Origin of the sequence: Deinococcus planocerae, assembly GCF_002869765.1 — a bacterium.
In the GTDB taxonomy this organism is placed as follows: domain Bacteria; phylum Deinococcota; class Deinococci; order Deinococcales; family Deinococcaceae; genus Deinococcus; species Deinococcus planocerae.
This window is the reverse complement of record NZ_PNOR01000034.1, coordinates 1-46,466: the sequence shown is the minus strand read 5'-3', so window position 1 is coordinate 46,466 and position 46,466 is coordinate 1. Positions and strand designations below refer to the sequence as shown.

Annotated in this window: 45 protein-coding genes and 2 pseudogenes; 13 read left to right on the top strand and 34 right to left on the bottom strand. The window is 68.5% G+C overall.

The genetic code is table 11. From position 1 onward, the window contains the following. A partial coding sequence (locus A7B18_RS16870) for a hypothetical protein (protein ID WP_219722149.1) occupies nucleotides 1-577 on the top strand: 577 nt, incomplete at its 5' end. Next, nucleotides 570-3,122, top strand: coding sequence for a GIY-YIG nuclease family protein (locus tag A7B18_RS16865; protein ID WP_102127862.1), 2,553 nt, complete (start codon nucleotides 570-572; stop codon nucleotides 3,120-3,122). The genes A7B18_RS16870 and A7B18_RS16865, both read left to right, overlap by 8 nt. A gap of 122 nt (nucleotides 3,123-3,244) precedes the next feature. Here A7B18_RS16865 and A7B18_RS16860 read toward each other — a convergent pair whose 3' ends face one another. The 15 genes from A7B18_RS16860 to A7B18_RS16790 form a co-directional block, all read right to left on the bottom strand. Continuing rightward, nucleotides 3,245-4,705, bottom strand: a complete 1,461-nt coding sequence (locus A7B18_RS16860; RefSeq protein WP_102127861.1) for an NADH-quinone oxidoreductase subunit N — start codon at nucleotides 4,703-4,705, stop codon at nucleotides 3,245-3,247. Further along, nucleotides 4,706-6,130 (bottom strand): NADH-quinone oxidoreductase subunit M, encoded by a 1,425-nt coding sequence (locus tag A7B18_RS16855; RefSeq protein ID WP_102127860.1) that lies wholly within the window; start codon nucleotides 6,128-6,130, stop codon nucleotides 4,706-4,708. A 127-nt stretch (nucleotides 6,131-6,257) separates the two neighbouring features. After that, entirely contained in the window at nucleotides 6,258-8,174 is a 1,917-nt protein-coding gene (nuoL, locus tag A7B18_RS16850; RefSeq protein WP_102127859.1) for an NADH-quinone oxidoreductase subunit L, read from the bottom strand. A gap of 9 nt (nucleotides 8,175-8,183) precedes the next feature. Next, entirely contained in the window at nucleotides 8,184-8,486 is a 303-nt protein-coding gene (nuoK, locus tag A7B18_RS16845; protein WP_102127858.1) for an NADH-quinone oxidoreductase subunit NuoK, read from the bottom strand. Beyond that, nucleotides 8,486-9,136 (bottom strand): NADH-quinone oxidoreductase subunit J family protein, encoded by a 651-nt coding sequence (locus A7B18_RS16840; protein WP_102127857.1) that lies wholly within the window; start codon nucleotides 9,134-9,136, stop codon nucleotides 8,486-8,488. The genes nuoK and A7B18_RS16840 overlap by 1 nt, the downstream gene beginning before the upstream one ends. Before the next feature lie 112 nt (nucleotides 9,137-9,248). Continuing rightward, a complete protein-coding gene (gene nuoI, locus A7B18_RS16835) occupies nucleotides 9,249-9,788 on the bottom strand; it encodes an NADH-quinone oxidoreductase subunit NuoI (protein ID WP_102127856.1) in 540 nt (179 codons plus the stop codon). A gap of 36 nt (nucleotides 9,789-9,824) precedes the next feature. Further along, the gene (nuoH, locus tag A7B18_RS16830) at nucleotides 9,825-10,994 is read right to left on the bottom strand and encodes an NADH-quinone oxidoreductase subunit NuoH (RefSeq protein ID WP_102127855.1); all 1,170 of its coding nucleotides are present in this window, start codon (nucleotides 10,992-10,994) and stop codon (nucleotides 9,825-9,827) included. Then, entirely contained in the window at nucleotides 10,994-13,168 is a 2,175-nt protein-coding gene (gene nuoG / locus A7B18_RS16825) for an NADH-quinone oxidoreductase subunit NuoG (RefSeq protein WP_102127854.1), read from the bottom strand. Before nuoG ends, nuoH begins: the two co-directional genes overlap by 1 nt. Before the next feature lie 106 nt (nucleotides 13,169-13,274). Continuing rightward, nucleotides 13,275-14,615, bottom strand: a complete 1,341-nt coding sequence (nuoF, locus tag A7B18_RS16820) for an NADH-quinone oxidoreductase subunit NuoF (protein WP_102127853.1) — start codon at nucleotides 14,613-14,615, stop codon at nucleotides 13,275-13,277. Continuing rightward, nucleotides 14,612-15,226: an NADH-quinone oxidoreductase subunit NuoE gene (gene nuoE, locus A7B18_RS16815; RefSeq protein WP_102127852.1), complete on the bottom strand. Its 615-nt coding sequence runs from the start codon at nucleotides 15,224-15,226 to the stop codon at nucleotides 14,612-14,614. The genes nuoF and nuoE overlap by 4 nt, the downstream gene beginning before the upstream one ends. Before the next feature lie 118 nt (nucleotides 15,227-15,344). Beyond that, on the bottom strand, nucleotides 15,345-16,130 hold the full coding sequence (locus A7B18_RS16810) for an enoyl-CoA hydratase/isomerase family protein (RefSeq protein ID WP_102127851.1): 786 nt from the start codon (nucleotides 16,128-16,130) through the stop codon (nucleotides 15,345-15,347). Between the two features lie 141 nt (nucleotides 16,131-16,271). Beyond that, nucleotides 16,272-17,504, bottom strand: a complete 1,233-nt coding sequence (nuoD, locus tag A7B18_RS16805) for an NADH dehydrogenase (quinone) subunit D (protein ID WP_102127869.1) — start codon at nucleotides 17,502-17,504, stop codon at nucleotides 16,272-16,274. Nucleotides 17,505-17,551: 47 nt separating this feature from the next. Next, on the bottom strand, nucleotides 17,552-18,199 hold the full coding sequence (locus tag A7B18_RS16800; protein WP_102127868.1) for an NADH-quinone oxidoreductase subunit C: 648 nt from the start codon (nucleotides 18,197-18,199) through the stop codon (nucleotides 17,552-17,554). After that, entirely contained in the window at nucleotides 18,196-18,732 is a 537-nt protein-coding gene (locus A7B18_RS16795) for a NuoB/complex I 20 kDa subunit family protein (protein WP_102127850.1), read from the bottom strand. The genes A7B18_RS16800 and A7B18_RS16795 overlap by 4 nt, the downstream gene beginning before the upstream one ends. Before the next feature lie 13 nt (nucleotides 18,733-18,745). Next, nucleotides 18,746-19,081, bottom strand: coding sequence for an NADH-quinone oxidoreductase subunit A (locus A7B18_RS16790; protein ID WP_102127867.1), 336 nt, complete (start codon nucleotides 19,079-19,081; stop codon nucleotides 18,746-18,748). Nucleotides 19,082-19,430: 349 nt separating this feature from the next. Here A7B18_RS16790 and A7B18_RS16785 point away from each other — a divergent pair, with 349 nt between their 5' ends. Further along, nucleotides 19,431-19,754, top strand: coding sequence for a hypothetical protein (locus A7B18_RS16785; RefSeq protein ID WP_146009570.1), 324 nt, complete (start codon nucleotides 19,431-19,433; stop codon nucleotides 19,752-19,754). A 138-nt stretch (nucleotides 19,755-19,892) separates the two neighbouring features. Here the strand turns inward: A7B18_RS16785 and A7B18_RS16780 are convergent, their stop codons facing one another. The 9 genes from A7B18_RS16780 to A7B18_RS16740 all read right to left on the bottom strand — a co-directional run bounded on the left by A7B18_RS16780 (nucleotide 19,893) and on the right by A7B18_RS16740 (nucleotide 31,888). Continuing rightward, nucleotides 19,893-21,059 carry a sensor histidine kinase gene (locus A7B18_RS16780; protein WP_102127848.1) on the bottom strand — a complete coding sequence of 389 codons (1,167 nt, stop codon included), beginning with the start codon at nucleotides 21,057-21,059 and terminating at the stop codon, nucleotides 19,893-19,895. Between the two features lie 139 nt (nucleotides 21,060-21,198). Further along, on the bottom strand, nucleotides 21,199-22,116 hold the full coding sequence (locus tag A7B18_RS16775) for a carbohydrate ABC transporter permease (protein ID WP_102127847.1): 918 nt from the start codon (nucleotides 22,114-22,116) through the stop codon (nucleotides 21,199-21,201). Further along, on the bottom strand, nucleotides 22,113-23,237 hold the full coding sequence (locus tag A7B18_RS16770) for a carbohydrate ABC transporter permease (protein ID WP_102127846.1): 1,125 nt from the start codon (nucleotides 23,235-23,237) through the stop codon (nucleotides 22,113-22,115). Before A7B18_RS16770 ends, A7B18_RS16775 begins: the two co-directional genes overlap by 4 nt. 94 nt (nucleotides 23,238-23,331) lie before the next feature. Then, the gene (locus A7B18_RS16765) at nucleotides 23,332-24,567 is read right to left on the bottom strand and encodes an ABC transporter substrate-binding protein (protein ID WP_102127845.1); all 1,236 of its coding nucleotides are present in this window, start codon (nucleotides 24,565-24,567) and stop codon (nucleotides 23,332-23,334) included. Then, complete coding sequence (locus A7B18_RS16760) at nucleotides 24,564-25,892, bottom strand: ROK family transcriptional regulator (protein ID WP_102127844.1); 1,329 nt, start codon at nucleotides 25,890-25,892, stop codon at nucleotides 24,564-24,566. The genes A7B18_RS16765 and A7B18_RS16760 overlap by 4 nt, the downstream gene beginning before the upstream one ends. Before the next feature lie 228 nt (nucleotides 25,893-26,120). Continuing rightward, nucleotides 26,121-27,680: a lysine--tRNA ligase gene (lysS, locus tag A7B18_RS16755; RefSeq protein ID WP_102127843.1), complete on the bottom strand. Its 1,560-nt coding sequence runs from the start codon at nucleotides 27,678-27,680 to the stop codon at nucleotides 26,121-26,123. Nucleotides 27,681-27,754: 74 nt separating this feature from the next. Further along, nucleotides 27,755-28,243: a GreA/GreB family elongation factor gene (locus A7B18_RS16750; protein ID WP_102127842.1), complete on the bottom strand. Its 489-nt coding sequence runs from the start codon at nucleotides 28,241-28,243 to the stop codon at nucleotides 27,755-27,757. Nucleotides 28,244-28,468: 225 nt separating this feature from the next. Next, nucleotides 28,469-29,470 carry a hypothetical protein gene (locus A7B18_RS16745; protein WP_245872935.1) on the bottom strand — a complete coding sequence of 334 codons (1,002 nt, stop codon included), beginning with the start codon at nucleotides 29,468-29,470 and terminating at the stop codon, nucleotides 28,469-28,471. A 129-nt stretch (nucleotides 29,471-29,599) separates the two neighbouring features. Then, on the bottom strand, nucleotides 29,600-31,888 hold the full coding sequence (locus tag A7B18_RS16740) for an endonuclease MutS2 (protein WP_102127841.1): 2,289 nt from the start codon (nucleotides 31,886-31,888) through the stop codon (nucleotides 29,600-29,602). Nucleotides 31,889-32,062: 174 nt separating this feature from the next. On the opposite strand from A7B18_RS16740, the gene A7B18_RS16735 reads away from it, so the two are divergent. After that, complete coding sequence (locus A7B18_RS16735; RefSeq protein WP_245872934.1) at nucleotides 32,063-32,653, top strand: NADPH-dependent FMN reductase; 591 nt, start codon at nucleotides 32,063-32,065, stop codon at nucleotides 32,651-32,653. Between the two features lie 14 nt (nucleotides 32,654-32,667). Beyond that, a complete protein-coding gene (locus tag A7B18_RS16730) occupies nucleotides 32,668-33,420 on the top strand; it encodes an RluA family pseudouridine synthase (RefSeq protein ID WP_102127865.1) in 753 nt (250 codons plus the stop codon). A 173-nt stretch (nucleotides 33,421-33,593) separates the two neighbouring features. Here A7B18_RS16730 and A7B18_RS16725 read toward each other — a convergent pair whose 3' ends face one another. After that, nucleotides 33,594-33,884 (bottom strand): hypothetical protein, encoded by a 291-nt coding sequence (locus A7B18_RS16725; RefSeq protein ID WP_102127840.1) that lies wholly within the window; start codon nucleotides 33,882-33,884, stop codon nucleotides 33,594-33,596. A 102-nt stretch (nucleotides 33,885-33,986) separates the two neighbouring features. Here A7B18_RS16725 and A7B18_RS16720 point away from each other — a divergent pair, with 102 nt between their 5' ends. The 3 genes from A7B18_RS16720 (at nucleotide 33,987) to A7B18_RS16710 (ending at nucleotide 36,887) form a co-directional block, all read left to right on the top strand. Beyond that, nucleotides 33,987-35,243 carry an MFS transporter gene (locus A7B18_RS16720; protein ID WP_102127839.1) on the top strand — a complete coding sequence of 419 codons (1,257 nt, stop codon included), beginning with the start codon at nucleotides 33,987-33,989 and terminating at the stop codon, nucleotides 35,241-35,243. Nucleotides 35,244-35,325: 82 nt separating this feature from the next. Continuing rightward, nucleotides 35,326-35,847, top strand: coding sequence for a pyridoxamine 5'-phosphate oxidase family protein (locus tag A7B18_RS16715; protein WP_102127838.1), 522 nt, complete (start codon nucleotides 35,326-35,328; stop codon nucleotides 35,845-35,847). Between the two features lie 110 nt (nucleotides 35,848-35,957). Beyond that, nucleotides 35,958-36,887 carry a DMT family transporter gene (locus A7B18_RS16710; RefSeq protein WP_245872933.1) on the top strand — a complete coding sequence of 310 codons (930 nt, stop codon included), beginning with the start codon at nucleotides 35,958-35,960 and terminating at the stop codon, nucleotides 36,885-36,887. Nucleotides 36,888-36,919: 32 nt separating this feature from the next. Here A7B18_RS16710 and A7B18_RS16705 read toward each other — a convergent pair whose 3' ends face one another. Continuing rightward, nucleotides 36,920-37,291, bottom strand: a complete 372-nt coding sequence (locus A7B18_RS16705; RefSeq protein WP_102127836.1) for a hypothetical protein — start codon at nucleotides 37,289-37,291, stop codon at nucleotides 36,920-36,922. 313 nt (nucleotides 37,292-37,604) lie between these two features. Between A7B18_RS16705 and sdhC the strand changes: the two genes are divergently transcribed. The 5 genes from sdhC (at nucleotide 37,605) to A7B18_RS16680 (ending at nucleotide 41,624) form a co-directional block, all read left to right on the top strand. After that, on the top strand, nucleotides 37,605-37,964 hold the full coding sequence (gene sdhC / locus A7B18_RS16700; protein WP_102127835.1) for a succinate dehydrogenase, cytochrome b556 subunit: 360 nt from the start codon (nucleotides 37,605-37,607) through the stop codon (nucleotides 37,962-37,964). Continuing rightward, complete coding sequence (locus tag A7B18_RS16695) at nucleotides 37,961-38,338, top strand: succinate dehydrogenase hydrophobic membrane anchor subunit (protein WP_102127834.1); 378 nt, start codon at nucleotides 37,961-37,963, stop codon at nucleotides 38,336-38,338. Before sdhC ends, A7B18_RS16695 begins: the two co-directional genes overlap by 4 nt. A gap of 11 nt (nucleotides 38,339-38,349) precedes the next feature. After that, nucleotides 38,350-40,101, top strand: coding sequence for a succinate dehydrogenase flavoprotein subunit (gene sdhA / locus A7B18_RS16690; RefSeq protein WP_102127833.1), 1,752 nt, complete (start codon nucleotides 38,350-38,352; stop codon nucleotides 40,099-40,101). A gap of 98 nt (nucleotides 40,102-40,199) precedes the next feature. Further along, the gene (locus A7B18_RS16685; RefSeq protein ID WP_102127832.1) at nucleotides 40,200-40,955 is read left to right on the top strand and encodes a succinate dehydrogenase iron-sulfur subunit; all 756 of its coding nucleotides are present in this window, start codon (nucleotides 40,200-40,202) and stop codon (nucleotides 40,953-40,955) included. A 177-nt stretch (nucleotides 40,956-41,132) separates the two neighbouring features. Next, on the top strand, nucleotides 41,133-41,624 hold the full coding sequence (locus tag A7B18_RS16680) for a DUF2243 domain-containing protein (protein ID WP_102127831.1): 492 nt from the start codon (nucleotides 41,133-41,135) through the stop codon (nucleotides 41,622-41,624). A 69-nt stretch (nucleotides 41,625-41,693) separates the two neighbouring features. Here A7B18_RS16680 and A7B18_RS16675 read toward each other — a convergent pair whose 3' ends face one another. The 8 genes and pseudogenes from A7B18_RS16675 to A7B18_RS16640 form a co-directional block, all read right to left on the bottom strand. Next, nucleotides 41,694-42,188 carry a hypothetical protein gene (locus tag A7B18_RS16675; protein WP_102127830.1) on the bottom strand — a complete coding sequence of 165 codons (495 nt, stop codon included), beginning with the start codon at nucleotides 42,186-42,188 and terminating at the stop codon, nucleotides 41,694-41,696. 50 nt (nucleotides 42,189-42,238) lie between these two features. Further along, nucleotides 42,239-42,541, bottom strand: a pseudogene (locus tag A7B18_RS16670) (antibiotic biosynthesis monooxygenase family protein). Between the two features lie 21 nt (nucleotides 42,542-42,562). Beyond that, complete coding sequence (locus A7B18_RS16665) at nucleotides 42,563-43,180, bottom strand: cyclin-dependent kinase inhibitor 3 family protein (protein WP_281260168.1); 618 nt, start codon at nucleotides 43,178-43,180, stop codon at nucleotides 42,563-42,565. Nucleotides 43,181-43,189: 9 nt separating this feature from the next. Further along, entirely contained in the window at nucleotides 43,190-44,173 is a 984-nt protein-coding gene (gene hemB, locus A7B18_RS16660; protein ID WP_102127829.1) for a porphobilinogen synthase, read from the bottom strand. Nucleotides 44,174-44,307: 134 nt separating this feature from the next. Next, nucleotides 44,308-44,535: a hypothetical protein gene (locus A7B18_RS16655; RefSeq protein ID WP_102127828.1), complete on the bottom strand. Its 228-nt coding sequence runs from the start codon at nucleotides 44,533-44,535 to the stop codon at nucleotides 44,308-44,310. A gap of 16 nt (nucleotides 44,536-44,551) precedes the next feature. Beyond that, nucleotides 44,552-44,746: a hypothetical protein gene (locus A7B18_RS16650; protein WP_102127827.1), complete on the bottom strand. Its 195-nt coding sequence runs from the start codon at nucleotides 44,744-44,746 to the stop codon at nucleotides 44,552-44,554. A gap of 16 nt (nucleotides 44,747-44,762) precedes the next feature. Next, a complete protein-coding gene (locus A7B18_RS16645; RefSeq protein ID WP_102127826.1) occupies nucleotides 44,763-45,119 on the bottom strand; it encodes a DUF3208 domain-containing protein in 357 nt (118 codons plus the stop codon). Between the two features lie 46 nt (nucleotides 45,120-45,165). Beyond that, nucleotides 45,166-46,466 (bottom strand): annotated as a pseudogene (locus A7B18_RS16640) (hypothetical protein); the annotation flags it as partial.

Genomic DNA, 46,466 nt, shown 5'->3' with positions numbered 1-46,466 from the left:
GGTTGGAACGGCCAGGAACTCATCTGCCAGAATGCGGACGCGCTCCCCCAGAATCTGTGACGTAGACACTCCCAGATTTTCTCGGCTGGGAGCGCTTCCCCGTCGTTATGCAGGTGCAACTCCTGAGTATTACATCCGCAAGATGAAGCGCGCAGTAAGTTACATCGCACGCGGTAGGGTGACCAAGAGTGTGCATCTGATTGACACCTGGAAAGTTCTTGTTCCACAGGCATTTAACGGCGGAGATTCGGTGCCTCATCAGATTTTGGGCAAACCGCTCATCGCTCCTTCGCCCTCCGTTTGTACTCAGTCCTTTCTGTTCTTCTCCGTTGCCAGCGAGAACGAAGCACAGAGCGTGCAGTCGTATTACATGACCCGCTTCTTCCGCTTCCTCGTCTCGTTACGCAAAATTACCCAGCACGCCACCCATGCCACCTACCAGTGGGTTCCCATGCAGACCTGGGACCGTATCTGGACTGATGAAATGCTCTACGAGAAATACGGCATCACACCAGACGAGCAAGCCTACATCGAGTCCATGATTCGCCCTATGGAAAATAGCAATGGCAATGGATAAGCCCACCATCGAGCAAATCCTCCCGCCCAAACCCGAAGCCCGCCCGCGCCTCTATGCCTACAGCATCGCCGACGAGGCGCACGCGGGGCTGCTCAAGGTGGGCCAGACGACACGCGACGTGCGGCAGCGGGTGGCCGAACAGCTCAAGACGGCGGCCATCAAGAACTACCGCATCGAGCTGGACGAGGACGCCACGCGCACGGACGGCAGCGTCATCTCCGACCACGAGCTGCGGGCGGCCCTGCGCCGCAAGGGCTTTGCCAATACCGAACTGGAGTGGATGCGCTGCACCGTCGCGGACGTGCGGACCGCGCTGGGCGAACTGCGGACGGGCAAGCTGGTCACCGGGGCACGCCACGAGACCTTCCCGATGCGCGGGGAGCAGGCCGAGGCGGTGGAAAAGACGCACGCCTACTTCACGTCGCGCTGGGCCGAGGACGCCGGGGCCGTGCCGCGCTTCCTGTGGAACGCGAAGATGCGCTTTGGCAAGACCTTCACGACGTACCAGTTGGCGAAACGACTCGGCGCTCGCCGGGTGCTCGTGGTGACGTTCAAGCCCGCCGTCGAGGACGCGTGGCAGAGCGACCTGGAATCGCACGTAGATTTCGACGGCTGGCGATACCAGTCCAGGAACGTCGATGGCGACCCACGCGAAGTCCCAGCAGATATTCCGCTGGTCTATTTCGGCTCATTCCAGGACCTGCTGGGGCGCGATCAGGCGGGCAACATCAAGCCGCGCAACGCATGGATTCACACGATCAACTGGGATTTGGTCGTGTTCGACGAATACCATTTCGGCGCCTGGCGTGAGACGGCCAGGGAGCTTTTCGAGGGCGAGGACAGCGCAGTCGTCAAAGCGGCGACCAGGCTCGAAGCCGATCTTGATGCGGTGAACGAAGATTTAGAGGTGCTGTCAGCCCGCGAGACCGAGTTCCTGCCCATCACCACGCGGGCCTACCTCTACCTGTCGGGCACCCCATTCCGGGCGCTCTCCACGGGCGAGTTCATCGAAGAGCAGATCTTCAACTGGACCTACACCGACGAGCAGCGGGCCAAAGAGAAGTTCACCCGCGAGCGCCCCGGCGAGCGCAACCCCTACGGGGCGCTGCCGCAACTGCGCCTCCTGACCTACCAGATGCCCGACGAGCTGCTGGCGGTCGCCACCGAGGGCGAGTTCGACGAGTTCGACCTGAATGCCTTCTTCGAGGCCGAGGGCACGGGAGAAGCGGCGCGGTTCCGGCACGAGGACGAGGTTCAGAAGTGGCTCGACATCCTGCGCGGGCAGCACCTGGCTACGTCCGTGGAGCACCTGAAGACTGGCACCCGCCCGCCGTTTCCCTACTCTGACGTGCGCCTGTTGCCCTACCTCCAGCACTCGTTCTGGTTCCTGCCGAACGTGGCCGCGTGCTTTGCGATGGCGAACCTGTTGGGGGCCCGGCACAACACCTTCTGGCACGACTACACGGTGGTTGTGGCAGCAGGAGCGCAGGCGGGCATCGGGCTGGATGCGCTGCCGCCCGTCAGAAGGGCCATCGGCAGCGGCTTCGACACCAAGACCATCACGCTCTCGTGCGGCAAGCTCACGACGGGCGTGACCGTGCCGCAGTGGTCAGCAATCCTGATGCTGCGTAACCTGAAGTCGCCTGAGACCTACTTCCAGGCGGCCTTTCGTGTGCAGTCGCCGTGGTCGATCAAGAACCCCAACGGCGACAATCCGAACGAGGAAGATATCCTCAAGCCGGTCTGCTTCGTGTTCGACTTCGCACCCACGCGGGCTCTGCGGCAGCTTTCCGAGTACGGCGTCGGGCTGTCGCCGGGCGAAGCCAACCCGGAGAATGCCGTGCGCGACCTCGTGTCGTTCCTGCCCGTGCTGGCTTTTGACGGCGCGAACATGACCCAGATCGACGCGGGCGGCATCCTCGACATCGCCATGGCGGGCACCTCGGCCACGCTGCTGGCCCGCAAGTGGGAAAGCGCCCTGCTAGTGAACGTGGACAATGCCACCCTGCGCCGCGTGCTGGACAGTCCCGAAGCCCTGGCCGCCGTGGAGCGCATAGAAGGCTGGCGCACGCTGGGCGACAACGTGCTTGAGACGGTCATCAACAAAAGCGAGAAGGTCAAGGAGTTGAAGGGCAAGGCCAACGAGCGCGACCTCACGCCCGGAGAGAAGAAGGAACTCTCGGACGAGGAGAGGGAATACAAGAGCAAGCGTAAGCAGATTCAGGAGAAGCTGATCAAGTTCGCCACACGCATTCCGGCATTTATGTACCTGACCGACTTCCGCGAGAACACGCTCCAGGACGTCATCACCAAACTTGAGCCGGAGCTATTCTCGACCGTGACGGGGCTGAGTGTGCAGGACTTCCACCTGCTCGTGCGGCTGCGGGTGTTCAACACCGAACAGATGAACGCGGCAGTGTTCGCCTTCCGCCGCTACGAGGACGCCTCGCTGAGCTACACGGGCCTGGAGAGCCACCAGGGGCTGCGGCACTACGGGCTGTACGACACGGTGGTGGCGCGGGAGGACGGGGGCATAAGCCTGTAACGCGGATTCCAGTGGAAGGGGAGTTGCCCTCATCGCCGTCCGGTATCAGCCATTAGCCAAAAGAAGAAGCGGAAGCCGTGACTTCCGCTTCTCTGTTCTTGCTGATAGATGACTGCTCCCCCCTACCTCCCCGCCAAGGCCCCCCACACGCCCGGCACCGCCACCCACCCGTACCACAGGTTGGGCAGGATGCCGAGCACCGTCACGCCGACCACGCCGAGCGCGACGGTGAAGGTGGTCGGCGTGCGCTCGCCGTAGGGGTACTCGCGGGCCGGGGTGCGGTCGGGCATGAACATCAGCATCGCGGGGCGCAGGTAGTACACCAGGGCGGCGACGCTGGCGAGGGCGGCGAGGACGGAGAGCCACACGTAGCCGTTCTGGAAAGCCGCCTGGAACACGAGGTACTTGCCGAAGAAGCCCGCAAAGGGGGGGAGCCCCGCCAGCGAGGCGAGACACACGGCCAGGGCGGCGGCGTAGGCCGGGTGGCGGTGGTACAGCCCGCGCAGGTCGTTGATCGTCATGCCCTCCTCGCTCCGTTGCAGGGCGGCCACGACGGCGAGGGCGGCGGCGGTCATCAGGGTGTAGATCAGGAGGTAATACCCCAGCGCCGCGCCCCCCACCTCCGGCGTGCCGAGCAGCCCCATCGCCAAGAAGCCCGTGTGCGCCACCGCCGAGTACGCGAGCATCCGCTTGAAGTTCGGCTGGAAGAGCGCGGCGGCGTTCCCGATGATCAACGTGGCGGCGATCAAGATCTGGAGGGTGGACGCCCAGCCCGGCGCGGCGGCGAGCGCCCCGCTGAACACCCGCAGCATCCCCGCGAAGGCGGCGACCTTGACCACCGTGCTCAGGAAAAGGCTTACGCTCGTGGGCGCGCCCGTGTACACGTCGGGCGTCCACTGGTGGAAGGGCGCGAGCGCGACCTTGAAGCCGAAGCCCGCCAGGAGCAGCACCGCCCCGCCGATCAGGATGCCGACGTTCCCCGGCGTCAGCGTGGCCGTCTGCGCCGCGATGGCCGCGTAGTTCAGGCTGCCCGCTCCGCCGTACACCAGGGCGATCCCGTAGATCAAGATGGCGCTGCCCACCGCCCCCAGCAGGAAGTATTTGAGGCCCGACTCCTCCGCCCGGCGCGAGTCTTGCAGGGTGGCGAGGACGTAACTCGCGAGGCTCATGATCTCCAGCCCGATCAGCATGGTGATCAGGTCGCCGGAAAAGGCGATGAGCAGGGTGCCCGTCACCGAGTACATCAGCATCGCGTCGAACTCGGGGAAGCTGACCCGGGCGCGGTAGGCGGTGTCGAGGCTGACGAGCAGGGTCATCGCGCTGCCGACCAGGATGGTCAGGCCCAGCAGCAAGGCGGCGTTGTCCGCCTGGAGGGAGCCGCCGAAGGCCGTCAGGGGCGCCTCGCCGGGGCCGCTCCACAGGGTCACCATGCTCACGCCGCTGAGCAACAGCATCACGAGGTTGATCACCGTCAGCGCCCGGCGGGGCAGGGAAAAGCCCAGCAGCGTGCTCGCGATGGCCCCCGCCAGCACGATCAGGATGGGCAGCATCGGCGCGAGGGCCACGTCAGGAATTTGCAGCATCTACTGGCCCCCCAGGGTGGCGAGCACCCCGCGCACGGCGGGTTGGATGAGGTTCAGGGCGGGCTCGGAATACACCCCGAAGAAGACCGCCACCGCGAGCGGCAACCCCAGCACCAGCCACTCGGTCCCGCGCACGTCCCACGCCCGCACCGCGCCGAGCGGGCGCCCCTGCCAGAAGGTCGTCTGGAAGGCGGTCAGCGCATACGCGGCGGCGGCGATGGCCGAGAGCGTCGCCACGGCGGTGATCCACGGCTGCACCTGGAACGCGCCCAGCAGCACGCTGAACTCCCCGATGAACCCCGCCAACCCCGGCACCGCGATGGAGGCGAACCACAGCGCCATCGAGAGCCCGCCCAGCGCCCCCGCCTGCGTCATCACGCCGCCGACACGGGTGTGGAGGCTGCCGATCCGCTCCTGAAGCATCCCCACCGAGAGGAAGAGCGCCCCGGTATACACGTTCTGGAAGGCGAGCAGGTACATCGCCCCGATGGTCGCCGTCTCGTTCAGGCTGAACACGCCCAGCCCCACAAAGCCCATGTGCGAGAGGCCCGCGTAGGCGAGAAGCCGTTTCCACTCGGTCTGCCGGAAGGCGATCCACGCCGCGTACAGGGCGGTGAAGGCCGCCAGCCCCATCAGAATCGGGCGCAGTTGCTCGGAGGCGTCCGGGAAGAGCGTGAGCCCGAAGCGGAAGATGCCGTAGCCGCCCACCTTGTACAGGGTCCCCATCACGTCCGGCACGCCGCTGTCGTGGTTTTGCTCGTGGAAGTCGGGCAGCCAGGCGTGCATGGGCCACAGGGGCAGCTTCACCGCCATCGCGGCCAGGAAGCCCAGGTACAGCCACGTCTGCGCCGGACCTGTCACCGGGTTCTGCACGAGGTCCGCCAGCGCGAAGGTCGGGCTCCCGCCGTAATACTTCACGCCGATGATCGAGAGGAGCATCAGCAGGCTGCCGAACAGGGTATACGCCGCGAACTTCACGAGCGCGCGCATCCGGTTCGGCTTGCCGTAGATGGCGAGCATCAGCAGGGCCGGAAGCAGCGCGTCCTCGAAGAAGACGTAGAACAGCACGAGGTCGCGGGCGGCGAAGATACCGATCAGCCCCGTCTCCATCGCCAGCACCAGGGCGAGCATCGTGCCCGGGTTGCTCACCCGCCGCGCCGCGTAGAGCACCGCCACGAGCGACATGAAGGCCGTCACGAGCGCGAGCGTGAGGCTTACCCCGTCGAGCGCCACCGAATACGTGATGCCGAGCGCCGGGACCCAGGGAATGCTGAACAGCTCTGACCCTCCGTCCCGCCAGATCAGCAGGCCAATCCCGAGCGTGAGCGCCGCGAAGAAGCCCGCCACCTCCTCCCGCCAGCGCGGCGGCACGGCGAACAGCAGCAGGCTGCCCAGCAGAGGCAGGAAAATCATCAGGTGGATCATCGGGAGCCTCGCGCGGGACCAGGAATCGAGGGTGTGCTCCCCTCTCCCCTCGCGGGAGAGGGGCCGGGGGTGACTCGCAGAGCTGCGAAGCAGAGGGGGCCACCCAGCAACCTGACCGACTCACCTCTCACGCCCCACCCCCAATCGACCTCAGCGCCCAGTACCCCAGGATCAGCGCGGTCCCGAGCAGCATGGAGACGGCGTAGGCGCGCACGAACCCGCTCTGCCAGCGGGCAAATAAGCCACCCGGCGCGGCGCTGTTGCGGGCGATGCCCCCGAACGTCACGTCCACCCCCCGGTCCACCACGTCGAGCCCGTCGGCGATGGCGCGGCTGGGCACGCTGATCAGGCCGTCGTACACTCGGTCGAGGTACAGAGCGTTGGTGCTGACCTGCCCGAGCGGCCCGTTGGCGAGGATGCGGCGGCGGTGTTCGGCGAAGGCCCACAGCAGCCCCCCCACCCCGGCGGCGACGGCGAGGGCCGTGAGCAGCCACTCGGTCGAGACGGGAATCTCGTGCACTTCGACGGGAATCGCGCGGCCCAGGTAGTCGTCGAAGGCGTGCCCGCCCCCCAGGAAGGTCGGAACGTTCAGGAACCCGGCGAGCGTGGCGAACGCGGCGAGGATGCCGAGCGGCACCTTCATCAACCCGTCCGCCTCATGCGGGTGCGCGACGTGCCCGCGGTACTCGCCGCGCCACACCAGGAAGTACCAGCGGCCCATGTAAAAGGCCGTCAGCAGCGCCACCCCCAGCCCGACCACGTACAGCAGGGGACCTTGCTCGAAAGCGGAGACCAGAATCGCGTCCTTGGAGAAAAAGCCGCTCCAGATCGGAATGCCCGCGATGGCGAGCACGCCGACGAGCGACATGACGTGCGTGAAGGGCATGAACTTCCGCAGCCCGCCCATCTGCCGCACGTCCTGTTCCTCGTGCAGCGCGTGGATGACCGCACCCGCCGAGAGGAAGAGCAGCGCCTTGAAGAAGGCGTGCGTCAGCAGGTGGAACACCCCCGCCGAGTAGGCGTGCAACCCCACCGCCAGGAACATATACCCGAGCTGCGAGACGGTGGAATAGGCGAGGATCTTCTTGATGTCGTGCTGGTTGAGGGCGGAAAGGGCGCCGTACAGGGCCGTCAGACCGCCGACCCACGCCACCCAGGTCGAGGCGACGGGCGCGAGGTCGTACAGGAAGTGGCTGCGCGCGATCAGGTACACGCCCGCCGTGACCATCGTGGCGGCGTGGATCAGCGCCGAGACGGGCGTGGGACCCGCCATCGCGTCCGGCAGCCAGGTCGTCAGGGGAAGCTGACCGCTCTTGCCTACGGCACCAACGAGGAGGAGGAGGCAGGCGAGTTCGATTCCGGAGACGGCCACCCGCACGCTCTCCGCCCGCTCGGCGAGTTCGGGGATGACGAGGGTGCCGTAGAGCCGGTAGATCAGGAACATCCCCAGCATGAAGCCCACGTCGCCGATGCGGTTCATGATGAACGCCTTGCGCGCGGCGTTGGAGTTGGCGACCCCCTCACGGTCGCTGGCCTCCCGCAGGTCGCGGTTCGACGCCTCCGAGTTGCGCCCCGAGTACCAGAAGCCGATCAGGAGGTAGGAGGCCATGCCCACGCCCTCCCATCCCACGAACATCAGCGGGTAGGAGTCGGCGAGCACCAGGATCAGCATCATCGCCACGAAAAAGTTCAGGAACGCGAAAAAGCGCGTGAACTGGCGGTCGTGGCCCATGTAGCTGATCGAGTAGACGTGGATGAGGAAACCCACGCCCGTGATGATCAGGGCCATCACGGCGCTCAGTTGGTCGAACCAGAAACCGACCGAGAGGTTCGCGCCGAGCGCCATGTTCGGCAGCCACGTCCACAGCACCTCCCGGGCGGGTTCGTCCCCCTGCCCGAGGTACCGCAACACGGCCACGACGAAGCTCGCCAGCACGGCGCCCGAGGCGAGCCAGCCCGCCGCCTTACCGGGAAAGAGGCGGGGGAAGAGGATCAGCAGGGTGAAGCCGAGGAGGGGAAACAGCGGCAGCAGGTACAGGGGCACGCTTCCGACTCAGCCTTTCAGGGTGGCGAGGGCGTCCACGTTGGTGGTCTCGCGCTTGCGGAAGATGGCGACGATGATGGCGAGCCCGATGGCGACCTCGGCGGCGGCGAGCGTCATCACGATAAACACCGCCGTCTGCCCGGTCAGGTCCCCCCACGACCGGGCGAAGGCGACGAGCGCGAGGTTCGCCGCGTTGAGCATCAGTTCGACGCTTAGGAAGATCATGATCGCCGTGCGGCGGGTCAGCACCCCGATCATGCCGATGGCGAAAAGCAGCCCGGACAGCGCGACGTAGTACCCGGTCGGAGCCATCAGAGGCGCCCCCTTTCCGACAGGACGACGGGCTCCCTGGCCTCGACCAGGGGCTCCGCCGGGCCGGGCAACACCACGCGCTCCTTTTCCGGCGTGCCGTCCGGCTGGGGCACGGGCCGCTGCACGAGCGCCACGGCGCCCACGATGGCGACGAGAAGCAGGACGCTGACCGCCTCGAAAGGCAGCAGGAAGCGGGTGAGCAGCACCTCGCCGACCGCCGCCGCGTTGCCGGGGGTGCGGGTGGCGATCTCCGCGGCGGTGCTGACGCCGGGAATGCCGCGCAGCCCCTCCACCCCCTGCGCCAGGGGCCGGGGGTCGCGGTACGTGAAGGCGATCACCGCGAGCGCCCCCGCCAGGATCACGCCGCCGATGCCCGCGAGTTCCCGCACGAACGGCACCGGGTCACGCCCCGAGATCGGCTGGTTCGCGTTGAGCAGCATGATCACGAACAGGAACAGCACCATCACCGCCCCCGCGTACACGATCACCTGCGTCGCCGCCAGGAACGAAGCGTTCAGGCTGGCAAAGAGCCCCGCCACGCTGAGCAGGGTCCCCACCAGCCCCAGCGAGGCGTGGACCGCGTTCTTCGCCGCGACCGTGATGATCGCGCCGATCAGGGCCAGGGGAGCGAGGAGGAGGAAGGCGATCATGGGTGGCTCCCGGAGGTCGAGGGAGAACGACGGTCAGCCTCGACTCCTCGACTCCTCGACTCCTCGACCCTCCCCCGCCCCGCCTTCTGCCTTTTGCTTTCTGCTTTCTGCCTCATCGCGGGTACTCCACCCCCTCCAGTTCCGGCCTCGCCCCTTCCGGCACTTTGAAGCCCAGCCGAACGGGCTTGGCCGCGCGCGCCGCCTCCCGCCGCTGGGGCAGCGAGCCGTCCACGCCGACGAGCATGTCCTCCTTGCCGTACACGAGGTCGCGGTAGCGGTAGTCGGCCATCTCGAACTCGTTGCCGAGCACCACGGCGCCCGTCGGGCACGCCTCCTCGCACATGCCGCAGAAGATGCAGCGCAGCATGTTGATCTCGTAGACCTTCGCGTACCGCTCGCCGGGGCTGGTGGGGTTGAGGGGGTCGTTCTCGGCGGCCTCCACGTAGATCGCGTAGGCCGGGCAGGCGGCGGCACACAGCGAACAGCCGATGCACTTCTCCAGGCCCGTGCCGGGGTGGCGGGTCAGGACGTGCCGACCACGAAAACGGGGCTGGAGGGTCGCCCGCTGCTCCGGGTAACTCACCGTGACCGGCTTCTGAAAGAGCTTCCCGAGCGTGACGCCCATGCCCTTGGCGATTTCAAGAACACCCATGTGTGCTTCCTTTCTGAGGGTGTGAAGGGGCCCGCATCAGTCGCCGCCCGCCGGACGGGTATTGGGCAGGGAATCGTCCTCGCGCCGGACCGTCGGCGTGTTCCACAGCACCCGCACCCGGTCGCTCAGGAGGAGCAGAAGGAGCAGCCCGGCGAGGCTGAGGACGGCGAGCGGCCACAGACCGAACCCGCGCGCGAAGGCCAGATACGCCGCCGTCAGGATGGTGTTGGCGAGGGCGACGGGCAGCAGCAACTTCCAACCGAAGCGCATGAGCTGGTCGTAGCGCAGCCGGGGCAGCGTGGCCCGCACCCAGATAAAGAGGAAGAGGAAAAAGGCGATCTTGACGACGAGCCACATGATCGGCCAGTCCGCGATGCCGGGGATGATCGCGTTCAGGAAGCCCGGCCCCCGGTAGCCCCCGAAAAAGAGGGTAGCCATGATCGCCGACGCCGTGATCATGTTGACGTACTCCGCCATCTGGAAGAGCGCCCACTTGATCGCCGAATATTCGGTCAGGTACCCCGCCACGATCTCCTGCTCGGCCTCCGGCAGGTCGAAGGGCGTGCGGTTCGTCTCGGCGAAGGAGGAGATCAGGAAGAGCGCGAAGGCGAGCGACTGGAAGAGGATCATCCACCCGTTCACCGCCTGCCACCCCACGATGCCGAGGAAGGACGTACTTCCCACCAGCATCAGCAGGCCCAGGATGCTCAGGCCCATGCCGAGTTCGTAGGAGATCATCTGCGCGCTGCTCCGCAGGCCGCCCAGGATCGGGTACTTGGAACCTGACGCCCAGCCGCCCAGGAAGATGCCGTACACGCCCATGCTCGTGATCGCCAGCAGCGCGAGGATTCCGGCGTCGAGGTTGTAGACCCAGGGATCGGCGCCGAAGAGGCTTCCGGGCGGTCCGGCAGGAATCCCTCCGAAGGCCGTCAGCGCCATGCCGATGGCGACGATGGGCGCGAGCGTGTACACCAGCTTGTCCGCCAGCGTGACGTTCACGTCCTCCTTGAAGATGCTCTTGATCGCGTCCGCGAGGGGCTGGAGGAGGCCACCCGGCCCCACCCGGTTCGGCCCCAGGCGAATCTGCATCCGGGCGAGGAGGCGCCGCTCCACCAGCGTCATGTAGGCGAAGGTGGTCAGCAGGGCGAAGGCGAGGGCCAGGCCCTTGACGAGCGTGATGAGGAGTTCGACGAGCCAGCCGGGCATCAGTCATCCCCTCCCGGCTGGCCGGCCATCGGGAGTTCCCAGCGCGGGTCTATGGTCAAGTGCCTCGGGTCCGAGCTGGGGTTGGGCTTAGGGACCATGCGCTCGGTCCACAGGTTCGGTGTGTGGCGAAGGCCGGTGGGCGCCTCGTGACGCTGGCCGAGGGACTGGATGACGCCGCTCTCGGGCAGGTTCTCCACGTTCACGCCGAGCCGTTCGCGCAGGAGGGCCTGAGCCGACTTCAGTCCACGGACCTTCGTGCGGACACCCAGTGCCTCCGCGAGCGCCGCCAGAGTGCGGGTTAGGTCAGCAGCCTCACCCGCGTTGAGCGCCGACTGCCGCAGCGGGAGGAGGCGGCCCTCCAGGTTCACGATCGTCCCGCGCTTCTCGTAGTTGGTGACGGCGGGCAGCACCACGTCGGCGAGCCGCGCCGTGTCAGTCAGGTGCGTGTCGTGGACAACCGTGAAGCCGCGGGCACGCTTTCCGGGGTCGAGGCGGGAGATGAAGGCGGCGGGCGCGTCGGAGAGCCGCGCGTACCCCAGCCCGCCCATCCGGGGCACAAGGTTCAAGTGCGAGAGCCCGTTGCTGTTCGGCCCGGCGGGGATCGCCAGCACCTTCGCGCCCGTCCGCATGGCGAGGTCGCTGATCTGGGTGGCAAAGGCACCGGAGGGGCTGTTCAGCACGTCCGCGCCCAGGATGACGACCGGCTGCTTGGCGTCGGTGAGGAGCTTCAACACCGCCCGCGCCTCGTCGGTCCTGGGGTTGAGCAGAGCGCCCAGCAGGTCTCCCCCGCTCGCCCGCTCCACCGTCACCCGGATTCCTGCGTGCCCCGCGAGGCGCGAGTCCGGCCCGATCACGGCCAGCCGCTCGGGATGCCGGGCGGGACGCTCGACGAGCCGCAGGTCGGCAATCGCCGTGCCGTGCGGGAACTCGGGCGGGATGATGCCGCCGCGCAGCATCTCCATCACGCGGAGTTCGAGCACCGGGGCCTCTTCGCCTAGGTCGGCGCCCAGGATCACCACCGCGTCCGCTGTTGCCACGTCCGTCATCGTCGCGGCGGGGGCGTTCACGCCCACCGGGTAGCGGGGCCAGTGGTCCACCGAGCGGGTGCCCAGCAGCCCGGCGAGGGCTTCGAGCGCTACGCCCTCTTCCAGAGTGCTGTCCGAGCCCAGGTACAGTCCGAGGTCGGCAGGGTTCGTGTACGCCAACCCCTGACGCATGGCGGCGATGGCGTCGTCCCAGGTCGTCTCACGCAGCTCGCCGTTCACGCGGACGAGGGGCCCCGTCAGCCTCCCCTCCGAGGCGAAGCCGTGCCCGAAGCGGCCCGCGTCGCAGATCCACGCCTCGTTTACCTCGCGGTTCTCGCCCGCCACGATGCGCTCCAGCCGCCCGTTGCGAGCGTCCACGGTGATCGAGCAGCCCACCGGGCAGAGGGTGCAGGTCGTCGGGTTGTGGTCGTACTCCCAGTTGCGGCCCCGGAAGCGGGCCACGTTGTCGAGGAGTGCGCCCACTGGGCAGATGTCGGCGATGTTGCCCTGGAAGCCGACTGGCAGCCCGCCCTCCTCCGTGTCGATAAAGGTGTGCCCACCGCGCTCGATGAAGTCCAGGACCTCCTGCCCCGGCACCTCCTCGAAGTAGCGCACGCAGCGTTTGCAGTGGATGCACCGTTCCTGGTCGAGGATGATGAAGTCCGAGAGCGGATAGTGCTTGTCCGCGTGGCGGCGGTCGAAGCCGAAGCGGCTGGCCCCGTAGCCGTACTCGAAGGCGCGGTCCTGAAGCTCGCACGCGCCGCCCTTGTCGCAGGTCGGGCAGTCGAGCGGGTGGTTCAGGAGGGTGAACTCCATCATCCCCGCCTGCGACTTCGCCACCACCTCGGAGGTCGCCGCCGTGCGGATGTGCATCCCCTCCGTGGCCTGCATCGTGCAGGCGGCCATCGGCTTGGGGAACCAGAAGATTTTGGGCTTGGCCGCGTCGCCCTCGCCCTCCATCACGAACGTGCCGTCCGGGTTCTTGCGCGGCGAGCCCGACTCGATCAGGCACATCCGGCAAGCCCCGACGGGCGAGAGGTAGCTATGCGCGCAGAAATACGGCACGTCCCGCCCGGCGGCGAACACCGCGTCGATGGCGCTGGTGCCCGCCGGGAGGTCGAGTTCGTGGCCGTCTACAACGACTTTCATGCTTGCTCCTTAAAGGGGCAGAAGGCCCAAGGCTCAAGGCAGAAGGCCAGAACGGCCTTTGCCCCAGCGCCTTTTGCCATCTGCCATCTGCCTTCTGCCTTCCTCATCACGAGTCCTTCCACCTTCTCCGCGCCCCGTACATCGGCTGCCCCGTCTGCGCCAGCACGTCGTACTCCTCGCGGAAGAGCTTGATGGAACTCAGCACCGGACCCAGGCAGGCGTCGGCGAGGGCACAGAAGCTCCGACCGCCGATGTTGTCGCTCATGTCGAGGATGAGCTGCACGTCGTTCGGCTGACCGCGCCCACGCACCAGCTTCTCGTACATGCGGGTCATCCACGAGCTGATTCCCTCACGACAAGGCGTGCATTTGCCGCACGATTCGTGCCCGTAGAAGCGCACGAGGTTCCAGGTGACGTTGACGATGCAGTCGGCCTTCGGGATCAGGGTCACGCCGCCCGTGCCGAGCATGGATCCGGCGGCGGCCACGCTCTCGTAGTCCATCGGCGTGTCGAGCGTTTTGTCGTCCCAGGGCAGCATCGGGCAGGAGGAGCCGCCGGGGATGATCGCCTTCATCTCCTCGGTGGGGCCGCCCGCCCAGTCGTAGATCAGCTCGCGGAAGGTCGTGCCCAGCGGCAGCTCGTACACGCCGGGCCGCAGGACGGGGCCGCTGATCTGGAAGAGCTTCATGCCCTTGGACTTCTCGGTGCCCATGCCTGCGTGCCAGTCGGCGCCGTACTTGAGAATGTGGGTCGCCGCGCAGAAGGTCTCGACGTTGTTGATGGTCGTCGGCAGGCCGTACAGTCCGGCGGCGGCGGGAAAGGGCGGTTTGAGACGCGGGTTGGCGCGCAGGCCCTCCAGCGAGTTCATCAGCGCCGTCTCCTCGCCGCAGATGTACGCCCCGGCCCCCCGGTGCAGTTGCAGGTCGAAGTCGAAGCCGCTGCCCAGAATGTTCTTGCCCAGCAGCCCCGCCGCCCGCGCCTCGTGGATGGCGGCCCAGACGCGCTCGGCGGCGTGGACGTACTCGCCGCGAATGTAGATGTAGCCGACGGAGGCGCGCATGGCATACCCGCCGATCAGCATTCCCTCGATGAGTTGGTGCGGGTCCTCCGACAGCAGGTAGCGGTCCTTGAACGAACCCGGCTCGGACTCGTCGGCGTTGCAGATGATGTAGTGCTGCTTGCCGTCCTTGAGGGGCATGAAGGACCACTTCAGGCCGGTGGCGAAGCCTGCCCCGCCGCGCCCGCGCAGGCCGGACTTCTTCACCTCGTCGATGACGGCATCAGGACCCATCGCAAAGGCACGCTTGACGGCCTCGTACCCCCCATGCTGGCGGTAGTAGTCGAGCGTCCAGCTTCCCTGCTGCCCGACGTGCGCGTAGAGGGTGGGGGCGAAGCGGGGGTCCTTGCCGCTGGTGATGGGTTTGGGGGCGGGTTCGGCAATCGTCATGCTTCACTTCCGGTCAAGGGTGCGAGGTCGTGGATGCTGGCCCCGACGCGCTCGCCCTTCGCCGTCATCTGCCGCCCGTCCTCCCGCACGGTGACGGGCACGGGGTTGTCGGGCGGGGGCGGGATGTCGGCGCGCATCGCCTTGATGAGTCGGTCGCACTTGGCGCGGGTCACGTTCTCGTAGTAGCCCTCGTCGCCGATCTGCACGACGGGCGCGGTGCCGCAGCTTCCCAGGCACTCCACCTTCTGCACGCTGAAGCGCCCGTCACCTGTGACCTCGCCCGGCTGCACGTCCAGCGTGGAGACGAGGTGGTCCCACAGCTCGTCGCTTCCCGCCAGCGCGCACATCAGCGTCGAGCAGACCTGGAGGTGGTACTTGCCGGTCGGCACCGTGTGATACGTCGAATAGAAGCTCATCACGCTCCGCACCTCGGTCGCCGTCGTGCCGCACAGAGAGGCGATCTCCGCCGCGTGCGTCTCCGACACGTACCCGAAGGCGTTCTGCACCTCACGCAACAGCGGCATCAGCGCCGAGCGTCGGCCCTGGGGAGAAGCTGGGTAGCGGCTGAAGATGTCAGCGACGAGAGGTTGTTTGTCTGCGAAGTAGGACATTTAACTTCCTTGCTCTAACAGGACTATTTGTTCAAGCCAAATGAGCTGTGATCCTACGAGTTTCTCTGTCATCTCTCCGATCCACTTTACAAGTGTCAATCTATTCCGGTGGTTCCGACTAACGACCCGAAAACTCCGGCTCGACCTTGTTTAGAAACGCCTGTGTTCCAACTTTAAAGTCCTCCGTGGCGGCGACCAGCCCAAAGTAATCAGCGCCAAGTCGGGCGGATTCTTCAAGACTCAGGTCTGCGCCTCGGTGGAGCGCTTCCCACGTCAGGCGGACGGCCACCGGCGACTGCTTAAGGATGGTGCTGGCGATGGCGTAGGCGGTGTCCAGCAGGTCCTTCTGGGGAACGACCCTGTTGACCAACCCCCAGAGGCAGGCTTGTTCAGCGGAGATGGTTTCACCCGTCAACAGCAGTTCAGCCGCCCGGCCACGACCGATCAACCGCGAAAGGCGGGTTGTGCCCCCCCAGCCTGCCAGTGCCCCAATTCGCACTTCGGGATGACCAAGTTGGGCGTGCGGGACAGCGATTCGCAGGGTGCACGCCTCAGCAATCTCAAGGCCGCCGCCCAGCGCGTGGCCGTTGAGCGCTGCAATAACAGTCTTGCCCAAACCCTCAATTTTGTTCGTCACTTGTACCGCGAGGCGAGCGAACTCGCGCACCTCTAGGGGCGTCGAACTGTTCAAGATGCGAATGTCAGCTCCGGCAGAGAAAGCTTGCTCACCCGTTCCCGTTAGGATGACGGCTTGAACGTGGTTGTCCTCTCGAACCTGATCAAGATGGCTGGAGAGCTGGTGGAGCATGTCACGGCTGAAGGCGTTCCGTGCCTCTGGGCGGTTGAGGGTGATCCAAGCGATAGCGCGATCAACTGCAAGACTAACAAGTGCTTCACTTGACATGTTGACTCCTTACAAGTGTAATAGCCGCGTAACTATTATGGGATGAATCGCCGTGTTCAAATAGGATTGAGATGCTCCAGAATTATGCTTCCATCAGTTCGTCTGATTGAATCCGGATACTTAATACCAAAGAGTCGATTCCTACCTATCCACATCCCCCAGCACCGGGTCAATCGTCGCCAGGATGGTGATGAGGTCGGCGAACTGGCCGCCCACGCAGGCGTATTCGAGGGCCTGGAGGTTCACGAAGCTCGGCGCGCGAATCTTCACCCGGTAGGGCATCGAGCCGCCGTCCGAGACGATGTAGTAGCCGACCTCGCCGCGCGCCGTCTCGACGGGCACGTACACCTCGCCGACCGGGGGGTGGAAGCCCTCGGTCACGAGCTTGAAGTGGTGGATGACCGCCTCCATGCTCGTCTCCAGCTCGTGCCGGGGCGGAAGGCTGATTTTGCGGTTGGGGTCCTTGACGGGACCGGGGGTGAGGCGCTTGAGGGCCTGCCGCACGATCTTCGCGCTCTCGCGGAACTCCATCAGCCGCAGTTGGAAGCGGGCGAGGCTGTCCCCCGCTTGGCTGACGGGCACGTCGAAGTCGTAGGTCTCGTAGCCGCAGTACGGGTTCGCCTTGCGGTGGTCGAGGGCCACGCCGCTGGCCCGCAGGTTCGGCCCGGTCAGCCCCAGGTCAATCGCCACGTCGCGCGGAATGACGCCCACGCCCGTCGCCCGGTCGAGGAAGATCGGGTTCTTGGCGAACAGCGTCTCGTACTCGTCCACGCCCTTCTCGAAGGTTTCGAGGAAGGCGGCGACGCGGGCAGGCCAGTCCTCTGGGATGTCACGGCTCAGGCCGCCCACCCGGAAGTAGCCCTGGTTCATGCGGTAGCCGGTCGCGGCCTCGAACAGGTCCTGAAGCGCCTCCTTCTCCCGGAAGGCGTAGAAGAAGGGCGTCAGCGCCCCGAGGTCGAGCAGCCCCGTCCCCACGAAGACGAGGTGCGAGTGGATGCGCCCGAGTTCGTGCAGGATCACGCGCACGGTAGTCGCCCGCTCGGGCACCTCGGCCCCCAGCAGCTTTTCGGCACTCAGCACGTAGGCGAGTTCGTGCCCGAAGCAGTGGAGGTAGTCGGTGCGCGGCGCGTAGGTGACGCCCTGCTGGTAGGTGCGGTGCTCGAAGGTCTTCTCGAAGCCGGTGTGCAGGTAGCCCATGTGCGGTGTGACCTTGACCACGTACTCGCCGTCCATGTCCACCACCAGCCGCAGGACGCCGTGCGTGGAGGGGTGCTGCGGCCCCACGTTCAGGCTCATGACCTCGGTGTGGAGGAGGGCGCCCGTCTGTCCCTGCAAGCGCTCGGCGCTCGTGGACTCCTGGTGGTCGGGCGTCATCTGGGTGCGGGGGAGGGTGCCGGAGTTCACGTCACGGTCCTTGATGGTCATTTCGGCCCTCCATCCGGCATGACGGGCGGCAGGCGGTCCTCGCCCTGGCCGCGCCGCAACTCGCCGCGGTACTTGCTGAGCCCCGCCTCACGCCCCGTCAGACCCGCGCGGAAGGCGCCCGGATCGAGGAAGCGGCCTTCCCGGAACATCGTGGGCGTCTCGCCGATGGGGAAGTCCTTGCGGAGAGGATGCCCTTCCAGGTCGTCCGGCGTGAGCACCTTGCGGAGGTCGGGGTGGTCCACGAACTCTACACCCATCAGGTCGTACACCTCGCGCTCTAGGTAGTTCGCGGCCTTCCAGACGGGGTAGAGGCTGTCCACAGGCTCCCCGTCGTTCACCCACACGCGCAGGAAGAGGCGGCGGTGGTCGTCCGGGTGGTAGACGTTGTGCAGCACGGCAAAGCGGGCGGGGCGGCGCTCGGGGTAGGCGCTGTAGTCGATACCCACCGTGTCCATCAGCATGAAGCCGCGTTCTTTGAGGGCGTACGCCACTTCCCTCAGCCGCTCGTGGGAGACGCTGGCGGTCGGTTCGGCGGTGTCGTCCGCAGTCAGGCCGAGTTCGGCGATGAGGGAAGTCACGTCGCGGGGGTCACTTTGAACCGTCCCCGTCCCCGTCGTGACGATGATCGTCTCCTGGCGCGTCATCTCGTCCACGCCTCCACCATCGGGAGCTGAGTGCCGAGTTCGTCGAACGCCTCGCCGCGCACCTTCTTCTGGAGCTGCATGACGGCGTAGATCAGCGCCTCGGGGCGGGGCGGGCAGCCGGGCACATAGATGTCTACCGGCACCACGTGGTCCACGTTCTGCACGATGGCGTAGTTGTTGAACATGCCGCCCGAACTCGCGCATGCCCCCATGCTGATCACCCACTTGGGATCGGGCATCTGGTCGTAGACCCGGCGCATGATCGGGGCCATCTTCTTGCTCAGCCGCCCGGCGACGATCATCACGTCGGCCTGCCGGGGCGAGGCGCGGAAAACCTCAGAGCCGAAGCGCGCGAGGTCATTGCGCCCGTCCGTGCTGCTCATCATCTCGATGGCGCAGCACGCCAGGCCGAAGGTGGCGGGCCACAGGCTGTTGCTGCGTCCCCAGGCGACGAGCTTTTCCAGGCTCGAAAAGAGGACGCCCTCGGATTCGAGTTCCTGCCAGTCGCGGTCGAAGAGTTCTTTCAGCGCCATAGGGAAAGCTCCTTCACGCCCATTCCAGAACGCCCTTTTTCAGGATGTAGACGTACCCGACGAGCAGCAGGCCCACGAACGCCACGGCCTCGAAGAAGGCGAAGGGCACCAGCTTCTGGTAGGCGACGGCCAGCGGGAAGAAGAATGCCGTCTCGATGTCGAAGATGATGAAGAGCATCGCGACGAGGTAAAAATGCACCGGAAAGCGCTGGCCCGTGCCCACGCCGCCGTGCTCGGGGTCGTTCCCGCTCTCGTAGGCCATCAGCTTGGTGCGGCTGGCCTTCTTCGGCCCCAGGATGGCGCTGACCACCACGGCCAGGACCCCGATCCCCAGGGCGATCAGCAGCATGATCACGAAATTCGCGTACTCGATGGGAGTCTCCCTTCTGCCCTCCTCCCACTTCATCCAGCTCGTGAAAAAACGCACGAGTCCTGTGAAAAAAAGAGAGGGCCTGACGAACCGGAATGAGAAGCGGCTTGTGGTACGCCTTAGGTTCTAGCACGGCAGCGCGTTTTGCAAGGTGCGCGAACCCCCCGTGACGGCTGGGGAGCGGGGGGCGCAGGTGGGAGAAGGCGGCGGCTCAGAAAGGTAGCGTACCCGTGTTCTGGCAGGCCGACCCCGGTTTGGTCGGCTTGTCGTCTTCAAAGAGGTGGTCGCGGTAAGACGGCGGTTTGCCAGGGCCCGTCATGCTGCGACCGTGGAAAGACGCCTTCCTGATGCCCTGCTGGAGCGCAAGCCGGTGGAGAAACTCGTCTGGTTGTACGTCGACCGCTGGCCCGGTGAACACAGCGTCTCCAGCCTGGACGCAGCCCTGGGCGTATACGCGGGCCGGGCCCTAGCGGCCCTCGTCGAAGACGGGCTGCTGATCGAGGAGGTGTCCCCGAGTGCCCGCAAGGCGGGCAGCTACCGCACCAGCGCAGTGCCCACGCCCCGGCAGGACACGTCGAGGAGCCGCCCGCGTGGGCGACGACCAGAGGATCGCTCCCAGGAGGCTGCCCCCGCCGCCCAGCCTGAGCATTGAGGTCACCAGGACAGGCCGCATCCCGCCGCCACCGGTGGTGCGGTCTTCTCGATTGCCCGGGGCGGCGCACCGTCCTCTTTCGCCTCTCGCTCCGCCCGGAAAGATGACCGGAACGCGGCAACCTTGCTGCGGTTTGCCCTAACTCAACAATTCCACGAAGTCGTCGTCCTCGGCGTCCTGGGCGGGGGGCAGGGTGAAGGTGAAGGTGGAGCCCTTGCCTCGCTCGGACTCGACCCAGATGCTTCCGCCGTGCTCCTCGACGGCGAGCTTGCAGAAGGCCAGGCCCATGCCGGTGTCGAAGCGCCCGTGCAGGGTCAGGCGCGACTGCTCGAAGGCGGCGAAGAGGTTAGGGATGTCCTCGGCGGGGATGCCCTCGCCGTCGTCGCGCACGGAGATCAGCGTCTCGTCGCCGTCCTTGCGCACGCCGATCTGGATCACGCCGCCCGTGCCCGTGTGCTTCATGGCGTTGCTCAGGAGGTTCGCCAGCACGCGGCGCAAAATCTCGGGGTCGGCGCGGGCCGGGCTGAGGTTGGGGGCGACCTCCACCCGCAGCACGCGGTCGCGCAGGCCGCCGCCCACGTCGCCGCGGGCTTGCTCGATGACCTCCTCGAACATCGGGCTGAACATCAGCTCGGGGCGCAGGTTCATCTTGCCCGCCTGGATCTTGCGCACGTCGAGCATGTTCACGGCGAGGTGAAGCAGGTGCTGGGTCTCGTCGTGGGCGATCTTCACGAGTTCGCGGGTGTCGTCGGGCACCCGGTCGTCCTCCTCGACGACCTCCAGCAGGCCCATCACGGCGGCGATGGGGTTTTTCAGGTCGTGGACGAGCATGTGGACGAGCTGGTCGCGCACCCGCTCCTCGTGTTCCCAGGTGTCGAGGCGGCGCTGAAGTGTGGTGATGCGGCCCTCCTGGTCGCGGTGCTGCGCCGCGCGGGCGAGCAGGGTGCGGACTTGCAGGGCCATCGCGTCGGGTGCGGTCGTGTCGCTGATCAGGGCGTCGGCCCCCGCCGCGAGGAGGGCGCCGAGGCCCTGCGTGCCCACCGCCAGCCAGCGCGTGCCCGCGAGTTCCGCCCGTTGGCGCAGCAGCGGCAGCACCTCGGCGAGGGGCACGCCCGGGGTGTCGGCGTACAGGAGCACGACGGCGGGCGGGCGGACGTGCGCCTCCCGCAGCAGCGTCTCGGCGTCGGGGATGGGAAGCACCTGGGCCTGCGACAGGGCGGGCGCGAGCCGGGCAGCCCGCGAGCGGTCGTGGGACACGACGAAGACCACCTGGGAATAGGCCACCTGGGCATCGGGACTCGGCATGACGTACCGGGGAGTCTACCCCGTCAGCTCCGGCGCGAGTACCGACTCTTCCCCCCTCCCCCGCAGGAGGATGAACCGGCGACCAAGGGAAACACGCCCCCCGAACTGGGAGAGGCGTGCCGCGAGACGACGAACGGTCCTACCCCTTCACGCTCCCGGCGAGCAGACCACGCACGAAGTAGCGCCCGAGCAGGATGTACACGAGCAGCGTGGGCAGCGCGGCCAGGATCGCCCCGGCCATCGGCAGGTTCCAGCTCACCGCCTGCCCGCCCGCGAGCTGCGAGAGCGCGTAGGTGACGGGCTGCGAACTCGTGTTCGTCAGGGTCGCCGCGAACAGGAACTCGTTCCAGACCTGCGTGAACTGCCAGATGATCACGACGACGAAGCCCGGCACACTGAGCGGAAAGATCACCTGACGGTAGATGCTCCAGAACCCCGCCCCGTCGATGGTCGCCGCCTCCACGAGCGCGTCGGGCACCTCGGCGTAGTAGTTGCGGAAGATCAGCGTGGTGATGGGCAGGCCGTACACGACGTGCGCGAGAATTAGAGCCCAAATAGAGCCATACAGGGTGAATTCGGGCACCGTGATGTTGAACCCAGGAATAACAAAAGATTCCCAGCCAATCGAACGTACAAATTGGAAGAGAGGGATCAGCACCGCCTGATACGGGATAAACATGCCGAAAAGCATCAGGGCAAAGAGGATATTGGCACCCCGGAACTTCCACTTAGACAGCGCGTAGCCGTTTAGGCTGCCCATCATCGCGGAGATGAGCGTGGCGACGATGGCTAGAAACAGGCTGTTGCCTACGTTCCCGCCAATCTTAGCCCACGCCTCGGCGAAACTCGCCCAGTTCAGCGCGCGGGGCCACTGCCACGTCGTGGCGAGGTTGATCGCGTCGGGCGACTTGAGGGCGGTGGCGATCAGGAGATAGATCGGCAGCAGGAAAAAGAGCGCGGCGACCACCAGGAGGGCGTACAGCCCCGCCCGGCTCAGCCCGAACCGGCGCGAGGCGGGCGCGGGGCTCGCCGTGGTGGTGGGAACGGTGGTCGTCATGCGTGGCCCTCCTCGCCTCGGAAGGAACTCGTCAGGTACGGCACGATCACGAACGCCACCAGGATGAGCAGGATCGTCCCGATGGCCGCGCCGAGCGCGAACTGGTTTTGCCGGAAGCTCGTGAGGTACATGTTCAGCGCGGGCACGGAGGTGTACGTGTTGTCGGGCCCCGTCATCGCGTACACGAGGTCGAAGATCTTGAGGCTGATGTGCCCCAGGATGATCATCGCGCTCAGGGTGATGGGGGCGAGCAGCGGGAAGATGACGTGGCGGTACATCCCGAAGTCGCTCGCCCCGTCCACCTTCGCGGCCTCGCGCAGCTCCTCGGGGATGCCGCGCAGCCCGGCGAGGTAGAGCGCCATCGTGTACCCGCTCATCTGCCACACGGCGGCGATGATGATGCCGATCAGGGCGAGGTTGAAGCCGTGGAGTTCAGGCGCGGGAAGGAGCCGGACGTTCGGGCCAATGAACAGCGCCCAGCCCAGGAGCAGGGCGGCGCACAGGCCGGAGACGATAGCGCGCGTGCGGTCCCCCGCGCGGGCGGCGCGCACGGCGAGCAGGATCAGGACCAGCCCGACCACCGAGGCGGTGATCAGGGGCAGGGCGTTCCAGTCGAACTTCCACACGGCGTCCGTGCTGCTCAGCCAACTGAACTGTCCGGCGGGCAGGCCGACCGCGTTCGGGAACTGGTTCACGCCCCCCTGCGGCTGAAGCATCCAGCGCCAGATCGTGCCCGTCACGATGAAGCTCAGGCTCATCGGGAAGAGGAAGATCGTGCGCCACAGCCCCTCGCCGCGGGGGTTGCGGTCGAGCACGAGCGCGAGGCCCAGCCCCAGACCCAAGCAGCCCAGGATGAAAAACAGCGTGAAGAAGATGGTGTTGACGAGTTCCTGCCGGAAGCGGCCCTGCAAGAAGCCGGTGAAGAGTTCCTGGTAGTTGGCGAGGCCCACCCAGCGGATGATGGGGTCGAGGGCGAGCGCCTGCGCGGGGTCGTTGCCCCAGTCGGTGAGGCTGACGTACACCGTGCGCGCGATGAAGCCGTACACGAACACCGCGAGCAGCAAGATGCTCGGGAGCAGCACGGCGATGGACCACAGACGGTCGCGGGAGAGGCCTTTCACGGGTGCTTCACCTCTTGTTCGGGACGCGGGAAGCGGTACGCGGTGCGCGGTCGAGTCCACCGCGCCCTGCGTACCGCGCCCTGCGTCCTGTCTTTTACTGGCCGATGCCCGAGCGGGTGGCGAGCTGCTGGGCGGCGGCGGCGGCGCCCTGGGCGTTCTTGCTGGCGACGAACTGGTCGATCACCGCGCCGAACGCACTCATGAAGCTCTCGGGGGCGACGGCGCCGTGGACGAGCGAGCCCACGATCTTGTTGCGCTTCCAGTCGGCGGCAGCCGAGCGGCTGTAGGTGTTGTACTTGCTCAGGTCGGAGTCGGTGCGGGCGGCGATGGAGCCCTTCAGGGGGTTGAAGGCGTCCTGCCCGGCCTTCGAGCCCATCAGCCTCAGCCAGTTCAGCGCCTCGGTGCGGTTCTTGGCGCCCTTGGGCAGGCCGAAGGAGTCGGCGAGCATCACGAAGGTGCCGCTCGTGCCGGGGCTGGGCGTGAACCCGAAGCCGGTGTTGGGCTGGAGCTTCTTGGTCGTCGTGAAGTACCCGGCGGCCCAGTCGCCCATAATGTTGAAAGCGCTCGTGCCGTCGGCGATACGGTCAGAAGCCTGCTGCCAGCTCAGGCCGGAGGCGTCCTTGTTGGCGCAGTCCATCACCCGCCCGAAGGTGGTGAAGCCCTGCACGACCTTGGGGTCGGTGAACTTGGTCTTGCCGGTCCACAGGTTTTGCCAGCCCTGGGCCCCCAGCGTGCCGATCATCACGCTCTCCCAGAGGTGCTGCTGGGTCCAGTTCTCGCCCACCACGAGGGGCGCGGCGACGCCCTTGGCCTTGAGCGTGTTGCAGGTCGTCAGGAACTCGGCCCAGGTTTTGGGCGCGGTGACGCCCCAAGCCTTAAGCTTGGCGGGGTTGTACCACATCACGTTCGAGCGGTGGACGTTGACGGGCACGCTCCAGATGCCGCCCTTCGCGGAGAGCAGCCCGATCACGTCCTTGGGAAACGCCTTGTCCCAGCCCTCGGACTTGAAGAGGCCGCTGAGGTCCTCCATACGGTTCGCCACGACCCAGGTGCCGATGAGTTCCTGCCCGGCGTGCACCTGGAAGGAGTCGGGGGGCGTGCCGCCGAGCATCCGGGTCTTGAGCACCGCCTTGGCGTTCGTGCCCGCGCCGCCCGAGACGGTCGCGTTGTCCACGGCCACCGTGGGGTAGCGCTGCTTGTAGAGCTTGACGAGGGCGTCGAGGGCCGGACCCTCGTCCCCGGACCACCACGAGAAGATTTCGAGCTTCCCGGCGGCGGAGGCGGTGCCCGTCACGGTCAGGGCGGCGGCGATCAAAAGAGCTTTCTTCATAACGTTCCTCCAGGGGAGAAAGAGGGGATCGGCGAGGGGAAGGGAGACGGTCGGGCGGGGGGCGGCGGGCTGCGCCCCACCGAGGCGATCCGCCCCAGGTGGCGCAGCCCGGCGGGCGTGAAGAGCTGGTCGAGGAGCATCGCCCCCGCGCCGAGGACCCCGGCGTCCGCGCCGAGCGAGCTGAACTCGATGGGGGTGCCCCCCGCGTTGACCCGCAGGGTGCGGCTCAGGGCACTTTCCCGGATGGCGTCCAGGAACACCGCCCCCGCCCCCGCGAGCCGCCCCCCGACCACGACCGCGCCCGGGTTGAAGAGGTTGAGCACCGTGCTGATCGCCACGCCGAGGTGGTGGCCCGCCTCCGCCCAGACCTCGCGGGCGAGAGGGTCGCTGCCCGCCCCCGCGATGAGGTCGCCGAGCGTGAGGGCCGGGGGCAGGGTGCTCGGCGCCCCGGCGGCGCGGCGGGCGCGGGCCGTCTCGACCAGCACCTGTCCGGCGGCGTAGCTCTCCAGGCTGCCGGGGTTGCCGCTGCGGCCCACCGGACCGCGCTCGTTGATGCTGATGTGGCCGATCTCGCCCGCGCCGCCCCGCACGCCGCGGTGCAGCCGCCCGCCGAGCATCACCCCCGCCCCGATGCCGGTCGCGGCCTTCACGTAGATCAGGTCGGGCTGGCCCCGGTGCGCCCCGAATCTGGCCTCCGCCAGCGCCCCGAGGTTCGCGTCGTTGTCCACCAGCGCGGGAAGACCCAAAGCCGAGCTCAGCCCGGCGGCCACCCGTTCGCCATCCCAGCCGCCCATGTTGGGGGGCTGCACGACCCCGCCCGTCGTGTGGTCCACCGGGCCGGGCACCCCCGCCCCCACCCCCGCCACCGCCTCGCGGCCCACGCCCGCCTCGGCGAGCACCTCGCGGGTCAGCCGGGCGGCGAGCGCGTACGTCGGACCCGGGCCGCACCCGATGTCGTGCGCGACGGTGCGGCTGGCGAGGGTGCGGCAGCGCAGGTCGAGCAGATCCACCCGCACGTGGCTGGCCCCCAGGTCGAGCGCGAGCAAGGAGGCCGCGCGGGTGTTCAGCGCCAGCATCGTGGCCCGGCGCCCGGCCTGCCCGCCTCCCCCGCACCGGGCGGCGCGCGGTCCCGTCTCGCCCACCAGCCCCGCCTCCATCAGCTCGCTCACGATGGAGCTGATCGCGCTGCGCGACAGGCCCAGCTCCCGCGCCAGGTCGACCCGCGCCCGGTCCCCCTGCCACAGCCGCCCCAGCAACAGCAAGGTGTGCCGGGCGCGGATCGCGGCCAGGTCGAGCGTGTCGTGGGCAGGCGTGGAATACGGCACGGGAACTCCAGGGGGCTGGGCGACGGGTCAGGAGCGTGAGCGGGAGGCCGGGGCCCCCGCGAAGCGTTCTTCAGGAAGTCTTGTTACAGGACTCATCTTGCCTCATCGGTTTTTGTTTGTCAAAAGAACAAACGAATTCACGTCGCTACCGCAGGGGTAACAGTGGACGGGGCCGGAGGTCACTCCCCCCAGCCCCGCCTCACGACGCTCTTATCGCGGCACGGAGGGTCACCTCTCTGGGGAATCGCCTCCGGCCTCTTCTCCCGAACGGCCCTGACCCTCGGGGCGCAGCAGGGGGAAGAGCAGCACGTCGCGGATGGAGTCGCTGTCGGTTAGCAGCATGGTCAGGCGGTCCATCCCCATCCCCATTCCCGCGGCGGGCGGCATCCCGTACTCCAGGGCGAGCAGGAAGTCCTCGTCCTGCTCGTGGGCCTCCTCGTCCCCGGCGTCGCGTCGGGCGGACTGCGCCTCGAAGCGGGCGCGCTGGTCGAGGGCGTCGTTGAGCTCGGAGTAGATCGGCGCCAGCTCGAAGCCCGCCACGAAGAGGTCGGCGCGCTCCGCGAGACCCGGGCGGCTGCGGTGCGCCTTCACCAGCGGGCTGATCGCCAGCGGCACGTCGGTGACGAAGGTGGGGTGGATCAGCGTGTGCTCCACGTACTCGCCGAAGAGCTTGTCGAGGAGCTTGTAGTCGGGGACCTTCCGCAACTCGGGGTGACGCTCGTCGGTCCACGCACGCAACCGGGCGAGGTCGGTGGGGTCGAAGTCGAGCCCGGCGGCCTGTTGCAGCGCCGTCACGAAGTCGAGCCGCTTGAACGGCAGGCTGAAGTCCACCTCCTGGCCCCCGTAGGCCAGCCGCGGCTCACCCTTCACCTCGGTGACGAGGCCGTGGAGCAGCTCCTCGACGAGGCACATCATGTCCCCGTAGTCGCCGTAGGCGAAGTACGCCTCCAGCATGGTGAATTCGGGGTTGTGGGTGCGGTCGATGCCCTCGTTGCGGTAGTTGCGCCCGATCTCGTACACCCGCTCGAAACCGCCGACGAGGAGACGCTTGAGGTACAGCTCCAGGCTGATGCGCAGCGAGAACTCGTGCCCCAGCGCGTTGTGGAAGGTCTTGAAAGGCCGCGCCTCGGTGCCGCCCGGCACGACCTGTAAGGTGGGGCCTTCCACCTCCAGGAAGCCGCGCTCGTCGAGGAAACGGCGGATGTAGCCGATGGCGCGGGCACGGGTGCGGTACGCCTCGCGCCGCTCGGAGCTCACCATCAGGTCTAGGTAGCGGCGGCGGGCGCGCAGTTCCTCGTCCTGCAACCCGTGGAACTTGCTGGGGAGGGGGTGCAGGCTCTTGACGAGGGGCTGCCACGACTTCACCCGCAGGGTGAGCTGCCCCGTCCGCGTGACGAAGGGAAAGCCCGTCACGCCGATGATGTCGCCGAGGTCGATCCGCTTGGTGGCCTCGAACTGCTCCGTGTCCCCCTTGCTGAAGTGGAGCTGAATCCGCCCGTCCTCGTCCCCCAGGTCGGCGAAAGCGGCCTTGCCCATGTGGCGCAGCAGGGTGACGCGGCCCGCGAGCGAGTAGGTCTCCTCCGGCCACTCCTGCCCGGGTTCCAACCTGCCCTCGTCGTCCGGCGGGTGGGCCTTGATCACGTCGCGGGCGTGATGGGTCTGGGAGAAGCGGTACGGGAAGGGCTCGAGCCCCGCCTCGCGCCAGGCCTGGAGGTTGTTCAGGCGGCTGACGGTCTGCTCGTGCAGGCCCTCGCGGCGGGGGTCGGGAGTGGAGGCGTCGCCAGGCATGAGGGGGAGTATAGGAGGCAGAAGGTGGAAGGCAGAAGGCCATCCCGGCGCCTTCTGCCTTCCGCCTTCGCCCTTCAATACTCGACGGTCTTGACCCGGTACTTGACCTGCTTGCCGTTGCCGAGGTTCACGACGAAGGAGTCGCCCACCTTGCGGCCCATCATCGCGCGGCCCACCGGGCTGTCCTCGCTGATGCGCGGGACGCTGCCGCCCAAGACCGCCGCCTCAGGCACGCTGACGACCTGCACGCGCATGTCCTTGCCCGTCGTCTCGTTGGCGAGGGCGACCACCGCGCCCAGCGTGATCTGGTCGTCCTGCCCGTGATCCTCGATGATCGAGGCGCGGGCAAGGGTGTCTTCGAGCTCCTCGATGCGGGCCTCGATCCCCATCTTCTCGCGCTTGGCGTCTTCCAGACCGGTGTCCTCGTTGTCGGCGCTCGTCTCCATCTGCTCTTGCAGGATGCGGGTCGCCTCCGCGAGGCGCCGCTGCTCCTGCTCCAGGGTGCGCTCCAGGCGGGCGTACCCCTCGCGGGTGAGTCTGACCTGTCTCGTCGCGTGTACCACTGCGGCCTCCACTTCAAGTGTGTGAGAAAAGGGGAAAGGGGTGCTGGGAATTGCCCAGCATTCTGCCACAGCCCCGTTTCGGCGGCAACGCGGAGGTGACGGCGCGGTCAGGGCGTGGCGGGGGCAATCCCTCCCCCACCCACCATCCTGGAGAAGCGCTCGGCGTCGATGAAGTGAGGGGGAACGGCCCCACACGACCGTCCCCCTCTAGGCCTGGGGAAGCGTTTACTTCGGCAGGAAGGAAAGGCTGATCAGCCAGCGATTGGGGGTGCCCTCGGGCGACCACTGGTAGCCGATGCTGGGCCCGATCAGCGTGGGCAGGGCCTCCACCCGGAAGAGGACGTCGTTGCGCAGGTAGGTGTAGTCGCTCGTCCAGTCGCGGGTCACGCGGGTCCGCACGGCGCCCAGGGTGAAGGCGGGCGGCGTCCGCGCGGCGGGCAGGCGGTAGGTCACGCTGAAGTTGGACTCCTGATAACGGGCGAAGTTCAGGTCGTCCACGGGCACCTTCCCCACCGCGAAGCGCTCCAGGTGCGAGCCGTCGAAGGTGAGCCCCGTGGTGGGTGTGATGTTGGCGGCGGCGTAGAGGTCGATGCTGCCCTGTGCCTGCCGCTGCACCGGGAAGGTGAAGACGCGTGCCGTGGAGCTGAAATAGGTGTTCAGGCGACCGAGGGAACGCCCGTTCCCCCCGCCGACCTGGGTCTGGGTGTAGGGCGCCACGACTTCACGGTCGCCCTGGGAGTCGTAGGCGACGCCCACGTTGTTCAGCACGCGCACCCGGTCTGCCGCCACCGTGAAGGCGTACCCTCCCGTAAAGCGCGAGTAGGCCGTGTTGCCCTGGAGTAGTCCGCTAAACTGGACCCCCTTGAAGGGGTCGTGCGTGACCTCCAGCCGGGGAATCCCGGAGGCCGCCGCCGAGCCGTTGTTGAAGACCCCCACGGCGAAGGTCGTCTCACTCAATCGCGTGCTGACGTTGTACTCCCAGTACTGCGGCTGCCGGGCGAGCGTGACCCGGATGTCCTGGCTCAGGGGAAGCGGAAAATACCGCACCCCGAACCCCACCTCGTTCGAGGCGAGCAGCTCGGTGGTCGAGAAGCGCGACAGGTAGTTCGCGGGCAGATGAAACCCGCCGAACGCCGGGGGCCCCGGCTGGGCAGCAGCGACGGCAGACGGGCTCAGCGCCAGCGCGACGGCCCCAGCCTTCAGGAAGCGAGGAAGACGGTGAACCACCCCAGCATCGTGAGGGGCAACCCTAGAAGAGGCCGGGCGACGGTCTAGACAGACACCGTGGCTGTGCAAGGAACTTCACAGAAAATAGTCGGCTTCCACCCCTCTCTGACGCTCTCCTGACTGGGCCCCTCAGACCCGCACGTTGACGATGGTGACCCCGTGGCCGCCCTGGTTGGCCTCGGCGTCGTGGAAGCTATCCACGCGCTTGTCGGTCTTGAGGTAGTCGCGCAACAGACGGCGCAGGACGCCCTGGCCCTTGCCGTGGACGACGCGCAGGGGGGTCTCCTTGAGGGCGTGCGCCTCGGTGATCGCGGTGCGGAGTTCCTCGACCGCCTCCTCGGCGCCCAGGCCGCGCAACTGGAGTTCCTTCTCGAAGCTGGCGGGCGCGGTGCCGCCAAAACCGGTGCGGACCACCTTGGGTTTCGCCTCGGGCTGAAGACGGACGTCGCGCCGCCTGACGCCGACCTTCATCACGCCGAGCTGCACCACGAGGTCGTCGCCGCGCATCTCCAGCACCTGTCCGGTCGCCCCGTAGGCGGGCACGTCCACCCGGCTGCCCACGCGGATGGGGTCGCCCCGGTCCTCGCGGGCGGGCGGTGGGGCGGGGCGGGCTTTCTGGGCGGCGGAGCGCAGCTCGCGGAGTTCCTGCATCACCCGGGGGCGGGCGCTGTCCTCCTGGGCGCGGGCGCGCAGGCTGCGGACGCGCTCGATGGCGTCGGCGTACAGGCTCTCGGCCTTCTGGGCGGCTTCCGCGAGCATCTCGTTGCGGCGGCGTTCCAGCGTCTCGCGTTCCTGGCGCACGCGGGCGAGTTCGGCCTCGGCCTCGCGGCGGGCGGCGTCGGCGGTGTCGAGCTGCGTGGCGAGGTCGGCCCGCTCACGCTCCAGCCCTTCCAACATCCGCTCCATCAGCCCCGCATCGGGGCCGAGCAGGCTCTCGGCGCGGCCCAGCACGTCCTCCGGCAACCCCATCCGCCGGGCGATGGCGAGCGCGTACGAGCGGCCCGGCTGCCCGACCTGAAGCTGGTAGGTGGGCGCCAGGGCCTCCAGGTCGAAGCCCATGCTCGCGTTCTTGAGGCCGGGCGTCTCCAGCGCGAAGAGTTTCAGCGGCGAGAGGTGGCTGGTGATGACGCCCCGCGCGTCCTGGGCGAGCAGGGTCTCGATCAGGGCCTGGGCGAGGGCGGCGCCCTCACCGGGGTCGGTGCCGCTGCCCAGCTCGTCGATCAGGACGAGGGTGTCGGGGGAGGCGTGCCGCAGGACGAAGCGCAGGTGCTTGAGGTGGGAGGCGAAGGTCGAGAGGCTGGCCTCGATGCTCTGCTCGTCGCCGATATCGACCAGCACGTCGCGCACGACGGGGAGCCGCGCCCCCGACGCCGCCACGTACATCCCGCACTGGTGCATCAGGACGGCGAGGCCGAGCGTCTTGAGGGTCGCCGTCTTGCCGCCCATGTTCGGCCCGGTGATCAGGAGCATCTTCGTCTCGCCGAGTTCGAGGTCGTTGGGGACCGGATTCTCGATCAGGGGGTGGCGAGCCTCCCGCAACTCGTAGGTGTGGTCGTGCGCGGGCTCAGGGCGGTTGAGCCGCCAGTCACGCGCCAGCCGCGCCTTTGCGGCGATCAGGTCGAGTTCGCCTATGGTCGCCAGGGTCATGGGCACCTCGGCGTCGGAGGCGAGCAGGCCCGAGAGTTCGGTGAGGATGCGGCGGACCTCCGCCTCCTCGTCGAGGATCAACCGGGCGAGTTCGTTGTTCAGGGGCGTGACGGTCGCGGGCTCGACGAAATACGTCTGCCCGGTCGCCGAGGCGTCCACGATGATGCCCTGAACCTGCCCCACCCGGCTCGCCTGTACGGGGAGGACATAGCGGTCGCGGCGGATGGTGACGATGTGCTCCTGAAGCACGTCCGCCCAGCGGTCGAGGGTGGCGGCCAGCCGCTCGCGGATGCGCCCGCGCAGCGGCTCGATGCGGCGGCGCAGGTCACGCAGGCGGTGGCTCGCGTCGTCGCGCACGGCGCCGTCGCGGTCGAGCGAGCCGAGCACCCGGCGCACGAACTCGCCGTGGTCGCCGAGCCCGAGGGCCACCTCGCGCAGCGGGCCCCGCGAATTGGCACCTATCGCCCGCTTGACGCTCATCGCGGCGTCGAGGGAGTAGGCGGCGTTCAGGAGTTCTTGCCCGGCGAGCACCCGGCCCTCCACCGCCCGCGCGTACAGGTCGCGCAGGTCCTGAATCCCGCCCAGCGAGAGACTGACGCCGAAGAGGGCGTCTTCGACCTCGCCCAGCTCCCGGGCGACGCGGCCCGCGTCCTCCGACGGCATGAGCGAGTGCGCCCGCTCCACCCCCAAGGGCGTGGCGCTGCGCTCGGCGAGGGCGTCGCGGATGCGGGGGAAGTCGAGGGCGGACAGGGCGCGGGCGTCGAACGGCACGTGCGGAGCATAACAACGCCCCCCCGGCAGGAACGTGCGCCGGGTGGCTTAGGGAGACTTGCGAAATGCCTGCCCCACTCCCCCTCCCGTTCAGCACGGGCCTGGTCCCGCCGAGGCAGGCGAAAGCGTGAAGCCCTCCGGTGGGGCGGCCCCTCCCCTGCTACCCTGCCCCGCGTGACCCCGCCGCTGCGCCTCACCGTGCTCTCGACCAGCCTCGATCCTGTCAGCCGCAGCCGCTGGATGACCGGGCTGGCGGCGGCGCAGCTCCGCGAGGAGGAGCACACGGTCACCCTCCTCGACCTGCGCGAGACGCCGCTGCCCCTCTTCGACAACGACGCCTGCTACACGCACCCCAACGCCGAGCTGTACCACCGGGCGATCCGGGAGGCGGACGGCGTGTTTCTCGGCGTGCCCGTGTACAACTGGGGGCTGGGGGCGGGGGTGAAGAACCTCGTGGAACTCACGGGCAGCACCGACCCCGAGCGCGGGCTGCACGGCGCGTGGTTTGACCGACCCGTCACGTTTCTGGTGTCGGGCGGGTTGAATCACGGCTACCTCAGCCACGGGGCCCTCGCCTTCGGGCTGATGACGGACTTCCGTTGCGTGGTCAATCCGCACTTCGCCTACGCCACCTCCGCCGAGTGGGCGGCGGACGGGGTGCCGGGCGAGTGGCTCGCGGAACGGCTGACGCGGACGGTCGAGCGCGGGATGGACCTCGCCGCCCGCTTGAAAAACCGCCCTTACCACTCGGTGTGGGAGGTCTGAGGGTGACCCTCCCCATGTCCCGCGCCCCCCTCCTGCCGCCCACCGAGAGGCCGCGCGTCGTCGTCGAGCACCCCGACTTTTACGTGGTCCACAAGCCCGCGCTGTGGCTGACCCATCCGGTACGGGCCCGGGTGGACGTGCCCGACGTGCTGACCTTCCTGCGGGCGGAGACGGGAGAGCAAGGCCTCGCGCCACCCCACCGCCTCGACCGGGAGACGAGCGGGGCGCAACTCCTGAGCCGTGACCCCGACGCCGCGCGGCGCTTTTTCACCCTCTTCAAGGAACACATCGTCGGCAAGACGTACCTCGCCGTCGTCCACGGGGGGCCGGAGTGGGAGCGGCGCACGCTCGACGCGCCGCTGGGCGACCTGGGGCTGGGCGGGGCGAACCGGGTGGCGATCCGGCAGGCGGTCGTGCCGAACGGGCGGCCCGCCGTCACCGACTTCCGGGTGGTGGGACGGCGGGCGGGCTTCGCCATGATCGAGGCGTATCCGCGCTCGGGACGCCTGCACCAGATTCGGGCGCACCTCGCGCACCTCGGGCTGCCGATGGTCGGGGACAAGATCTACGGGCGCGACCCGCAGGCCTTTCTCGACTTCATGGAGGCGGGGCAGACGCCGGAGCTGACGGCGCGGCTCCTGCTGCCCCGGCAGGCGCTCCACGCCGCGCGAATCGCCTTCCCCTGGGGAGGCACCCAGTTCGTCGCGGAGGTGCCCCTCGCCTCCGACCTGCAAGGCTTCTGGGACGGGTTGCCGGACCGAGCGTGAGGTGGGTTCAGACGCAGATCAACTCAGTGGGCAGCAACACGCTGTCAGGCTGAGGGCAACGGAGCAGACCCCTTAGCTTCACTCGGGGGACGGCCTTTCGGTCTCCTCGTGCTCGGGGCAAATGAAAGAAGAGCGGAGCCGCACGGGGCCCCGCTCCCCCTTCCCTGCGGCGCTCAGACCACGACGCGCTTGAACGATCCGTCCTCGTGCTGGCCGGGGAGCTGGCCGTACATCAGTTCCTGCTCGACCACGCGGGCCACGTCCTCGCCGAGCTGCACGGCGTCGCGCTCCTCGGTCTCCAGGGGCTGGGCCACCACGTCGAAGCCGCGCAGGGCGTTCACGTCCTGGTGGCGCACCTCGACGCGCAGGGTCTGGCCCTCGACCCGGGGCTCGATCTTCAGGCCCTCGGGGTGGTCGTAGTGGAAGGCGGCGCGGAAGGCGAGGAGGGCGTCTTCGAGGTTCATGGCAGGCAGTCTGACGCGCGTCCTCGCCGCCGAATTGCTGCGCTCCCCACACCTGCCCGGATACGTAAAAGGCCGATGAAGACGCGACTATACTCGCCCCAGATGACGAGCCTCTCCCCCGCGTCCCCGCGCGTCAGCCCGTGGGTGCTGTCCGCCTTCTGGTTCGGCACGGCCTTCCACTGGCTGCTGCTGCTGTTGATCCTGCTGCCCGCCAACGTCGTGCGCTTCGTAGGCGAGGGGCAGAAGGGCACCTACCTCGGCGTCCTGCTCCTCGTCGGCGCCCTGATCGCCCTCGTGTTGCCGCCTCTGGTCGGGGCCCACAGCGACCGCACGGGGCGGCGGGTGCCCTATATCCGCCTAGGGGTGGGGGTCAACCTCGCGGGCCTGGCGGTGATGGCCTTCGCGGCGACCTCGCTGAGCGGCTTGGGCGGCTTCTGGGTGTACGTGCTGGGCTTTGTCCTCGTGCAGTTCGGCAACAACTACGCGACGGCGCCCTACAGCGCCCTGATTCCGCAGCTCGTGGCGCCGGGGGAGCGCGGGCGTTACAGCGGCGTGATGGCGATGCTTCAGGCGGTCGGGCAACTCCTCGGCGCGGTCGCCGCGTTCGTGATCGGTCTCCTCAAGTTGCCGGTGATCGTCTCCTTCGCCCTGATCGCCGCCGTGCTGCTGATCCCGGCGCTGATCACCCTGCGCGGGGTGCCGGAGACGGCGGGGCCCGCCCCCCAGGCGGCGGGGGGGCCGACCCTCTCCTGGCGGGAACTCTTCGCGCACCAGCCCTTTTTCTGGGTGTTCGTGACGCGGGTGCTCTTCGCGCTCGGCCAGTACAGCGTGCAGCCCTTCTTGCAGTTTTACAACGCGGACGTACTCGGGCAGCGCGACGCGGGGACGAGCACCAGCGTGATGCTCGTGTGCATCATCGCGGGGAGCATCGCCTCGGCGCTCGTGGGGGGGCGGATCAGCGACCGCATCGGGCGCAAGCCGGTGATCTACGTGGCGGGCGGGGTGATGGCCGCCGCCGCGCTGGGGCTGCTCGTCGCGCCGAGTTACCCCGTGGCGCTCGTCCTCGCGGTGGCCTTCGGGCTGGGCTTCGGGGCGTTTACGAGCGTGGACTGGGCGCTTGGCAGCGACGCGATGCCCAGCGCGAGCAGCTACGCCCGCGACATGGGCATCTGGCACGTCGCCTTCGTGGCGCCGCAGATGACGAGCGCGCCGCAGGGGGCCCTCCTCGACTGGGGGAACGCGCAGGGCGGAAACCTGGGCTACACCCTCGTCTTCGGGATCGCCGCGCTGTTCTTCCTGGCGGGGGTGGTGCTCGTGCGCAACGTGCCCGACGCGGCGCACCGCCGGGCCACGACCTGAAGCCTCACCCAACGTGACGGGAACCTTTAGACGGTGCCCGTGCCCCCAGAGTGGGCGAAAAGGGGCGTGCCAAGCTCGGCCCATGAGTCAGGTCAACACGCCCGAGCAAAGCCATCTCAGCCGCGAAGAGACGATCCAGGCCATGACCGAGGTCATGAAGAACGTGCCCATCGCCATCCTCACGGTGGTGACCGACGAGGGGCACCTCCAGGCCCACCCCATGACGACCCGGCAGGCGGAGTTCGACGGGGACGTGTGGTTCCTGGGCGGCAAGGACACCAAGCAGGTGCGGTGCATGGCGGCGCGCCCGCAGGTGGGCGTCGCCTACGTCGACCACGGCAAGGGCGCCTACGTCAGCATCAGCGGGGCGGCGCAGCTCGTGGAGGACCGCGCCAAGCTCGAAGAACTCTGGAGCGACGCCTACCAGGCCTACTTCCCGGGCGGGATCGACGACCCCAGCCTCCAGCTCGTGAAGATCGAGGCGCAGGGCGGCGAGTACTGGGGCAGCGACGGCAAGATCAAAAACCTCTTCGCGCAGGCGCGCGCCGCCGTCACGGGCAAGGCCGCGACCGACCTGGGGACGAACGAGACCGTCGAGTTCTGAGGCGGGAAAGGTGGGGGGGCGTGGGCGCCGGAGCCTGCGCCCCCCCCGCCGTGCTCCGGCGTCCCGTCCGCCCGGACCCCCGGAGACCCCGGCGGCGTATGCTCGGTCGCGTGACCTCCGAGCCGCTCACCCCGCCCCTGGCCCGGGCCGCCCCGCCGCGAACGGGGCTGGCGCTCGCGGGCGTGCTCCTGACCGTGGTCTTGTGGGGGTCGAACGTCGTGCTCCTCAAGCTGCTCCTGCGCCATCTCAACGCCGAGACGATCAACCTGGGGCGCTTCCTGATCGCGGGGGGGGTGCTGGTCACGCTCGCGGTCCGCTCGCACGGCTGGCCGCGCTGGGACGCCCGCACCTGGGGACAGGTGGCGCTCGTGGGCCTGCTGGGGAACTCGGTGTTCCAGGCCTTTTTTCTGACGGGCATCCACGCGAATCCGGCGGGGGTGGCGGGGCTGGTGAGCGGCGTCGTGCCCGTGCTCGTCCTGCCGCTGGGGCTGCTGCTCGGCCAGCGGGTGGGGTGGCGGCAGGGAGCGGGGGCCGCGCTCGCCTCCCTGGGGCTCGTGGGGCTCCTCGCCGTGACGCTGCAACCGGGGGCGGCGGTCACGCCGGGCGGCCTCGCGTGGGTCCTGGGGGCGGCGGCGGCGTGGGCGCTCTACACCCTCTGGAACAGACCCCTCACCGAGCGGCTGGGGGCGCTGCCCTTCGTGGCCTTCAGCCTCGCGCTGGGGTGCTTGCCGTACGTGGCGTGGGCGCTGCCGCACGTCCCGGCGCCGGTCGGCGTGTCCCCGCTGGCGTGGGGGGGGGTGGCGCTCAGCGCCCTGGGGGCGAACGTGGTCGCCTACGTCGCCTGGGCCAACGGGGCGCGGGTGCTCGGGGCGGCCCGCACGAGCGTGTGGAACACCCTCGCCCCCGCCGTGGCGCTCGTCCTCAGCGCCGCCGTGCTGCACGAACGCCTGCCCGCCGCGGTGTGGCTGGGGGCCCTCGTCATCCTCGCGGGGGCGGCCCTCGCCAACTGGCCGGGCCGGGCACAGGCGCGCCGGAACTGACGGCTAGAACGCAGGCCCGGGAAGGCTGACGGTCAGTCGAGTTGCATGTCGATGACGGGTGGGGCCTCCCCGTCCGTCTTCTCTTTCTCCACTTCCTTGTCCGACCTCTCGGGCGGGGGCGTGGTGCGCCACGTGAGGTTGCCCGGCGGCGGGGCGGGCTGCACCGTGACCTGAAAGGGAGTGGGCGCCGGGCGGGACTCGGGGGCCTGGGCGGGTGACGCCGGGGCGGGGAGGCCCTGGCCCTGGGCGGCCCGGCGGGCGGCGATGAGGATGGAGTCCACCTCGGCGGCGCTCAGCAGCCCCTTCGATTGCAGGGTGCCCAGGATAGCGAGGGCGAGTTTGCGGGCGTACTCGGCCTCGTTGGGGGGAGGGGGGGGCGGGGTGGGCGCACCGCTCTGCGTCATGCCCGCACCCTAGCGCGAATGGCGGCGCGGCGGTGAAGAGGGCCGCCCCTGCCCGCGCCGCGGGGCGAACGTCCCACACTGTGAGGCGGGCTCCGCCTTTATTGGAACTTCACTCACGAAGTGACACGGCGCGTCCATCCGAGTGGAATGCCCGCCGCAAGGGAAGTGGGCCGGGGTGGTATCCTGGGGAGCGTCTGAACAGGTGGCGTGAAGCTTCACCCACACGGCAAGCAAGCGGTTTGGCGCCCGCCGACCCTCACCGGAAAAAGCGGCGGGGGTCGGCGGGCGCGGGGGAGCAAGAGGAGGAAGAGGAATGTACCGAGGAAGAGAGGGGCAGTGGGCGTGGGTGCTTCACCGCCTGTCCGGGCTGGCGATCCTGGCCTACCTGCTCGTTCACGTCATCAGCATCAGCCTGTTCATGTTCGGCGAGCAGGCCTATATGGCGGTGCACCACACCTACGAGTTGCCGATCTTCAGCCTGGGCCTCATCGCGGTCACGGCGGGGGTGGTGTACCACTCCCTCAATGGCCTGCGCATCATCGTGATGGACTTTACCGGTATGGGCGTGCTCTATCAGCGGCAGATGTTCTGGGGGGTTATCGCCTTGACGCTGCTCGCCACCGCGTACACGTCCTTCGTGGTCATTGGCCGCCTGCTCGGGGGTGAGGCGTGATCCGCGCGCGCACCTTCACGGACGCCCGGCAGCAGGCGCACTCCAACGCCGAGCTGAACTGGTGGATCTTCATGCGGATCAGCGGCCTGATCCTGGTCTTCTTGGTGCTGGGCCACATCTACATGACCTTTATCCAGGTCAGCGAGGCCGACGCCACCTACATCGCGGTGGTGAACAAGCTCCAGCAGCCCGCCTGGAAGTTCTACGACTGGACCATCCTGGCCCTGTCGCTGCTGCACGGGGTGAACGGCGCCCGCTACTCCATCGAGGACTACGTGAGAAGCCGCCCCAACCGCGCGTGGGTCAAGACGATCTTCTACACGATCAGCGGCGTGATCTTCACGCTCGGCTCGATTGGTCTGTTCTCCATCTAAAGGAAGTGTCCATGCACCATCGTTACGACGTACTGGTGGTCGGCGCGGGCGGAGCGGGGCTGATGGCCGCGCTCTACGCCGCCAAGGGGGGCGTGTCCGTCGCCTGCATCTCCAAGCTCTACCCCACCCGTTCCCACACCGGGGCCGCGCAGGGCGGCGTCGGCGCCGCACTCGGCAACGTCGCCGAGGACCACTGGGAATGGCACATGTTCGACACGATCAAGGGCGGTGACTACCTTACCGACCAGGACGCGGCGGAAATTTTCGCCAAGGACGTGATCGAGGCCGTCTACGAACTCGAGCACATGGGCCTGCCCTTCTCGCGCACCGACGAGGGCAAGATCGCCCAGCGCAAGTTCGGCGGCCACACCCGCGAGTTCGGCAAGGCGGCGGTCGAGCGGAGCTGCTACGCCAAAGACCGCACCGGGCACATGATTCTGCAAACGCTCTACCAGCAGAACGTGAAGGCCGGGACCAACTTCTACAACGAGTTCCACGTCACCGACCTGATCATCGAGGAGGGGCGCTGCCGCGGCGTGGTGGCCTACCACCTCGCGACCGGTGAGATCCACACCTTCCACGCGAAGGCCGTGATCCTGGCGGCGGGCGGCTACGGGCGCATCTACAAGATCACCTCCAACGCCCTGACGCTCACCGGCGACCTGATGAGCATCTACTACCGCAAGGGCCTGCCGCTGGAGGACATGGAGTTCTATCAGTTCCACCCCACCGGCCTCGCCAAGCTGGGCATCCTGGTGACCGAGGGCATTCGCGGCGAGGGCGGCATCCTGCGCAACGAGAGCGGCGAGCGCTTCATGGAGCGGTACGCGCCGACGATCAAGGACCTCGCGCCGCGCGATATCGTCTCGCGCTCGATCATCACCGAGATCCGGGAAGGCCGGGGCGTGGGCCGCGACCGGGACGCGATCAACCTCGACCTGACGCACCTGCCGCGCGAGACCATCGAGCAAAAGCTCGCGGAGATCACCGACCTCGCGCGGACGTACCTGGGCCTCGACCCCATCAAGGACCTCGTGCCCATCCAGCCGACCGCGCACTACGCGATGGGCGGTATCCCGACCGACATCAACGGGCTGTGCCTCGCCGACGGCAACGGCACCTCGGTGGAGGGGCTGTACGCGGCGGGCGAGCAGGCGTGCGTGTCGCTGCACGGGGCCAACCGCCTGGGCACGAACTCGCTAGGCGACCTGATCGTCTTCGGGCGCCGCGCGGGCATCTACGCGGCGCAGTACGCGCGGCAAGTCGAGTACCCCGAGATGCCGGAGCAGCCCGAACGCGAGACGCTGGAGACGCTGGAGAGGTTGAAGAACGCCTCGGGCAAGGAGAACTCCGCCATGATCCGCAAGGAGTTGCAGGAGTCGATGATGAACAACGTCGGCATCTTCCGCAACGGCCCGGACATGGAGCGGCAGGTCGAGGTCATCAAGGAGCTCAAGGCCCGCTACGCCGGGGTCTCGGTCGCCGACCCCAGCGTCCGCTACAACAGCGAACTGATCGAGGCGATGGAGCTCGGCTTCATGCTCGACTGCGCCGAGGCGACGACCGCCAGCGCGCTCAACCGCAAGGAGTCGCGCGGCGCCCATGACCGCGAGGACTACACCGAGCGCGACGACGCCAACTGGCTCAAGCACACCATGGCTTACAAGGACCTCAGCCATCCCGACAGCGTGATCATCGGCTACAAGCCCGTGTCCCTCAAGGGCTACACCCGGGCCTTCGAGCCGAAGCCGCGCGTGTACTAAAAGGCTCGTGGCGTGTGGACCGGAGCGTGTAGAGAAGGGCTCCTTCTTTTTCCACAAGCGACAAGCCACACGCCACATGCCCCCGACAAAGGAAAGACATGCCCGAGTACTACCCCACCAGCGGCGCCTCGTCGAACGCGACGACGATGCACATCAAGGTCAAGATTCTGCGGTTCAACCCGGAAAAGGACAAAAAGGCCCACTGGGAAACCTACCCGGTGGAGGCGCAGCCCGCCGACCGCGTGCTCGACGTGCTGAACTACGTCAAGTGGTTCGTGGACCCCTCGCTCACCTTCCGCCGTTCGTGTATGCACGGCATCTGCGGCAGCGACGCGATGATGATCAACGGGCGCAACCAGCTCGCCTGCAAGACGCTCTTGCGCGACCTCGTGAAAGACGGCGGCACGCTCACGGTCGAGCCCATCCGCGGGCTGAAGGTCGAGAAGGACCTCCTCACCGACATGGAGCCCTTCTTCGACGCCTACCGCGCGATCATGCCGTACTTCATCAACGAGAGCCCGCCCCCCGCGGGTGAGCGGCTCCAGTCGCCCGAACTCGCCGAGCGGATGGCGCAGTCGAGCAACTGCATCCTGTGCGCGGCCTGCACGACCTCCTGTCCGATCTTCTGGGTCAACGGCTCGTACCTCGGCCCGGCGGCCATCGTGCAGGCGCACCGTTTCATCTTCGACAGCCGCGACCAGGCGACCCACCAGCGCCTGAACATCATGAACCAGAACACCGGTGTGTGGCGCTGCCGCACCGCCTACAACTGCACCGAAGCCTGCCCGCGCGACATCCCGATCACCCAACTGATCGAGGAAGTCAAGCGCGCGGTGCTGTACCAGCAGTCGTAGGGACGCGCTGGGGGCGGCCAGAAGGAAAGCAGTCGACGATCAGAGCAACGAACACAGGGGCGGAGGCACAGGCTTCCGCCTCTTGCCTTTGTCACCGAGCAAAGTTCGGGGTTGTTTGAAAGCGCCCGTACCTTCGGCCCCCTCCCGCTCGCCTAACGTTCGGGGAGGGGGGAAGCGATGAGCGTACTGGGGGCACGGGGCCATGTGGGAGAGCAGGCGGCACAGCAGAGGCGCTGGATGGCGGGCGGCGTGCTGCTCGGGCTGGGGCTGGGCGGCTTCTTCGACGGGATCGTGCTGCACCAGCTCCTTCAGTGGCACCACATGGTGAGCGAGCCGTACCCGCCGAACACGGTCCAGAACCTGCGAATCAACACCCTGGGCGACGGCCTCTTCCACAGCCTGAACTGGGTCTTCACCGTGGTCGGCACGTTCCTGCTCTGGAGCGGCCTGCGGGCCAGCCGCGCGACGTGGCGCACCTCCGCCTTTCTCGGAACCCTGCTCTTCGGCTGGGGGGTGTTCAACGTGGTCGAGGGGCTGATCGACCACCAGATTCTGGGCATCCACCACGTCCGCCCGGGGCCTTCCTGGCTCGCCTACGACCTCGGGTACCTCGCTTGGGGCGCGGTGATGGCCCTCTTAGGCTGGCGGCTGATGCGGGCGGCACGCTGAGGGTCGGCCCAACGGCAGAGCCGTCAGAGGCGCCTTCCCCGGCTGACCCCTGACGGCTGAGCGCTTCCCTTAGAACTGCAAGGCGTAGCGCGCCCCGTCGCTTCCCGTGCAGTCGCCGATTCCGCGGTAAGTCTCGTTGACCTGGAGGGTACAGGTGATCGTGCGGTTGGGCGCCGCGAAGGACCGGGCGATCAGGTTGCCCGTGCGCAGGCCCGCGCGCGTCTGGGTCGTGGTGCCCACCCGCGTGCCGAAGAAGGGGTCGGCATACAGGCCCGTGCCGAAGCCGAAGCCCACGTCCACGGCGGGGCGGACGGTCACGGTGGTCGAGGCATCGAGCAGGACGGTGCGGCCCCCGTACGTCTGGCCGCCGATCTGGATGGTCGTGTTGTTGTCCCCCAGGGCATCACCTGTCCGGGTGGTCAGGGCACCGGGCGAGAAGGTCACGGTCCCCTCCTGTCCGTTCGTGGCGTTGACGATGCGGCCCGTGACGGGCGGGTTCAGGGCCGGGGCACACGAGCCGAGAAGCGCGGCGATGCTCAGGCAGGCCAGCGTCGCTTTCATCATGTCCTCAGTGTAGGCGGCGTGGCTGACGGGTCGGTGAGCGGCAGATGCCCTCAGCGCGGCCCGCCGCTCTGGACGACCTCATGAATCTCCAGCACGTTCGGCCCGGTGAAGGCGTCCTTCGGCAGCGTGCCCTTGTCGGAAGGCGTCGGAGGTCGTCCACGCCTCGAACGTTTCGCGCGACTCCCAGAAGGTCAGGACGATGAAGGGCTCGCCCTTTTTCGTGGGCCGCAGGACGTGGTTGGCGACGAAGCCGGACGCATCCCATCCACCCACCCCGCGCGCTCGCGAAATCTGGCCTCGAACTGGTCGTGGTACGCGGGATTGACGTAGATGCGGTTGGCGACGGTGATCACGGCGAGGCCTCCTGCGGGAAGTCAGCGGCGGGCGAAGTCGTAGACGAACCCGGCCTGGGCCTCGGTCTCGATGGCGCCAGGGCGGGCCGCCCGAACACGCTCGATGGCCTGCTCGGGCGGCATCCCCGCCTGAACGAGGAGGCAGGCGGCGGTGAGCCCCGCCCGGCCCAGCCCGCCCCGGCAGTGGACGACCACCCGGCGCCCGTCGAGCAGGGCGTCCATCAGCTCGTCGAGGAACGCGCCGAAGCCGCCCAGGTCCCCCGGCACGTCGCGGTCCCGGATCGGGCAGGCGAGGACGGTCAGGCCGTGTTCCTCGACCAGCCGGTGGTACTCGGAGATGCCGAGCAGCTCGAACTCGTGGTCCTCGATCAGGGGCGCGATGATCTGCACCCCCTCCCGGGCGAGTCCGCCCAGGTCGGCGCCCAGGTCGCGGTCGTGGATCACGCCCGCCTGAAGCACGCTCGCGCCCTTCTTGCCCGGGGCGAAGGTCAATCCCAGGCGACCCGGCCACAACCCCGTCTCCACCCAGTCCACCCGAATGGGGTACGTCTCGCTCGTCACTCTGGATTCCTTTCTTGAACGGTCGAGGTTTGGTGGCCCCAGGCTCAGGGGCGGCCCTTCGCCCCTCTTGCTCTCCACAGCGCGTCTCTACTCGCCACGGAGCCAGCGGGCGGCGTCGAGCGCGTGGTAGGTGATGATTGCGTCGGCCCCGGCGCGGCGCATCCCGGTCAGGGTTTCGAGCACGGTGCGGCGCTCGTCCATGTACCCGGCCTGGGCGGCGGCCTTCATCAGGGCGTACTCGCCGCTGACGTTGTAGACGACGAGGGGCAGGTCGAAGGTGTCGCGCAGCAGCCGCACCATGTCGAGGTAGGCGAGCGCGGGCTTGACCATCAGGAAGTCCGCACCCTGCTCGGCGTCGAGCCTGGCCTCCCGCAGCGCCTCGCGCTCGCCGCCCGCCGGGTCCATCTGGTACGACGCCCGGTTACCGAAACTGGGGGTGCTCCCCGCCGCGTCACGGAAGGGGCCGTAGTAGGCCGAGGCGTACTTGACCGCGTAGGCCATGACGGGCACGTGGGAGAAGCCCGCCTCGTCGAGGGCCGAGCGGATCGCGCCGACCTGCCCGTCCATCATCGCGCTCGGCGCCACGATGTCGGCGCCCGCCCGGGCCTGGGACACGGCGGTCCGGGCGAGGAGGCCCAGGGCCGCGTCGTTGTCCACCGTCCACTCGCCGTCCCCCGTCTGGCACAGCGGGCCGCAGTGGCCGTGGTCGGTGTACTCGCACAGGCAGGTGTCGGCGACCACGACCATCTCGGGCAGGGCTGACTTGATCGCGGCTGCCGCGCGCTGGATGACGCCGCCCTCCGCGTACGCCTGGCTACCTTCGGGGTCCTTGTGGTCGGGGATGCCGAAGAGGATCACGCTGGGGATGCCGAGGTCGCGGGCCATCCTGGCCTGCTCGACCGCGCCCGGGACGCTGTGGCGGCTCACGCCCGGCATGGTGGCGATGGGGTCCTCGGTGTCCGCCTCGTGGACGAAGATGGGGTGGATGAAGTGCTGTGGGGAGAGCGTGACCTCGCGGGTCAGGGCGCGCAGGCCAGCGGTGCGGCGCAGACGACGGGGACGGTCGAGCATGGGAGGCAGGCTAGCGCAGGGCGGGAGGGGGGATTGAGAGGCAGAGAAAAGAGGACTTGGAAAGGCGAACGGCACTTCAATGATCACAGGGATCAAGTTCAGGCCCTGGAAAAGGAGCCGCCTGCCAACCGCCCTCACACCACGAAGGCCCGCACCCCGCGCTCCCGGCAGGCCCGCATGAGCCGTTGCCGGGTCTCGGCCACGACCTCCGGGTCGGCGTGTTCGACGGTCAGGACGACGCGGGGACGGCCCGCCGTGTCCGTTCCGGTCCGGGCACTCAACCTCGCGCCGCCCGGCGTGGCGAGCAGGGCGGCGAGGGTGGCCGGGTCGGGGCTCTCGGGCAGGGTGACGTGCTCCTGCATAGGGGCCCTCCCTCACTCATGGCCGCAGCGGCTCCACCCGGTAACTCCGCCGGGCGTGGGGCGGGCCGACCTCGCCGCGTTCGAGCAGGAGACTGACCGCCTCCGCCGGAAGACGTTCCACCCGCTCCAGGTAGCTGCGGAGGGTGGCGGGACTGTCGAAGCGGCGGGGGTGGGGGTCGCCCTCCACCCGCAGGTCGAGCCAGTCGGTCACGGGGCCCTCGCGGGGGTCATAGCTCGCGCAGGTCCTCCCAGAGCTGCCAGCCCACGCCCTCGGGGGTGGCGTCCAGCAGGGGGCCGAGGGCCTGGCTGGCGGTCTCGGCGTCGCCGTGCAGGGCGTCTCCGCCGGGTTTGTCGTCGTACACGCGCAGGACCGTGAACTGGTAGAAGGTCTGCCCGGCGGTCGGCTGGCCGTTCTCGAAAAAGGCGAAGGGCGGCGTGACCTGATCCCACAACACGTGCGCCTCGTCGAGGTCGTGGGGCAGGTAGTGTTCCAGGTCCACGTCGGCGTCCGCCGGGTGCCAGACGTAACCCTGAAGCAGTCTCACGGCGGCGCGGCCTCCGCCGTGGGCGTAGGAGGTGCTCATCGCGCCCCAGCATACCCGCTCCGAGGAAAAGGGACGGGGCCCCGGGTTAACCTTCCGGCCCGGTTTCGAGGAGAACCAGTGCGTCACGCACCCGCAGGAGGCCGCTCTCCCAGCCGGGGTGCAGCGTTCTCAGCACGTCCCCCGGACGCGGGTGCCCATCTTCCAGCGCCCGGCCCGCCCCCCGCCACACCCCGGGCCGGAAGGGGGTGAGGGTGGGGTCGTTCAGAGCGTCGCGCAGCCACGCCACCATCCTCGCTCCGTCGCGGGCGGTGACTCGGGCCTCCAGCGCGAGGAGCTGGGCGGTGAGCCCGGGGTCGGGCGCGTGGGTCCCCGGCAGGCCGAGTTGCACCCGGCGCACGAGGGCGTGGGCGCGGTTGATCTCGGCCAGGGCCGCCTCCCCCTCCCCCGCCCGCAGCAAGGTCTCGGCGCGGATGGCGCGGGCCTGGGCCTCCGCGTAGGGGTGGTCGGTCATGCCCAGGGCACGCTCGGCGTATTCCAGGGCGGCGCGCGGGTCGGGGTCGGCGAGGGCGCGGCTCAGGCGCAGGTCGAAGGCGAGGACCTGCTCGCGGTCGCTCGTGCCCTCGGTGTGGGTAAGCTGCACGTCGAGCAGGGCGCGGGCGTGGGCGAGGTCGGGGTGGTCGCGGCGCGGCCCGGCGAAGGGTTGGAGGTAGGGCAGGCCCACCCCGCGGGTGAGGTAGGCGAGCGCGACCCGGTAGGCGGTGCGGCGGGTGCGGTACCCGGCCTCGGGGCGGCGGGGGCCGGGGCGGGTGAGCAGGGCCAGGGCACGCGAGGCGTCCGCGAGGGCCGCGTCGGGCCGTCCCAGGGCGAGCAGGACGGGCACCCCCTCGCTCAGCAGGCGTGCGCGCAGCACCGCGTCGCCCCGCCCTCCTCCCCCGCCGTTCGGCAGGAGCGCGAGGGCCTGCTCCAGATGCTCCCAGCCCTGCGCGGGGAGCCCCAGGCGGCGCAGGGCCGTTCCGGCGCGGGCGAGCGCCCGGGCGCGTTCCTCGGGGGTGCCCCCGGCAGCCTCCAGGCGGGCGGCGGCGCTTTGCAGGGCCTCCAGCGCGGCGGCAGGCTGGCCCAGGCGCAGCCGCAGGTCGCCCTCCTGGTAGCGGGCGCGGGCGGAGAGCAGCGGGCTGGCGGCGGGGACGAGGTGGAGGTGGTGCAGGGCTTCGCCCCAGCGCCCGGCGTCCTTGGCGATCAGCCCCCGCCAGAGGTGGGCGCGGGCCCCGCCGTGCGCGGTGCGGGGGTCGCTGACCGCCCGGGTGGCCGCCTCCAGGTCGCCGCGCCAGCGGGCCAGGGCCGCGTGCACGAGCAGCGCGTCGGCCCCGGCGGCGTCGGTCCCGGGGT

What these genes read in the sequence shown, in the direction of transcription:
- nuoF (WP_102127853.1), bottom strand. Translation starts at nt 14,615, where the DNA reads ATGACGATTGCCGAACCCGCCCCCAAACCCATCACCAGCGGCAAGGAC.
- A7B18_RS16715 (WP_102127838.1), top strand. Translation starts at nt 35,326, where the DNA reads ATGAGTCAGGTCAACACGCCCGAGCAAAGCCATCTCAGCCGCGAAGAG.
- A7B18_RS16810 (WP_102127851.1), bottom strand. Translation starts at nt 16,130, where the DNA reads ATGTCAAGTGAAGCACTTGTTAGTCTTGCAGTTGATCGCGCTATCGCT.
- nuoG (WP_102127854.1), bottom strand. Translation starts at nt 13,168, where the DNA reads ATGAAAGTCGTTGTAGACGGCCACGAACTCGACCTCCCGGCGGGCACC.
- A7B18_RS16765 (WP_102127845.1), bottom strand. Translation starts at nt 24,567, where the DNA reads ATGAAGAAAGCTCTTTTGATCGCCGCCGCCCTGACCGTGACGGGCACC.
- A7B18_RS16840 (WP_102127857.1), bottom strand. Translation starts at nt 9,136, where the DNA reads ATGATCGCCTTCCTCCTCCTCGCTCCCCTGGCCCTGATCGGCGCGATC.
- A7B18_RS16780 (WP_102127848.1), bottom strand. Translation starts at nt 21,059, where the DNA reads ATGCCGAGTCCCGATGCCCAGGTGGCCTATTCCCAGGTGGTCTTCGTC.
- nuoE (WP_102127852.1), bottom strand. Translation starts at nt 15,226, where the DNA reads ATGTCCTACTTCGCAGACAAACAACCTCTCGTCGCTGACATCTTCAGC.
- A7B18_RS16855 (WP_102127860.1), bottom strand. Translation starts at nt 6,130, where the DNA reads ATGATCCACCTGATGATTTTCCTGCCTCTGCTGGGCAGCCTGCTGCTG.
- nuoK (WP_102127858.1), bottom strand. Translation starts at nt 8,486, where the DNA reads ATGGCTCCGACCGGGTACTACGTCGCGCTGTCCGGGCTGCTTTTCGCC.
- A7B18_RS16795 (WP_102127850.1), bottom strand. Translation starts at nt 18,732, where the DNA reads ATGGCGCTGAAAGAACTCTTCGACCGCGACTGGCAGGAACTCGAATCC.
- A7B18_RS16720 (WP_102127839.1), top strand. Translation starts at nt 33,987, where the DNA reads ATGACGAGCCTCTCCCCCGCGTCCCCGCGCGTCAGCCCGTGGGTGCTG.
- A7B18_RS16645 (WP_102127826.1), bottom strand. Translation starts at nt 45,119, where the DNA reads ATGAGCACCTCCTACGCCCACGGCGGAGGCCGCGCCGCCGTGAGACTG.
- sdhA (WP_102127833.1), top strand. Translation starts at nt 38,350, where the DNA reads ATGCACCATCGTTACGACGTACTGGTGGTCGGCGCGGGCGGAGCGGGG.
- nuoI (WP_102127856.1), bottom strand. Translation starts at nt 9,788, where the DNA reads ATGGGTGTTCTTGAAATCGCCAAGGGCATGGGCGTCACGCTCGGGAAG.
- A7B18_RS16865 (WP_102127862.1), top strand. Translation starts at nt 570, where the DNA reads ATGGATAAGCCCACCATCGAGCAAATCCTCCCGCCCAAACCCGAAGCC.
- A7B18_RS16685 (WP_102127832.1), top strand. Translation starts at nt 40,200, where the DNA reads ATGCCCGAGTACTACCCCACCAGCGGCGCCTCGTCGAACGCGACGACG.
- lysS (WP_102127843.1), bottom strand. Translation starts at nt 27,680, where the DNA reads ATGCCTGGCGACGCCTCCACTCCCGACCCCCGCCGCGAGGGCCTGCAC.
- A7B18_RS16860 (WP_102127861.1), bottom strand. Translation starts at nt 4,705, where the DNA reads ATGCTGCAAATTCCTGACGTGGCCCTCGCGCCGATGCTGCCCATCCTG.
- A7B18_RS16655 (WP_102127828.1), bottom strand. Translation starts at nt 44,535, where the DNA reads ATGCAGGAGCACGTCACCCTGCCCGAGAGCCCCGACCCGGCCACCCTC.
- A7B18_RS16775 (WP_102127847.1), bottom strand. Translation starts at nt 22,116, where the DNA reads ATGACGACCACCGTTCCCACCACCACGGCGAGCCCCGCGCCCGCCTCG.
- A7B18_RS16705 (WP_102127836.1), bottom strand. Translation starts at nt 37,291, where the DNA reads ATGACGCAGAGCGGTGCGCCCACCCCGCCCCCCCCTCCCCCCAACGAG.
- sdhC (WP_102127835.1), top strand. Translation starts at nt 37,605, where the DNA reads ATGTACCGAGGAAGAGAGGGGCAGTGGGCGTGGGTGCTTCACCGCCTG.
- A7B18_RS16725 (WP_102127840.1), bottom strand. Translation starts at nt 33,884, where the DNA reads ATGAACCTCGAAGACGCCCTCCTCGCCTTCCGCGCCGCCTTCCACTAC.
- A7B18_RS16800 (WP_102127868.1), bottom strand. Translation starts at nt 18,199, where the DNA reads ATGACGCGCCAGGAGACGATCATCGTCACGACGGGGACGGGGACGGTT.
- A7B18_RS16730 (WP_102127865.1), top strand. Translation starts at nt 32,668, where the DNA reads ATGTCCCGCGCCCCCCTCCTGCCGCCCACCGAGAGGCCGCGCGTCGTC.
- hemB (WP_102127829.1), bottom strand. Translation starts at nt 44,173, where the DNA reads ATGCTCGACCGTCCCCGTCGTCTGCGCCGCACCGCTGGCCTGCGCGCC.
- nuoH (WP_102127855.1), bottom strand. Translation starts at nt 10,994, where the DNA reads ATGCCCGGCTGGCTCGTCGAACTCCTCATCACGCTCGTCAAGGGCCTG.
- A7B18_RS16675 (WP_102127830.1), bottom strand. Translation starts at nt 42,188, where the DNA reads ATGATGAAAGCGACGCTGGCCTGCCTGAGCATCGCCGCGCTTCTCGGC.
- A7B18_RS16680 (WP_102127831.1), top strand. Translation starts at nt 41,133, where the DNA reads ATGAGCGTACTGGGGGCACGGGGCCATGTGGGAGAGCAGGCGGCACAG.
- A7B18_RS16790 (WP_102127867.1), bottom strand. Translation starts at nt 19,081, where the DNA reads ATGCTGCTGATCGCCCTGGGGATCGGGGTCCTGGCCGTGGTGGTCAGC.
- nuoD (WP_102127869.1), bottom strand. Translation starts at nt 17,504, where the DNA reads ATGACGCCCGACCACCAGGAGTCCACGAGCGCCGAGCGCTTGCAGGGA.